Source organism: Micromonospora sp. CP22, assembly GCF_009712475.1.
Classification (GTDB): Bacteria; Actinomycetota; Actinomycetes; order Mycobacteriales; family Micromonosporaceae; genus Micromonospora.
Genome location: NZ_VCJO01000003.1, coordinates 228272 through 285700, shown reverse-complemented (window position 1 = coordinate 285700; position 57429 = coordinate 228272). Strand labels below are relative to the sequence as shown.

Annotated in this window: 50 protein-coding genes and 2 pseudogenes (1 of these 52 running past the window's edge); 36 read left to right on the top strand and 16 right to left on the bottom strand. The window is 71.5% G+C overall.

What is annotated here, in order from left to right; genetic code table 11:
* Positions 1-62 precede the first annotated feature (62 nt).
* The 7 genes from FF096_RS07220 (at position 63) to FF096_RS07190 (ending at position 6314) form a co-directional block, all read left to right on the top strand.
* Positions 63-986: an NAD(P)-binding domain-containing protein gene (locus FF096_RS07220; RefSeq protein ID WP_309222842.1), complete on the top strand. Its 924-nt coding sequence runs from the start codon at positions 63-65 to the stop codon at positions 984-986.
* Between the two features lie 55 nt (positions 987-1041).
* Positions 1042-2526 carry a 30S ribosomal protein S12 methylthiotransferase RimO gene (gene rimO / locus FF096_RS07215; protein WP_155215641.1) on the top strand — a complete coding sequence of 495 codons (1485 nt, stop codon included), beginning with the start codon at positions 1042-1044 and terminating at the stop codon, positions 2524-2526.
* A 71-nt stretch (positions 2527-2597) separates the two neighbouring features.
* On the top strand, positions 2598-3191 hold the full coding sequence (gene pgsA / locus FF096_RS07210) for a CDP-diacylglycerol--glycerol-3-phosphate 3-phosphatidyltransferase (protein WP_155215639.1): 594 nt from the start codon (positions 2598-2600) through the stop codon (positions 3189-3191).
* A gap of 64 nt (positions 3192-3255) precedes the next feature.
* Entirely contained in the window at positions 3256-3765 is a 510-nt protein-coding gene (locus FF096_RS07205) for a CinA family protein (protein WP_230462346.1), read from the top strand.
* 240 nt (positions 3766-4005) lie between these two features.
* Positions 4006-4467: a helix-turn-helix domain-containing protein gene (locus tag FF096_RS07200; RefSeq protein WP_155215637.1), complete on the top strand. Its 462-nt coding sequence runs from the start codon at positions 4006-4008 to the stop codon at positions 4465-4467.
* 180 nt (positions 4468-4647) lie between these two features.
* Entirely contained in the window at positions 4648-5508 is an 861-nt protein-coding gene (locus FF096_RS07195; RefSeq protein ID WP_155215635.1) for a PspA/IM30 family protein, read from the top strand.
* A gap of 23 nt (positions 5509-5531) precedes the next feature.
* Positions 5532-6314 carry a hypothetical protein gene (locus FF096_RS07190; RefSeq protein WP_309222841.1) on the top strand — a complete coding sequence of 261 codons (783 nt, stop codon included), beginning with the start codon at positions 5532-5534 and terminating at the stop codon, positions 6312-6314.
* Between the two features lie 30 nt (positions 6315-6344).
* Here the strand turns inward: FF096_RS07190 and FF096_RS07185 are convergent, their stop codons facing one another.
* A complete protein-coding gene (locus FF096_RS07185) occupies positions 6345-10130 on the bottom strand; it encodes a hypothetical protein (RefSeq protein ID WP_155215631.1) in 3786 nt (1261 codons plus the stop codon).
* Between the two features lie 240 nt (positions 10131-10370).
* Complete coding sequence (locus FF096_RS07180) at positions 10371-11174, bottom strand: DNA-formamidopyrimidine glycosylase family protein (RefSeq protein WP_309222840.1); 804 nt, start codon at positions 11172-11174, stop codon at positions 10371-10373.
* Between the two features lie 110 nt (positions 11175-11284).
* On the opposite strand from FF096_RS07180, the gene FF096_RS07175 reads away from it, so the two are divergent.
* Complete coding sequence (locus FF096_RS07175) at positions 11285-12487, top strand: hypothetical protein (RefSeq protein ID WP_155215628.1); 1203 nt, start codon at positions 11285-11287, stop codon at positions 12485-12487.
* Between the two features lie 75 nt (positions 12488-12562).
* Here the strand turns inward: FF096_RS07175 and FF096_RS07170 are convergent, their stop codons facing one another.
* Both FF096_RS07170 and FF096_RS07165 read right to left on the bottom strand, forming a co-directional pair.
* Positions 12563-12805, bottom strand: coding sequence for a CPCC family cysteine-rich protein (locus FF096_RS07170; RefSeq protein ID WP_309222839.1), 243 nt, complete (start codon positions 12803-12805; stop codon positions 12563-12565).
* Between the two features lie 4 nt (positions 12806-12809).
* Positions 12810-13706, bottom strand: coding sequence for an SAM-dependent chlorinase/fluorinase (locus FF096_RS07165; protein ID WP_309222921.1), 897 nt, complete (start codon positions 13704-13706; stop codon positions 12810-12812).
* A 190-nt stretch (positions 13707-13896) separates the two neighbouring features.
* Between FF096_RS07165 and FF096_RS07160 the strand changes: the two genes are divergently transcribed.
* Positions 13897-14517, top strand: coding sequence for a hypothetical protein (locus FF096_RS07160; RefSeq protein WP_155215624.1), 621 nt, complete (start codon positions 13897-13899; stop codon positions 14515-14517).
* Positions 14518-14542: 25 nt separating this feature from the next.
* Here the strand turns inward: FF096_RS07160 and FF096_RS07155 are convergent, their stop codons facing one another.
* On the bottom strand, positions 14543-19075 hold the full coding sequence (locus FF096_RS07155) for an ATP-dependent helicase (RefSeq protein WP_155216074.1): 4533 nt from the start codon (positions 19073-19075) through the stop codon (positions 14543-14545).
* Positions 19076-19289: 214 nt separating this feature from the next.
* Between FF096_RS07155 and FF096_RS07150 the strand changes: the two genes are divergently transcribed.
* The 10 genes from FF096_RS07150 (at position 19290) to FF096_RS07105 (ending at position 29372) form a co-directional block, all read left to right on the top strand.
* Complete coding sequence (locus FF096_RS07150; protein WP_155215622.1) at positions 19290-19679, top strand: hypothetical protein; 390 nt, start codon at positions 19290-19292, stop codon at positions 19677-19679.
* 148 nt (positions 19680-19827) lie between these two features.
* Complete coding sequence (locus FF096_RS07145; RefSeq protein ID WP_309222838.1) at positions 19828-22665, top strand: Na+/H+ antiporter subunit A; 2838 nt, start codon at positions 19828-19830, stop codon at positions 22663-22665.
* Positions 22647-23123 carry a Na(+)/H(+) antiporter subunit C gene (locus tag FF096_RS07140; protein WP_155215620.1) on the top strand — a complete coding sequence of 159 codons (477 nt, stop codon included), beginning with the start codon at positions 22647-22649 and terminating at the stop codon, positions 23121-23123. Before FF096_RS07145 ends, FF096_RS07140 begins: the two co-directional genes overlap by 19 nt.
* A gap of 31 nt (positions 23124-23154) precedes the next feature.
* Entirely contained in the window at positions 23155-24660 is a 1506-nt protein-coding gene (locus tag FF096_RS07135) for a Na+/H+ antiporter subunit D (protein WP_155215618.1), read from the top strand.
* Positions 24657-25244: a Na+/H+ antiporter subunit E gene (locus tag FF096_RS07130; protein WP_155215616.1), complete on the top strand. Its 588-nt coding sequence runs from the start codon at positions 24657-24659 to the stop codon at positions 25242-25244. The genes FF096_RS07135 and FF096_RS07130 overlap by 4 nt, the downstream gene beginning before the upstream one ends.
* The gene (locus tag FF096_RS07125) at positions 25241-25504 is read left to right on the top strand and encodes a monovalent cation/H+ antiporter complex subunit F (RefSeq protein ID WP_309222836.1); all 264 of its coding nucleotides are present in this window, start codon (positions 25241-25243) and stop codon (positions 25502-25504) included. Before FF096_RS07130 ends, FF096_RS07125 begins: the two co-directional genes overlap by 4 nt.
* Entirely contained in the window at positions 25501-25836 is a 336-nt protein-coding gene (gene mnhG, locus FF096_RS07120) for a monovalent cation/H(+) antiporter subunit G (protein ID WP_309222835.1), read from the top strand. The genes FF096_RS07125 and mnhG overlap by 4 nt, the downstream gene beginning before the upstream one ends.
* 161 nt (positions 25837-25997) lie before the next feature.
* Positions 25998-27350 carry a hemolysin family protein gene (locus tag FF096_RS07115; RefSeq protein ID WP_309222834.1) on the top strand — a complete coding sequence of 451 codons (1353 nt, stop codon included), beginning with the start codon at positions 25998-26000 and terminating at the stop codon, positions 27348-27350.
* Positions 27347-28414 carry a hemolysin family protein gene (locus FF096_RS07110; protein WP_155215612.1) on the top strand — a complete coding sequence of 356 codons (1068 nt, stop codon included), beginning with the start codon at positions 27347-27349 and terminating at the stop codon, positions 28412-28414. Before FF096_RS07115 ends, FF096_RS07110 begins: the two co-directional genes overlap by 4 nt.
* Before the next feature lie 10 nt (positions 28415-28424).
* Positions 28425-29372 (top strand): sporulation protein, encoded by a 948-nt coding sequence (locus FF096_RS07105; protein ID WP_309222833.1) that lies wholly within the window; start codon positions 28425-28427, stop codon positions 29370-29372.
* A 65-nt stretch (positions 29373-29437) separates the two neighbouring features.
* Here the strand turns inward: FF096_RS07105 and leuE are convergent, their stop codons facing one another.
* Both leuE and FF096_RS07095 read right to left on the bottom strand, forming a co-directional pair.
* Positions 29438-30100, bottom strand: coding sequence for a leucine efflux protein LeuE (leuE, locus tag FF096_RS07100; protein WP_155215610.1), 663 nt, complete (start codon positions 30098-30100; stop codon positions 29438-29440).
* The gene (locus FF096_RS07095) at positions 30097-31341 is read right to left on the bottom strand and encodes a bifunctional pyridoxamine 5'-phosphate oxidase family protein/GNAT family N-acetyltransferase (RefSeq protein WP_155215608.1); all 1245 of its coding nucleotides are present in this window, start codon (positions 31339-31341) and stop codon (positions 30097-30099) included. Before FF096_RS07095 ends, leuE begins: the two co-directional genes overlap by 4 nt.
* Positions 31342-31377: 36 nt before the next feature.
* Here FF096_RS07095 and FF096_RS07090 point away from each other — a divergent pair, with 36 nt between their 5' ends.
* Positions 31378-32718 carry an aminotransferase class I/II-fold pyridoxal phosphate-dependent enzyme gene (locus tag FF096_RS07090; protein ID WP_309222832.1) on the top strand — a complete coding sequence of 447 codons (1341 nt, stop codon included), beginning with the start codon at positions 31378-31380 and terminating at the stop codon, positions 32716-32718.
* A 302-nt stretch (positions 32719-33020) separates the two neighbouring features.
* Here the strand turns inward: FF096_RS07090 and FF096_RS27010 are convergent, their stop codons facing one another.
* Positions 33021-33152, bottom strand: a complete 132-nt coding sequence (locus FF096_RS27010; RefSeq protein WP_255456596.1) for a hypothetical protein — start codon at positions 33150-33152, stop codon at positions 33021-33023.
* 838 nt (positions 33153-33990) lie between these two features.
* Here FF096_RS27010 and FF096_RS07080 point away from each other — a divergent pair.
* The 10 genes and pseudogenes from FF096_RS07080 to rny all read left to right on the top strand — a co-directional run bounded on the left by FF096_RS07080 (position 33991) and on the right by rny (position 43173).
* The gene (locus FF096_RS07080; protein ID WP_155215604.1) at positions 33991-34692 is read left to right on the top strand and encodes a UdgX family uracil-DNA binding protein; all 702 of its coding nucleotides are present in this window, start codon (positions 33991-33993) and stop codon (positions 34690-34692) included.
* Positions 34693-34724: 32 nt separating this feature from the next.
* A complete protein-coding gene (locus tag FF096_RS07075; protein WP_155215603.1) occupies positions 34725-35864 on the top strand; it encodes an acyl-CoA dehydrogenase family protein in 1140 nt (379 codons plus the stop codon).
* 67 nt (positions 35865-35931) lie between these two features.
* Complete coding sequence (locus tag FF096_RS07070; protein WP_375335304.1) at positions 35932-37308, top strand: MFS transporter; 1377 nt, start codon at positions 35932-35934, stop codon at positions 37306-37308.
* 4 nt (positions 37309-37312) lie between these two features.
* Positions 37313-37513, top strand: a complete 201-nt coding sequence (locus FF096_RS07065; RefSeq protein ID WP_309222831.1) for a DUF3046 domain-containing protein — start codon at positions 37313-37315, stop codon at positions 37511-37513.
* 185 nt (positions 37514-37698) lie between these two features.
* A pseudogene (gene recA / locus FF096_RS27160) lies at positions 37699-38550 on the top strand (recombinase RecA); the annotation flags it as partial.
* A 60-nt stretch (positions 38551-38610) separates the two neighbouring features.
* Positions 38611-39165 (top strand): annotated as a pseudogene (locus FF096_RS27155) (LAGLIDADG endonuclease); the annotation flags it as partial.
* Between the two features lie 171 nt (positions 39166-39336).
* Positions 39337-39837, top strand: coding sequence for a hypothetical protein (locus FF096_RS27150; RefSeq protein ID WP_275410384.1), 501 nt, complete (start codon positions 39337-39339; stop codon positions 39835-39837).
* Between the two features lie 9 nt (positions 39838-39846).
* Positions 39847-40632, top strand: coding sequence for a regulatory protein RecX (locus FF096_RS07055; protein ID WP_309222830.1), 786 nt, complete (start codon positions 39847-39849; stop codon positions 40630-40632).
* A gap of 583 nt (positions 40633-41215) precedes the next feature.
* Positions 41216-41410: a hypothetical protein gene (locus tag FF096_RS07050; RefSeq protein WP_155215596.1), complete on the top strand. Its 195-nt coding sequence runs from the start codon at positions 41216-41218 to the stop codon at positions 41408-41410.
* The gene (rny, locus tag FF096_RS07045; protein WP_155215594.1) at positions 41407-43173 is read left to right on the top strand and encodes a ribonuclease Y; all 1767 of its coding nucleotides are present in this window, start codon (positions 41407-41409) and stop codon (positions 43171-43173) included. The genes FF096_RS07050 and rny overlap by 4 nt, the downstream gene beginning before the upstream one ends.
* A gap of 59 nt (positions 43174-43232) precedes the next feature.
* Here rny and FF096_RS07040 read toward each other — a convergent pair whose 3' ends face one another.
* From FF096_RS07040 to FF096_RS07025, 4 genes are read right to left on the bottom strand one after another with little or no spacing between them, the layout of a single operon-like run.
* Positions 43233-44201, bottom strand: coding sequence for an amino acid ABC transporter permease (locus FF096_RS07040; protein WP_155215592.1), 969 nt, complete (start codon positions 44199-44201; stop codon positions 43233-43235).
* Positions 44198-44905, bottom strand: a complete 708-nt coding sequence (locus FF096_RS07035; RefSeq protein WP_309222829.1) for an amino acid ABC transporter permease — start codon at positions 44903-44905, stop codon at positions 44198-44200. The genes FF096_RS07040 and FF096_RS07035 overlap by 4 nt, the downstream gene beginning before the upstream one ends.
* Positions 44906-44941: 36 nt before the next feature.
* Positions 44942-45820, bottom strand: coding sequence for a glutamate ABC transporter substrate-binding protein (locus tag FF096_RS07030; RefSeq protein ID WP_155215589.1), 879 nt, complete (start codon positions 45818-45820; stop codon positions 44942-44944).
* A 57-nt stretch (positions 45821-45877) separates the two neighbouring features.
* On the bottom strand, positions 45878-46624 hold the full coding sequence (locus tag FF096_RS07025) for an amino acid ABC transporter ATP-binding protein (RefSeq protein WP_309222828.1): 747 nt from the start codon (positions 46622-46624) through the stop codon (positions 45878-45880).
* A 189-nt stretch (positions 46625-46813) separates the two neighbouring features.
* Here FF096_RS07025 and selD point away from each other — a divergent pair, with 189 nt between their 5' ends.
* The gene (selD, locus tag FF096_RS07020; RefSeq protein WP_155215587.1) at positions 46814-47803 is read left to right on the top strand and encodes a selenide, water dikinase SelD; all 990 of its coding nucleotides are present in this window, start codon (positions 46814-46816) and stop codon (positions 47801-47803) included.
* 239 nt (positions 47804-48042) lie between these two features.
* Positions 48043-48522: a hypothetical protein gene (locus FF096_RS07015; protein WP_093410236.1), complete on the top strand. Its 480-nt coding sequence runs from the start codon at positions 48043-48045 to the stop codon at positions 48520-48522.
* A 126-nt stretch (positions 48523-48648) separates the two neighbouring features.
* On the opposite strand, the gene FF096_RS07010 is transcribed toward FF096_RS07015, so the two are convergent.
* The gene (locus FF096_RS07010; protein ID WP_155215585.1) at positions 48649-48867 is read right to left on the bottom strand and encodes a DUF2277 domain-containing protein; all 219 of its coding nucleotides are present in this window, start codon (positions 48865-48867) and stop codon (positions 48649-48651) included.
* Between the two features lie 52 nt (positions 48868-48919).
* Here FF096_RS07010 and miaB point away from each other — a divergent pair, with 52 nt between their 5' ends.
* Positions 48920-50437, top strand: coding sequence for a tRNA (N6-isopentenyl adenosine(37)-C2)-methylthiotransferase MiaB (gene miaB, locus FF096_RS07005; RefSeq protein ID WP_155215583.1), 1518 nt, complete (start codon positions 48920-48922; stop codon positions 50435-50437).
* A 64-nt stretch (positions 50438-50501) separates the two neighbouring features.
* Here miaB and FF096_RS07000 read toward each other — a convergent pair whose 3' ends face one another.
* Positions 50502-51935, bottom strand: coding sequence for an RICIN domain-containing protein (locus FF096_RS07000; protein ID WP_309222827.1), 1434 nt, complete (start codon positions 51933-51935; stop codon positions 50502-50504).
* 405 nt (positions 51936-52340) lie between these two features.
* The gene (locus FF096_RS06995) at positions 52341-53549 is read right to left on the bottom strand and encodes a DUF349 domain-containing protein (protein ID WP_155215579.1); all 1209 of its coding nucleotides are present in this window, start codon (positions 53547-53549) and stop codon (positions 52341-52343) included.
* Between the two features lie 261 nt (positions 53550-53810).
* On the opposite strand from FF096_RS06995, the gene FF096_RS06990 reads away from it, so the two are divergent.
* From FF096_RS06990 to dapF, 3 genes are read left to right on the top strand one after another with little or no spacing between them, the layout of a single operon-like run.
* Positions 53811-54542 (top strand): hypothetical protein, encoded by a 732-nt coding sequence (locus FF096_RS06990; protein ID WP_309222826.1) that lies wholly within the window; start codon positions 53811-53813, stop codon positions 54540-54542.
* Positions 54527-55456: a tRNA (adenosine(37)-N6)-dimethylallyltransferase MiaA gene (miaA, locus tag FF096_RS06985; protein ID WP_155215577.1), complete on the top strand. Its 930-nt coding sequence runs from the start codon at positions 54527-54529 to the stop codon at positions 55454-55456. Before FF096_RS06990 ends, miaA begins: the two co-directional genes overlap by 16 nt.
* Before the next feature lie 7 nt (positions 55457-55463).
* Positions 55464-56312, top strand: coding sequence for a diaminopimelate epimerase (gene dapF, locus FF096_RS06980; protein WP_309222825.1), 849 nt, complete (start codon positions 55464-55466; stop codon positions 56310-56312).
* A gap of 37 nt (positions 56313-56349) precedes the next feature.
* Here dapF and FF096_RS06975 read toward each other — a convergent pair whose 3' ends face one another.
* Positions 56350-57429: the 3' portion of an NAD-dependent malic enzyme gene (locus FF096_RS06975; protein WP_309222824.1), read on the bottom strand. 393 nt of this gene lie beyond the right edge of the window; only the last 1080 of its 1473 coding nucleotides appear in the window; its start codon lies off the right edge, out of view; the stop codon is at positions 56350-56352.

Here is a 57429-nt window from a genome sequence, read left to right as displayed (position 1 = left end):
GCGCGGTGAGGCCGATCACCCGGGATAGACCTCAAGCCCGCTTCAAGCTGCACCATGGACCGGTGACCGTGCTCATCTCCGATTCGGAGGTCGCCGCCGCGCTGGACGCCGCGACCTCGGTGGACGCGATGCGTCAGGCCCTGCTCGCCGGGTACGACGGGCGGCTCGTCGCACCGCCCCGGGCCGCCGCGTCGCTCGGCACCGGCCGGATGGTGCTCACCGCCGGGCACCTGGTCGGGCAGTGGTACGGCTACCGGGCGTACGACACGTTCGGGCATCCGGAGGCCGAGCAGGTGGTGGTGCTGCACGACGGCCGGTCCGGCGCGGTGCGGGCCGTGGCCGTGGGGGAGGAGTTGGGCTCGCGGCGTACCGGCGCGCTGGGCGGGGTGGCGGTGGCCACACTGGCCCGCCCGGACGCCGCCACCGTCGGCGTGATCGGCTCCGGTGGACAGGCGTGGACCCAGGTCTGGGCCGCCGCCGCCGTGCGACGCCTGCGCGAGGTGACGGTGCACAGCCGGTCGGCCGCGCGGCGGGAGGCGTTCGCCGCCCGGGTGCGGGCTGAACTCGGCATCCCGGCCCGAGCCGTGGGGACCGCCCGGGAAGCGGTCCGCGACCGGGACGTGGTGGTGCTGGCCACCACCAGCGTGACACCGGTGCTGGACGCCGCCGACCTGTGTCCCGGCACGCACGTCAACGCGGTCGGCTTCAAGCAGGTGGACCGCGCGGAGTTCGGCACCGACCTGCTCGACGCCGCGGCCGTGCTGGTCAGTGACTCGGTGCCGCAGGCGATGTCGTACGCCCCGCCGATGCTCGCCGCGCAGCAGCCGTACGCCTCCCGGTTGCGCGACCTGGCAGCGGTGCTGGCCGGCACGGCACCCGGCCGGACCAGCGCGGACCAGATCTCGCTCTTCTGCTCGGTGGGTCTGGCCGGTACCGAGGTCTTCCTGCTCGATCGCGTGGTCCGGATCCTCGCCACGGCGGTGTAGGCCGCCCGCCCATACCGCCGTCGCCGGTGCGGGCATCGTCGCCCGGTACCCTCGGATGGTGTCTGCCACCTCCTCGCCTTCCCCTGATGGTCGCCGGGTCGCGCTGTTGACGTTGGGCTGCGCCCGCAACGAGGTCGACTCGGAGGAGTTGGCCGCCCGACTGCACGCCGACGGCTGGCAGGTGACCACCGACGGCGAGGGTGCCGACGTGGTGGTCGTCAACACCTGCGGGTTCGTGGAGAAGGCCAAGCAGGACTCCATCCAGACGCTGCTGGCCGCCGCCGACACCGGGGCCAAGGTGGTCGCCGCCGGTTGCATGGCCGAGCGGTACGGCCGGGAACTGGCCGACAGCCTCCCCGAGGCGCAGGCGGTGCTCAGCTTCGACGACTACCCCGACATCGCCGCCCGGCTGGACGCGGTGGTCTCCGGCCGGGAGATCGCCGCACACACCCCACGCGATCGTCGGGAGTTGCTGCCGCTGACGCCGGTCGCCCGGCGGGACAGCGCGGTGTCGGTGCCGGGGCACGGCCGCGCCGACGTCGACGAGCACACCCCGGCGCACCTGCGTCCGGTGCTGCGTCGCCGACTGGACACCGGCCCGGTGGCCTCGTTGAAGTTGGCCAGCGGCTGCGACCGCCGGTGCGCGTTCTGTGCGATCCCCGCCTTCCGGGGTGCTTTCGTCTCCCGCACCCCCGACGAACTACTCGCCGAGGCCGAGTGGCTGGCCAAGAGCGGCGTCCGGGAACTCGTGCTGGTCAGCGAGAACTCCACCTCCTACGGCAAGGATCTGGGTGACCCCCGGGCGCTGGAGAAGCTGCTGCCGCAGCTCGCCGCCGTCGACGGCATCGTCCGGGTCCGGGCCAGCTACCTCCAACCGGCCGAGACCCGGCCCGGACTGATCGAGGCGATCGCCGGTACGCCGGGCGTGGCACCGTACTTCGACCTGTCGTTCCAGCATTCCAGTGAGCCGGTGCTGCGCCGGATGCGTCGTTTCGGCTCCACCGACCGTTTCCTCCACCTGCTCGCCACCGCCCGGCAACTGGCACCGGAGGCCGGGGCACGCAGCAACTTCATCGTCGGGTTCCCCGGTGAGACCCGGCACGACGTCGACGAGCTGGTGCGCTTCCTCACCGAGGCCCGCCTCGACGCGATCGGCGTCTTCGACTACAGCGACGAGGACGGCACCGAGGCGGCCGGTCTGCCGGGCAAGGTCTCCGCCGCCACCATCAAACGCCGGTACGACAAACTCAGCGCGCTGGCTGACGAGCTGTGTTCGCAGCGGGCCGAGGATCGGCTCGGCTCGACGGTGGAGGTGCTCGTCGACTCGGTCGACGGCGGGATCGTCGAGGGGCGGGCCGCGCACCAGGCACCGGAGGTGGACGGCTCGACCACGCTCGTCGCTCCGGACGGCGGCGGCGTCGACCTGGCCGCCCTGCGCCCCGGCGACCTGGTCCGGGCCACGGTGACCGGCACCGAGGGAGTGGACCTGCTCGCTGTGCCGGACGAGATGATTTCCGCCGCGCCCGGCGCGGCGCGGTGACGGTGGGTCGGGACGAGGCGGAGGAGGCACGAGGTGCGGTGCCGGGTGCGCCAGGCGAGCGGGGCGATTCGATGACGGGGGCGACGGAGTCGCCGCCGGCGCCGGTGGTGGCCCGGGTGCCCGTGGTCAACGCCGCCAACGCCCTGACCGCGCTGCGGCTGGTGCTCGTGCCGGTCTTCGCCGCCTCGGTGGTGATGTCCGGGATGACGCACGCCGGATGGCAGATCATCGCCTGCGTCGTCTTCGCCGTGGCCTCGGTCACGGATCTGGTCGACGGGTGGATCGCCCGCAGGTTCGGGCTGGTCACCGCCGTGGGCAAGGTGGCCGACCCGATCGCCGACAAGGCGCTCACCGGTGCCGCGCTGCTGCTGTTGTCGTGGTACGACCGGTTGCCGTGGTGGGTGACGGTGGTCATCCTGGCCCGGGAGCTGGGCATCACGGCGCTGAGGTTCTGGGTGATCCGCCGGGGCGTGATCGCCGCGAGCCGGGGCGGAAAGATCAAGACTGCCCTCCAGATACTGGCCATCACCTGGTACCTGTGGCCGATGCCGGCCGTCCTGTCCCCGATCGGTCCCTGGATCATGGGCGCGGCGGTGGTGGTCACCCTCGTCACGGGGCTGGACTACATCGCCCAGGCCACCCGACTGCGCCGCACCCAGGGGTAGGAAACGGTCGGGGCCCCCGGCGTGTGACGCGTAGACCGTGCCCGGGCCGGGAAGGATGCAGATCATGGGTGTGCGAGAGGCCGAAGGTTCGATGGGTGCCGCGGCGGCTGGCGTGGTGCACCGCCTCGCCGAGCGGGGGGAGACGTTCGCCAGCGTCGAGTCGCTGACCGGGGGGCTGTTGGCGGCGACGGTGGTGGAGATCGCCGGAGCGAGCGCAGCCTACCGGGGTGGGCTGGTGGTCTACGCCACCGAGCTGAAGGAACGGCTGGCCGACGTGCCCGCAGACCTGCTGGCCGAGCGTGGCCCGGTCGACGCCGATGTGGCTAAGGCGCTCGCCGAGGGCGGGCGGCGTCGCTGCGGCGCCGACTGGGGCGTGGCCACCACCGGGGTGGCCGGGCCGGAGCCACAGGACGGCAAGCCGGTCGGGCTGGTCTTCGTCGCGGTCGCCGGCCCGAACACCACCGAGGTACGGCAACTCGATCTCCACGGCGGTCGTGACCAGATCCGGGGTGCCGCCGTGACCGAGGCGCTGCGTCTGCTGGCCGACCACATCCAGGTTTCCGACGCCCCCTGACCTCGCTGTCGCTGATCCACGTCGCCGCTGGTCGGTGGGCCGGTGGCCGCCGCCGTCGCGGCCTGTCGCAGGGCCAGACGGTGAGCCGTCGGGCCGAGCGGGCGGCGGCGGCTGTGGGAAGACCGGGCGGGGCGGGATGTCGCGGCGGCGCGCAGCGGGTACCGTTGCGGGAAGGCTCCGACAGCCGGTGCTTGCGCAGACCGGTCGGCCGGGCGAACTGTGTCCCTCAGGGGAGGTGCGATGGTCCTGCTACGCCGGGTGATCGGTGACGCACTACGGGCGCGCCGGCAGGGGCAGCACCGCACGCTGCGCGAGGTCTCGTCCGCAGCCAACGTCAGTCTGGGCTACCTGTCGGAGATCGAACGCGGCCAGAAGGAAGCCTCCAGCGAACTGCTCGCGGCGATCTGCGACGCGCTGGGCGCCCGCCTCTCCGAGCTGTTGCGCGAGGTCAGCGACACGGTCGCGATCGCCGAGCAGCTGCCGGGTGTGCTGGTGCCGGTGCAGGACGAGTCGGCCGAGTCGACGCCGGTCGCCGCCCCGGCCGTGCACAAGGCCACCGGTCGAGGCGTACGCCAGGTCACCTCGGATGGCAACGTCGCCGTCTCCGTGCGGCAGGAGTCCCCGCTCAAGGCCACGCTGCGCAGCACCCGGGTGCGGACGACCTCCGAGCGCCCCGACCGGGACGTGGTCTGCGCCGCCTGAGCCCTGCGGTCGATGGTCGAGGTAGCTCCCGCCGCGTAGGGTTGATCGCAGACGTCCCCTCTCGCCGGTACGGACGCCGCGTTGGCATCCGGCTGGGACGATGGTTTCACCATCGCCGGTAAGCGAGGCGGTCACCGGGTGGGGCAGGCACAGCGACGTGATTGAGGGGATACCGCGGAGATGGCGAACCCGTTCGTCAAGGGGTGGAAGTACCTGATGGCGCTCTTCGGCGCCCGTATCGACGAGCACGCCGACCCGAAGGTGCAGCTCCAGCAGGCCATCGACGAGGCCCACCGGCAGCACCAGGCGCTCGTCCAGCAGGCCGCCGCGGTGATCGGCAACCAGCGTCAGCTGGAGATGAAGCTGTCCCGGCAGATGTCCGACGTCGAGCGGTTGCAGGCCAACGCGCGTCAGGCGCTCGTGCTGGCCGACCAGGCTCGGGCCAAGGGCGACGAGGCCGAGGCCGGGCGGTACGAGCAGTCCGCACAGACCCTGGCCACCCAGCTCGTCTCCGCCGAACAGTCCGCCGAGGACCTGAAGACCCTGCACGACCAGGCACTGGCCGCCGCCGGGCAGGCCCGTCGGGCGGTGGAGAACAATTCCATGATCCTCCAGCAGAAGCTTGCCGAGCGCGCCAAACTGCTCAGCCAGCTGGAGCAGGCCAAGATGCAGGAGAGCGTCGCCGCCTCGCTGGAGTCGATGTCGGCGCTCACCGCTCCCGGCAGCACGCCCACCCTCGACGAGGTGCGCGAGCGCATCGAGCGCCGCTACGCGAACGCCATGGGCCGCGCCGAACTGGCCGGCAACTCGGCCGAGGGCCGGATGCTGGAGATCCAGAAGGCGACCCTGGACTCCGCCGGCTCCGCCCGGCTGGACCAGATCCGCGCCAGCATGGCCGGCGACCAACTGGGCGCGGGTGCCGACCGGGAGGCCGTCGCCGAACAGCCGACCTCGGCCGACCCGGCGGTGGCCCGGCTCGACGAGATCCGCGCCAGCATGAGCCGTGAGCGCGGCACGGGCGGCAGCACGGCCGCCGGCTGAGTGGCGAGATCGAGGAGGCGACGGTGGCAGCGGACGAGCGCACCCGGTACTTCCGCCGGCTGAGCCGGCTGCGCGGTTCCGCCCGCCGGTGGAGTGTGCTGGCCGGTGGGCTCGGCGGTGCGACGGCGGTGCTGACCCCGTACGCCGGGATCGGTCTTGCCGACGCGGCCTGGGCCGCCGCTGCGGGCGCGGCCACCGCGCTGGCCGCCTGGCGTTGGGTGGATCTGCGTGCCCTCGCCGCCCAACCCGCCCCGCCGCCGCTCGACCCGGCCCAGGTCGCCGCCCGCAACCGGGCCCGCCTGGTAGCCGCCGTGGAACGACTCCCGGCCGGGGCGGGTGTGCTCGCCGAGGTGCGTCGGGTCCGCTCCCGCTCCGCGCTGCGCGGCACCGTGGCGGCCCAGCCGTGGCAGCGGCTGGACCGGGCCGCCGCCGCCATGAACTCGATGACGGGGCGGCTGACCGGTCTCGCCGAGCCGGCCGTCGCCGAGGCCGCCGCCGCCGAACAGTCGCTGCGCGAGTTGGCCGACCGGGTGGCCAGCGTGGAGCGCGCGCTACGGCTGGCTCCGGCTGACGCGAAGCCTCCGCTGGTCGAGGCGCACCGGGCGTTGGCCGGGCAACTGGAGACGGGAGTGGCGGCGTACGAGCGACTGGTGGTCGCCGCCGCCGGCTACCTCGCCGAGGAGTACCGCCCCGACACCGAACACCCGGCCGCCACCCGGCTCACCGAGGCCACGGATCTCCTCCACGGTTTCGCCTCCGCCCTGTCGGAGTTGCGTACCGTCTCCCGCCCCGCACCGTCGCGCTGACCCAACACCCGGTGGCGGGCGACCGGACGGTCAGGGTGGGGTGGTGACGGGGACGGTGCCGGTGTACGCGGAGGTGCCGACCACGTTGAACGAGCGCACCCGGTAGTGGTAGGTGACGCCCCGGGCCAGGCCGGTGTTGGTGAAACCGCGCCCGCTGACGGTGAACGTGGCCACCTCCCGGGTGAACGCCGGATCCAGCGCCCGTTCCACGGTGAACCCGGCGCCCGGCCCGGCGGGTGTGCTCGCCGACCAGCTCAGCACCACCGTCGCGGTGTCCGGCCCCGGAGCGGTGACAGCCACGGTGACCGAGATCGGTGTGCCGGGTGTGGGCGGGGTGGTCACCGTCGCCAGCGGGGACCAGGGGGAGGCGGCACCCAGGTAGGTGGTGCGTACCCGGTAGTAGTAGGTGGTGTCGGGCGCGACCGCCGAGTCCAGGTGGCTGTCGCCGACGCTGATCGCGGTGGTGCCCGGTCCGCTGGTGAAGGTCGGGTTGGTCGCCCGTTGCACGTCGATGCCGGTGGCGAAGGAGTTGTTGGTCCAGCGCAGCGCCACCCGCAGCGGTGCGGCGGGTGGCACCGTCGCGGTCAGCTTGGCCGGCGCGGTGAGCTGTACCGAGGCGGGAACACTGTTCGACCAGGTGGAGCAGCCGGCCGCGTTTTCGGCGCGGATGCGGTAGTGGTAGGTGACCCCGGGCGTGACGGTGGCGTCGGTGTAGCGGGTCGCGGTGGCCGCCACGGTGATGCTGGTCAGCCCGTTCGTGAAGGTCGCGTCGGTGGCGCGTTGCAGCAGGTGGCTGGTGGCCGGTGGGCGGCTGCCGTTTCCGGTCCAGGCGAGGGCGATCGCCGGTAGCGCGGTCGCCGAGCCCGGTGCCGGTTCGGCGGTGAGGCCGGTGGGTGCCCGGGGCGAGACCCGGACCACCAGTGGTCGGGTCAGGCCCTGGTCCCGTAGGCCCAGCGCGGCACTGCCCCAGCGGTACTCCCAGCCCAGGTTGACCAGCTGGTTGACCACCGACGCGGGTCGCCCGTCGATCGGGCTGATCGGGGCGGAGTCGAGACTGACGCCGGCTGGCCGGGCCGGGTCGAGCAGCCGTACGCTGTCGCCGATCTTGAATGGCAGGGCCGGTGCCTCAGGGCGCAGCGCGAGCAGCACGTCCTCTCCCGGATCCACCCGCACCACCTGTTTCCAGCCGAGTTCGGCGGGGTGTGGCGGCCGGATCGTGCCGTCCCGGCCGACCCGGCCGACCACCTGGACGTCCAGCCCGTCGAACCGCACCGGATGGCTCTGCCGTCCGGTGCCGCGTACCCGCCAGAGCTGGCTGCCGTCGCCCGGCGTGCCGACCGCCAGGGCCGGATCGCTGGCGTGTACCACCTCGGTCGCCGGTTCGGCGGGACCGAGCGGCAGGGTGGTCTCGCCGCGGGTACCGCCGTGCGGGTGGGCCACGGCGAGTCGACCGGTCAGCCTGCCGTACTCGGGCTCGAAGACCTGCCGTACGGACGTGACGACCAGTGGCAGACGCACCGGCGTGCCACCGGGTGGGGTGAACTCGACGGCGGTGGCGTGCACCGGGATCCGGGTGGGGGCGCTGGTGGTGCCGAAGCAGGGGTCGTAGGCCGGTTGCGGGACGACCGGGGGGCGCTGGCTGGCCGCGTACGCGCCGGGCAACCGCTCCCGCAGCCGGTCGAGGTCGTACGGTGCGGCAGGGGTGCCGGTCACCCGGATCTGCAGCACGGTGCGCGTGTTCGGGCCGTACCCGGGCAGGGTGGGCGGCGCGCCGCCCTCGTCCCGGCGGTCCGGCCCGTCGGTGTGGTGGTCGTAGCGGGGGTCGAAGCAGGGCAGCGGGGCGGGGCAGTCGTTGTAGAGGATCAGGGTGGTGCCGGGGTCGACGGTGGCGAAATCCACCAGCACGTCGGCCCGTTCGCCGGGGGCGAGCAGCAGCGCGTGACCGTCGACGTTGAGCACGGTCGGGTCGCGTCGGTCGTAGCGGAAGCCGATCGGCCGGTTCGGCACGACCACGGGCGCCGGTAGCAGGCCGCACTCGTTGCCGATCCTGATCATCTGGGGGCCGGTCGCCGCCGGGTCCGGCACCCCGCCGGGTCGCCCGTCGGTGGGCCACTCCGCGGGTCGGCCCGGGGCGCGTACCGCCTCGACCATCGGCACCTCACCGGCGGCGGCGTCGGCCAGTCGGCCGTCCGGCGTCCACATCGGCGCGTCCGAGGCGGCCCGGTACAGCTGGAGGTTGAGCCAGCGGTCGGGGCAGGCGTTGAGGACGCGCCACCGGTAGAGCTTCGGCTGCACCTCCAGGTACGGGTACGCGGCGCCGTTGACCAGGATCGTGTCGCCGTACGCGGCGGGCACCGCGCTCGGGTGCGGCACGCCGGGGGCTTCCGGGGGCTCGTCCGGATCGGTGACCGGGTCGTGGTGCGGGTTGGGTACGGCGGCGGCGGGTGCGTCGGGGTCGACCGTGACGGCGGTACGCGACCAGGGCCCGTAGTCCCACCGGCCGGTCGGGTTGCGCCCGTCGCGGCGGTACGGGTTCTGGCGCGACTGGTAGACGTGCGGATGCCAGAGGGATCCTCGGGCACCCCAACGGTCCCGGTCCCAGGTCGGGTCCTGCGCGGCGAGCTGGGCGTCGTCCGGCACGAACGTCTTGTCCTCGAAGACCAGCGGCAGCTGCTCGGCCGGCAGCGTCCCTTCGGCGATCAAGCGCTCCTGCACGTCGTCGGTGAGCAGGTACAACGCGACCTGGCCGGAGTAGACGGTCAGCCGTGACAACCCCACGGTGTGGTCGTGGAACCAGAGCAGCCGACCGCTCTGGTCGTTGGGGTAGTAGAGGGTGGTGGCGCCCCGGCCCGGGTGCGGCATGTCCGGCACGTGGGCCAGACCGGCACCGGTGGGGTAAGGGGTGATCTCCCCGGTCGGAGTGATCCACTGCCACGGGTTGCCGGCACTGATCCAGCCGGTCCGCGCACCGCAGAGGTGCAGCACCGCCCGGTTCTGCGGGTAGGGCGCCGGTCCGTCGACGGGGCCCGGACCCGCGCCGGGCACCGTCGGGTCGACCGGCAGGAAGAGGTCACCGGCCGGTCCGGCGGGTAGCTGGTTGATGAACTTGACGCGTACCGGCCGGTCGCGGCGGGCCAGCACCACCGGACCGAGGTGCCAGGGCCGCCGGGGCGGGACGATCGTGTTGTGCCCGTCCGCGTCGGTGCCCAGGTTGAGCTGACGGTAACCGCGCAGCCGGGTCGGCGGTAGGTCCCGGTGCAGCCGCTGGGTGTACTCCTGGAGCCCGATCTCGTAGTAGTCGCAGCCGGGGTAGGTGATGGTGTCGGGCACGGCAACCGGCAGGTGGGCGCCGAGTGGGGTACGTCCCAGTGGACCGAGGCCGGGCAGCGGGTCGACGAACTTGCGTAGCCCGGTACCGGTCTTCACCTGGCCGTTCTCGTCGTGGACGGGCAGCGGGCTGTAGGCGTGGTTCGGCACCGGACCGAAGCAGCGGGGCACCGCCGCCGGATCGAGACTGGCCAGTGTGAGGGCTGCCGCCTGCGGTGACGCGGGCGGTCGCCGTACCGGGGAGGTCACGGCGGTGGAGCCCGATCCGGTCGACTCGTCCGGTCCGGCGGTGGCCTTGCGCCCGGCGGTGGCCTTGGGCCTGGCCGGGGCGTCCGGCTCGGTGGTGGGATTGGTGCCAGGCTGGGCGGGGGTGGCGTGTTCCGTGTCCTGACCGGTTCGGGCGGTGGGGACGGCGCTCGGCGGTCCCGACTTGTCGGTACGGGCGGCGCGGTCCAGCCAGGTCGACCGGAGTCTGCGGAACACGGCCATGGCTCTCCCGGTGATCGGGGCGCGACGGCCACCACCCCGACGTGGCGGCGCGGACGCGCGTACTGACGTTCCGTGAGCCCTCAACCGCAGCATGCGACGTGAGGTGGCCGGTTAGGAAGTCCCCTTTCGTGCCATTCTGCCGAGCTGACGGTGTGTCACCGTCGCCACGCCGCGTTCCTCGCGTCACCACCCGTGCCATCGGCTGTCACCGGCCCAGACCGCCGCGTGGAAGATGCCCCCTCAGGTCCGGTCCCCGGGTTGGCAGGTGGGGCACCAGTAGGTGACCCGTTCCCCCAGGTCCTCCTTGCGTACCGGGGTGCCGCAGCGTCGGCACTGCTGCGCCCGTCGCCCGTAGACGTAGCTGGTCCGGCCGCGTATGAGCGAACCGGTGGTGCTCTGCGTCCAGCGTCCCCGGTTGGCGGCCAGCAGCTTCTGCGCCAGGGTCACCAGGGCGACGAGGTCGGGCACCTCCCGCACCGGGGTGCGGGGGTGGATGCCGCGCAGGAACAGCACCTCGCACTTGTAGAGGTTGCCGATGCCGGCCAGGTTGCGCTGGTCGAGCAGGGCCACACCGATCGGGGTGTCCGGCCCGGCGGCGAGTCGGGCGACGGCCTCGGCCGGATCCCAGTCGGTGCCGAGCAGGTCGGGACCGAGACGGCCGACGAGGTGCGGCTCGTCGACGGTGGGCACCAGCGCCACCTCGTGCAGGTGGTATCCGACGGCGGTCGCGGTCGGGGCGCGCAGCACCACCCGGATCAGGTGTGCCGGCCGGGCCGTCCAACGCTCCCCGGGGGCGTACGCCCGCCAGGTGCCGTCCATCCGCAGGTGCGAGTGCAGCGTCCAGCGCGGCTCGCCGACGTCGGCGGGAGCCTCCAGCCGCAGCAGCAGGTGCTTGCCCCGGCTCGCGCTCTCGCGTACCGCCCAGCCGGAGAGGTCGGTGGTGGCCAGCGCGGGCACCCGGAAGTCGCTGCCGGTCAGCCGCGCGCCGACCAGCGCGCGTTCCAGGACGCGGGCGGTGTTCCAGACGGTGTCGCCTTCGGGCACGGCCCCATTGTTCCCCACCCGAGTGCAATTCATGTGTATCGCTACTTGTATGACGCTTTTATTCGATCTACTGATATAGGCACTATCGGGGAGTTCTGAGGAGAATGCTGATGAATCATCCCCGTGTTTCCGTCCTGGCCGTCATCGTGGCCGCCGTCCTCGTCGTCGCCCTGCACCCGAGCTCCGCCTCCTCGGCCGCTCCGGCCGACCGATGGAGTGTCAGCCTGTCGGCCGTCGACGCTGACGACGTCAACGTGCGACACACCCGCGCGGGCCTGCGCCTGGCCGATGCCCGGCCACCGGGCGCACCAGCCCGACGCAGTGCTGTCGCCGAGGGCATGCTGGTGGTCGCACCGCGAACCCTCAGCCGCCCGGCCAACCGGATCCGGGCCGAGATCACCGCCGCCGCCCGGCCCGGTGCCACCGCGACCGTCCAGGTCCGGGGCTGGCGGACGACCGGCTGGACCGAGTGGCGTGACGCCACGCCCGCAGCCGTCTTCGACCAGCCGGTCCGCCGGGTGCAGGCCCGGGTGGTGCTCACCGGCAGCCGCGCCGGTGCCAGCGCCGAGGTTCGCGCCGTCCGGCTCACCGCCGACACCGCAGCCGTTACCACCGCCGCCACCCCGGGCCTGACCTACCGGGTGTTCGCGACCCGGATCGGACTGGTCGGCGAGGTGACCGCCAACGGGCACACGGTCCGCGCCCGGGACCACTTCGTGGCGCTGCCCTCCCGCCGAGGGCTGTCCCCACGCAACACCGGCGACTACACCGTGCGGGTCTGCACCACCACCGGAAGTCGCTGCGAGTACGCCCCGGTCTGGGACGTAGGCCCGTGGAACACCCGTGACGACTACTGGAACATCAGCGGAGTGCGGGAGAACTGGAAGGCCCTACCGCAGGGCAGGCCGCAGGCGCAGGCCGCCTACCAGGACGGCTACAACGGCGGGCGGGACCAGTTCGGTCGGGTGGTGCTCAACCCGGCCGGCATCGACCTGGGCGACGGGACGTTCTGGGACGGTTTGCAGCTGACCACGAACGCCTGGGTCGACGTGGCGTACCTGTGGACCGGCACCGGTTCCCGTGGCGTGGTCGGCGACGGGCCGCTGACCGTGCGGACCGGCCCCGGCACCAGTTACCAGTCCCGGGGTCTGGCGGCCCAGTACGCCAGCGTGCCGATCCAGTGTTACGTCACCGGGCAGACGATCGTCGGGCCGTACCGCACCACCAACCGGTGGAACCGTCTGACCAGCGGGCAGTTCGTCAGCCACGCGTACATCTCGACGGTCTGGGGTCCGGCGGTGCCGCCCTGCTGAGACCGGCACCGTGAGCCGGGTCGGTGTCCTCCCACGCCGGCCCGGCTCGACCGGCATGCCGGTGCCCGCGTCGGCTCAGGGCATCTCGTCCGCCCGCGGTGCCCGCACCAGTTCCTGGTACCGGGGGTGACAGGCGCCGTAGACGGCGAAGTTGAGGCGTGCGTGGGACAGGCTCAGGTCACCGTTCGCCCTGCCGCGTACGACGTCCGCGTCGGCATCGGACTGGCCGTCATCTGTCCAGAAGCAGACCGGGCAGGTGCCCCCACCGGTCCGGTAGGTGCAGCAGGGACAAGCGGCGGGAACCCAGCGATCATCCACCTTGTCAGCTTTCCACAGTAGACACTTCATCCGTGTTGTCCGGCAGCGCCCCCACGACGCCGCAAGCCCGGACCCGCAGCAGCGTACCCGGGACCACCGCGAGAAGCGCGGCGGCGTGTCCACCGTTGACCGACAGGGCCACCCGGTCGGCCGAGTCGGCGTGCGCCACCAGGGCACCCACCGGGGCGTCGCCGAACGTACGCCCGTGCACCGCCTCCCGTTCCCGCCCGTCGACACCCGTCGGGCCACTCCCACCGGTCTCGGGCCGTACCCGGACCCGCGCCGGCAACGGCTCCAGCAGGTCGGCCGGAGCGGCCAACTGGACGTTGCCGAAATGGTCCACCGTCAGCACCTCGGCGACGAAACCGTCCGGCAGTCGGCGGACCAGCGGTGCGGGCAGCCGTACCAGCGAATCCGGGTCGACCGCCGGGCCTGCCTCGGCCAGCGGGGCACCGAGGGCCAGGCGGGCCGCGACCGGTGCGAAGACGTCCCGCCCGTGGAAGGTCGCCGACACCCGGGGCGCCAGCCAGCGTGGGTTGGTCAGCTCCACCGCCCCGGTCACCCCGCCGAGCGCCTCGGCGGCGTCGAGCAGCAGGCCGTTGTCGGGGCCCACCAGCATTCCCGCGCAGGTGGCCAGCGCGATGGCCCGGCGGTTCGTGCCGACCCCCGGGTCGACCACCGCCACGTGCACCCCCGGCGGCAGGTGCGGCACCGTCTGTGCCAGCACCGTAGCGCCACGCCGGATGTCACCCGGCGGGACCAGGTGGGTCACATCGATGATCCGCAGCTGTGGCGCGAGGCGGGCGATCACCCCGTGGCAGGCCGCCACGAAACCGTCGGCGAGACCGTAGTCGGTGGTCAGCGAGACGACCCCGGCCGGTGCCGGGAACTCACGGTCGATGCTGCTGGTCACGGCACCGGATCGTACGCCCGCAGCGGCCACCACGGACGGGTGATGGGGCCGCCCAGCACAATGGAGCCACTCGGCCGATGCCGTCGACGCCGGGGCGGTGCCCGATGCCGGATAGTCGACAGCATGGCTGGCCGACCGGCCACTGCCTGCGGCGCGCCCCGGTTGGCACACTGCCCAGGTGAGCCACCGGATTCTGCCAGCCGTCGCCCTACTCGTGGTCACCGTCGCCCTGACCGCCTGCGGGGCGGACCGGGACGACCCGCAGGCCGCCGCACCGACCCCGTCGGTGGTCGTACCGCCGGTGGAGCCGTCCCCGACGAGTGACCCGGACGCCGTGCCCACCGGCGACGCGAGCCCGGCCGCACCCGCCACGTCGAGCCCGGCCGCACCGGGCAACGCCACCGCACGACCGACGACCGCCGGTCCGGAGGCGGGCGGTACGACCGAGCGGCGACCGCCGAGCCCGCCGCCCGTGGTGCTGCCACCGCGTCAGGCCGGCGCACCGACCGGTCGGGAGGTCGTGGCGGCCTTCCGGGCGGCCGGTCTCAAGGCGGCCAACGCCCGGGACCGGTCCATCGACTGTGGACCGGACGGATTGGGACTGGGCTGCTCCGAGATCGTCACGACCGACCAGGTGACCGTCTACGTCTTCCCCGACGAGAGCAGCGCCGACGACCTGGCCGAGCGGTGGAGCGGTGCCGCCTACCGCAGCGGCACCGTGGTGCTGAACTACCTGGAGGCGAAGACCCCGCCCGCTGAGCGTCCCCGCTACGAGAAGGTCCTCGACACCCTCCGCTGACCGTCCGCCCTCGTGTGGCGAGGCGTCAGGCGCGAAGCCGGAGACCGCGCGGGGTGGTGCGGAAACCGGCGGCGGTCAGCGCGTCCCGCAGGGGCGACGAGCGTACGGACTCGCCGTCGGCGCGTTCCACCGAGATCGGGCCCAGCGCACCGGAGTGGACGGCGTCCGCCAGCGCCTTGCCGGCCGCGCCCAGGGCATCGGCGTCGTCGGTGAAGGAGAGCAGCGTCCGCCCACCCCGCTCCACGTAGAGCGCCAGCTCACCTTCGACCAGCACGACCAGCGCCCCGGCCTTGCGCCCCGCCCGGTGCCCGCTGCCCGGAGTCGGTGCCGCGTCGCCGGAGTCGACGACGCGCTCCGGCCAGGGCAACGCCGCGCCGTACGGGTTGGCCGGATCGGTGGCGGCAAGCACCATCGAGGCCGTACCGGCTCGCCGACCACCGTCGAGCGGCTCGGCACCGGCGCGGATCCGGTCCACCGCGCCGGGCACCGCGAACTGCGCCGCGCCCAGCCCGTCGACGAAGTATCCCCGCCGGGCCGCGCCGCGTTCCTCCAGTGCGGACAGCACCGGGTAGACGGCGGCGAAGCCCCCCGCCACCTGCTCGGCCACGACCGCGCCCCGGGTCAGCACGCCGTGCCGCTCCAGCAGCACGTCGGCGAGCGCGGCGGCGCGCCGGGTCGGGTCGGTGTCCCGTGTCGGCAGCCGCGACCAGCGGCCGGCCACCGTCGGTGGCCCGCCGCGACTCGGCAGCGCCACCCGTCCCGGGCGTCGGTAGCGGCTCCGGGCGGCGGTCGGGCGGGTACGATGCGCGCCGCCGGCACCGAGCAGTGCCCGCAACGGAGCCAGGGTGTCGTTGGTGAGGTGCCCGGCCCAGACCAGATCCCAGACGACGGCGATCAACTCGGCGTCGTCGGTGGCGCCGACCCGGTCGGCCAGGGGCCGGAAGAACATCGCCTGCCCGTCGTCGAGCGCGTCCAACACCGCGTCGTGCAAGGGCGTACGCGCGAGAGCCTCGTCCGGCGGGGGAAGCAGCAGTGCGGCGGAGTCGGCGTACGCCAGGCTGATCCACCCGTCCCCGCCGGAGATCGAGCCCGCACCGGCCCACAGCACCTCACCGCCGGCGCACAGCTCGTCGAGCTGTGCGGGGGAGTAGTCGGCGACCCGGGCGGGCAGCACCAGCCGTTCCAGCGCCGACGCCGGCACCGACGCGCCCTGCAACTGCTCGATCGTCGCCGCCACCGCCTCGACCCCACGAGCCGACGAGCCCACCTGCTGCCAGCGGGGCAGGAAGGTGGCCAGGGCGCGCGGCGACACCGGCTCGATCTCCCGCCGCAGCGCGGCGAGGGAACGGCGGCGCAACAGACGCAGCACCTCGGCGTCGCACCACTGGGTACCGGCGGTGGCCGGGGTGAACTCGCCGGAGACCACCCGGCCGGTGGCGGCCAGTCGGCGTAGCGTCTGCTCGACCACGAAGACCCCGAGCCCGAACCGGGCCGCGCAACCGGCGGCGGTGAACGGGGCGTGGGTGCGGGCGTACCGGGCCACCAGGTCGCCGAGTGGGTCGGCGACCGGTTCGAGGTACGCCTCGGCGACGCCGACCGGTAGGGCCACGCCGAGGGCGTCCCGGAGCCGACCGGCATCCTCGACGCCGACCCAGCGTTCCTGCCCGGCGATGCGTACCGACAGCACCCGCCGGGCGGCGGCCAGGTCGGTCAGCCATGCCTCGGGTGCCCCACGTTCGGCCAGTTCCGCCGTGCTCAGGTCACCGAGCTGCCGCAGCAGCTCGATCACGTCCTCGGCGTCGCGGGCACGCCGTTGCGGCGTGCGCCAGCGCAGTTGCCGCTCGGTCTCGGCGAGCACCGCCGGGTCGAGCAACTCACGCAGGTCGACCCGGCCGAGCAGCTCGCCGAGCAGGCCCGAATCCAGCGTGAGGGCCGCAGCCCGGCGTTCCGCCAACGGGGCGTCGCCCTCGTAGAGGAAGGCGCCGACGTAGCCGAAGAGCAACGAGCGGGCGAACGGGGACGGTCGGGTGCTCTCCACCTCGACCAGTCGCACCCGCCGACTGGCCAGGTCACGCATCACCTCGGTCAGGGCGGGCAGATCGAAGACGTCCTGTAGGCACTCCCGGGCCGCCTCCAGGGTGACCGGGAAGTCGGCGTACTCGCGGGCGACGTCGAGGAGTTGGGCGGCGCGTTGGCGTTGTTGCCAGAGCGGCTGGCGGCGGCGCGGATCCCGGCGGGGCAGCAGCAACGACCGGGCGGCGCACTCCCGGAAACGTGCGGCGAACAGCGCCGAGGTGCCGACCGACTCCTCGACCAGCTGGCCGATCTCCTCCGGGTCGAAGGTCACCACGTCGGCCCCGGGTGGGGTGTCGGCGGTGTCCGGCAGCCGGACCACGATCCCGTCGTCGGCGGGCATCACCTGCGCGTCGACCCCGTAGCGTTCGGTGAGTCGACGGCCGATGGCCAGCGCCCAGGGCGCGTTGACCCGGGCACCGAGGACGCTGTGCACGGCCAGTCGCCAGTCACCCAGCTCGTCGCGGAAGCGTTCGACGACCACCGTCCGGTCGTCCGGCAGGGCCCGGGTCGCCGCCCGTTGCTCGTGCAGGTAGGTCAGCAGGTTGCCGGCGGCCCAGTCGTCCAGCCCGGTGGCTCGCAGTGCCGCCGTGGCCCGCTCGGTGTCCTGGCGGAGCAGGGCCCGCAACCGGGCCCCGATCGCCCGGCCCAGTTCCACCGGCCGCCCCGGCTGGTCGCCCTTCCAGAACGGCATCTTCGCCGCCTGACCGGGAGCCGGGGAGACCAGCACCCGGTCAGGCGTGATCTCCTCGATCCGCCAGGACGAGGAACCGAGCAGGAAGACGTCACCGACGCGGGACTCGTAGACCATCTCCTCGTCCAGCTCGCCGACCCGGGCGGCCCGTTCCGCGCCGGCCAGGAAGACACCGAACAGGCCCCGGTCGGGGATGGTGCCGCCACTGGTCACCGCGAGTCGTTGCGCGCCGGGACGGCCGGTCAGCACGTCGGTGGCGCGATCCCACACGAGCCGGGGGCGAAGCTCGGCGAAGGCGGTCGACGGGTAACGGCCGGAGAGCATGTCCAGTACGGCGTGCAGCGCGGAGTCGGGCAGCTCGGCGAAGGGGGCGGCCCGGCGGACGACGGTCGCCAGGTCGCCGACCCGCCACTCGTCCAGCGCGACCATCGCGACGATCTGCTGGGCGAGTACGTCCAGCGGGTTGCGGGGATGGTGCAACTCCTCGATGGCGGCCTCGCTCATCCGTTCGGCGACCACCGCGCAGGAGAGCAGGTCGCCCCGGTGCTTGGGCAGCACCACTCCCCGTGACACCGCGCCGACCTGGTGCCCGGCCCGACCGACCCGCTGGAGACCGGCGGCCACGCTGGGCGGCGCCTCGATCTGCACGACCAGGTCGACCGCGCCCATGTCGATGCCGAGTTCGAGACTGGAGGTGGCCACCACGGCTGGCAGCCGACCGGCCTTGAGCGCCTCCTCGATGTGTCGGCGTTCCTCCCGCGAGACGCTGCCGTGGTGTGCCCGGGCGATCACCGGTGGCGCGCCGGACACCGAACCGGCCTGCGCCATCACCTCCGCTGGCAGCCGGGCGGCCGGACCGGTCGCTGTCGTCGGAGCGGTCTCGTCGGCGGCGAGTTCGTTGAGCCGGGCGCAGAGGCGCTCGGCGCTGCGGCGGGAGTTGGTGAAGACGATCGTGGAGCGATGTGCCCTGATCAGGGCGAGGACCCGTTCCTCCACGGCAGGCCAGATGGAAGCCGTGCGGCCACCGGAGAGGTCGTCCTCCGGTGCCGTCTGCTCGTCGAGGCGGGTCATGTCCTCCACCGGCACCTGCACGCTGACCTCGATGGTCTTGGCGGTCGCCGGGGCCACCACCTCGACCGGACGGATGCCGCCGAGGAAGCGGGCGCACTCGTCCAGCGGGCGGACGGTGGCGGAGAGCCCGATGCGCTGTGCCGGGGCGGGCAGCAACTCGTCGAGTCGTTCCAGCGAGAGCGCCAGGTGGGCGCCGCGTTTGGTGCCGGCGACGGCGTGCACCTCGTCGACGATCACCGTCTCCACGCCGCGCAGGGAATCCCGTGCGGCCGAGGTGAGTAGCAGGAACAGCGATTCCGGTGTGGTGATCAGGATGTCCGGCGGCGTTCGGGCGAAGGCCCGCCGTTCGTCGGCGGGGGTGTCGCCGGTACGCATCCCGACGGTGATCTCCGGTGGGGGGAGGTCGAGTCGGGTGGCGGCCTGCCGGATGCCGGTGAGGGGGGCGCGGAGGTTGCGTTCGACGTCGACCGCGAGTGCCTTGAGCGGGCTGACGTAGAGCACCCGGCAGCGTCGGCGCGGGTCGGTCGGTACGGGATCGCGGGCCAGCCGGTCGAGCGACCACAGGAACGCGGCGAGGGTCTTACCGGAGCCGGTGGGCGCGACGACCAGGGCATGCCGACCTGCGGCGATCGCGTCCCAGGCACCGGCCTGTGCCGCCGTCGGCGCGGCGAACGCCGCACCGAACCACTCCCGGGTCGCCGGGCCGAACCGGGCGAGCATCTGCTCGCCGGAGGTCGTGCTGGATTTCGCCACGACCCCATCCTGCCTCTGGACACCGACATCCGTAGGCCGCGAGTAGGGGGATGTATGTCCGGTTAAGGTGTTTAGTGCGGCTTGCTCCTAGAATCCGTTAAGTCTTACTTAACTGCTTGCTTGTGGGGTGCAACATAAAGTAACTTCACCCGCGGTTGTGGCGAGCGTTGGAGGGAGTCGGATGGCCGTCGAGGAGCGGAGTCCGGTGTCCGGCACTGACGTCCTCATCCGCAAGGTCGACAGCCACCTCACCGCCCTGCGGGCCGGGTTGCACGGCCCCGACCTCGAACTGGCCGAGCGGCTCGCCAGTTGCCTACGTGAACTCGTCGTCACCACCGCGCAGGCCAGCGCGGCCGATCGAGCCCAGGTGCGGGCCGCCGTCCACTACTTCGTGCTGCGTCGGGAGAGCCGTGGCCGACTGTTGTCCGTGCGCTCCCTCGCCGCGGCCCAGCGGCTGGTCAACCGGACCGCCGCCCAGCTGGGTCGGCCGGACCTGGTCGTCGAGGGGCGGCCGGTACGGTCGGGACGCGGCGGTGGGAACACCGCTACCGATCTCGCTGCGCACAGCTGATTCGGCTGTTACCCGCCTTTCGCTGCATTGACGGCAAAAGTGTACTGATCTCGCAAAACGCACCCATAGCGCGTTGCCCTGTCGTCTGATCGCTCTAGGCGCCTCAACCCCCGTGGGGCGTCTCGGGCCACCTCGACCGGGAGCGCGCGTGCTGGTACTGCTGATCCTGCACCTCGTCGCGGCCGTCGTGGCGCCGCTGCTGGTCCGGCGGTGGGGTCCGCGCGCCTGCTACCTGCTGGCGCTGGTGCCGGCGACCGCGTTCGGCTGGGCCCTGGCCCGCACACCCGACGTGGCCCACGGCGGCGCGGTGGTCGAGACGTACTCGTGGATCCCGGACCTGGGGTTGGACCTGGCCCTGCGGATGACCACCCTGTCCTGGCTGATGACCCTGCTGGTCGGCGGCGTGGGGGCGCTGGTGATCTGCTACAGCGGCCGGTACTTCCCACCCGAGGCGCTCGGCAACTCCCGGTTCGCGGGCGTGATGGTCGGCTTCGCCGGGGCGATGCTCGGGCTGGTCCTCGCCGACGACCTGCTGCTGCTCTACGTCTGCTGGGAACTTACCACGGTCTTCTCGTACCTGCTGATCGGCCACAGCACCGAGCGGCGGTCGAGCCGCTGGGCGGCGGCCCAGGCGCTGATCGTGACCACCTTCGGCGGCCTGGCCATGCTGATCGGGTTCATCATGCTCGGCCACCACGCCGGCACCTACCGCTGGTCGGAGGTGACACAGCAGCCGTTGCCCGGCGGGGCGTACCTGGTCGTCGCGGTGCTGTTGATCCTGCTCGGCGCGCTGTCCAAGTCGGCGGTGCTGCCGTTCGCCTCGTGGCTGCCGGTGGCGATGGCCGCACCGACACCGGTCAGCGCGTACCTGCACGCGGCGGCGATGGTGAAGGCCGGCATCTACCTGCTCGGTCTGCTCGCCCCGGCGCTCGCCGTGGTCGGCCCGTGGCGGCCGGTGGTGTTGGTCGCCGGCCTGGCCACCATGCTGGTCGGTGGGTGGGCGGCGCTGCGGCAGAACGACCTGAAGCTGCTGCTGGCCTACGGCACGGTCAGTCAACTCGGCCTGCTGACGGTGGTCGTCGGGATGGGCACCGCGGACGCCGCGCTCGCCGGTGTGGCGATGCTGCTGGCCCACGCGCTGTTCAAGGCGGCGCTGTTCCTCGTGGTGGGCGTGATCGACCACGGCGCCGGAACGCGGGACCTGCGCCAGCTGTCCGGGCTGCGGCGTACCGCACCGGTGCTGACCGGGGTGGCCGTGCTCGCCGCCGCCTCGATGGCCGGACTGCCACCCCTGTTCGGCTTCGTCGCCAAGGAGGCCGTGTTCGCCGCCTTCACCGACCAGCCTCTGGTGCTGGCGGTGCTCGTCGCCGGCACCGTGCTCACCGTCGCGTACAGCATCAGGTTCGTCTGGGGCGCGTTCGCGACGCGTCCCGGCATCGCCGACACCGACCTGGGCCGGATCGCGCCGTCGATGCTGCTCCCGCCGGCCCTGCTGGCGCTCGTCGGGCTCGCCGCGGGCCCGGCCGCGGGGGCGTTGGATCACCTGCTGCGCCCGTACCCGGAACTCTTCGGCACCGTCGGGGAACACCTGGCCCTGTGGCACGGCCCCACCCCGGCGCTCGGTCTGTCCGCGTTGGCCCTGGCGGGCGGTGCGGCGCTGTTCGCGGTGCGCGGTCCGCTGGCCCCGGTGCTGGCCAGTCTGCGGTCGCCGGTCACCGGACAACAGGGATACGAGTGGGTCAGCCACCGCTTCGACCGGCTGGCCGTGGACGTCACCAGCCTCACCCAGCGGGGATCGCTGCCGCAGTACCTCGGCCTCATCCTGATCGTCCTGGCCGCCGTGCCGGGCGGGTCGCTGTTCCTCGTCCGGCCCTGGGAACAGTCGCTGAACCTGTGGGCCACCCCCGCGCAGCCGGTGGTGCTGCTGGTGGTCTGCGTCGCCGCGCTGCTCGCCGTCAACGCCACCCGGCGACTGACCGCGATGCTGCTGGTCGGCGTCACCGGTTACGGCACCGCCATGATGTTCGTCCTCTACGGCGCGCCCGACCTGGCGCTGACCCAGGTCCTCGTGGAGACCATGACCATCGCGATCTTCGTGTTGGTGCTGCGTCGGCTACCCGAGCGCTTCTCGCAGCGACCGCTGCGGCGTAGTCGCTGGCTCCGGCGGTTCATCGGGGCGATCGTCGGGACGACCGTGGCCGCGTTGGCCGTCGGAGCCGCGGCGGCCCGGCAGGCGCGGTCCATCTCCGACGAGTTCCCCCGGCTCGCGGTGGAAGGGGGGCACGGCCGCAACGTGGTCAACGTGACCCTGGTGGACATCCGCGCCTGGGACACCCTGGGGGAGACGGCGGTGCTGGTGGCCGCCGCGACCGGAGTGGCGAGCCTGATCTTCCATCAGTCCCGTACCGGGCCCCGTCCCCGTCGACGCGAGATCGCTGAGGACGAGCCAGCGGCCGGCCGGGCGGTCTGGCTGCGCGGCGGGGTCACGTTGCACGAGCGGCAACGGTCGATCGTGCTGGAGGTGGTCACCCGGCTGATCTCCCACACCGCGGTCCTGTTCTCCCTCTACCTGCTCTTCTCCGGGCACAACGCGCCCGGCGGCGGCTTCGCCGGTGGCCTGGTGGCCAGCCTGGCGCTGACCATGCGGTACCTCGCCGGTGGCCGCTACGAACTGATCGAGGCCGCGCCGGTCGGTGCCGGCACGGTGCTCGGTGCCGGTCTGTTGCTCGTGGTCGGCAGCGGGGTGGTCTCCCTGATCATCGGCGGCACCCTGCTGGCGAGCACCACCATCGACCTGTGGTTGCCGTTGATCGGCCACTTCTATCTGGTCACCTCGCTCTTCTTCGACATCGGCGTGTACCTCGTGGTGATCGGTCTGGCGCTGGACGTGCTACGCAGCCTCGGCGCCGAGGTGGACCGGCACATCGAGAACGGCAGTGGGGCCGAGGGCGGGCTGGCCGGTGGGCGATGGGGGGCGCAGCGGTGAACTCGGGAGCGAACCTCTTCTCCTTCATCACGATCGGTGTGATCGTCGGCTGCGGCGTGACCCTGCTGCTGGAACGCAGCCTGAGCCGGGTCCTGCTCGGCGTGATCCTGATCGGCAACGGCGTCAACCTGCTGATCATCTTCGGCGGCCGGGCCGGCGAGCCGCCGGTGGTCGGGATCGCTGACGAGGCCGCCATGAGTGACGCGTTGCCCCAGGCCATGATCCTCACCGCCATCGTGATCACCTTCGGCTTCACCGCCTTCCTGCTGGCCATCAGCTACCGCAGCTGGTACCTCAGCGGCGACGACGAGGTCCCCGACGACATCGAGGACCAGGAGATCGTCCGAAGGGCTGCCCGTCGCGAGGTGTCCGCCGCGGACCTGGCCACCGAACCGGCTGCCGTCGACCCGGAGCAGGTCGACGCGCCAGCCCCGCCCCGTCAGGAGGGCCGGGAATGAGTCCGCGCAGCGCACCGGCCCGGTGGTGGCGATGAGCACGCTCGTGCCGTTGCCGGTGGTGCTACCGCTGTTGGGCGCCGCGGTGACCCTGCTGCTGGGCAGCCGGTCGTCGATCCAGCGGACGGTCAGCGTGGGCTGCCTGGGCGCGAACCTGGCGGTGGCGGTGGTGCTGCTGGTCCAGGCGCACCGGGAGGGACCGCTGGTGATGCAGATCGGTGGCTGGCCGGCACCGGTGGGCATCGTGCTGGTCGCCGACCAACTCGCCGCGCTGATGTTGGTGGTCTCCTCGGCGGTGACCCTCTGCGTGCTGCTCTACTCGATCGGGCAGGGCCAGGCGGAGACCGGGGAGTCCTCCCCGGTGGCGATCTTCCACCCCACCTACCTGGTGCTGACCGCCGGTGTCTGCAACGCGTTCCTCGCCGGTGACCTGTTCAACCTCTTCGTCGGCTTCGAGATGCTGCTCGCCGCGAGCTTCGTACTGATCACACTCAACGGCACCCCGCTGCGCATCCGCACCGGTTCCACCTACGTCGTGGTGAACGTGCTGGCGTCGACGGTCTTCCTGATCTCGGTGGGCCTGGTCTACGCGGCCACCGGCACGCTCAACCTGGCCCAACTCGCGGCACGGCTGGACGCGTTGCCGGACGGCGTACGCCTGAGTCTCCAGCTGATGCTGCTGGTGGCCTTCGGCATCAAGGCGGCGGTCTTCCCGCTGTCGGCCTGGCTGCCGGACAGCTATCCGACGGCCCCCGCCCCGGTCACCGCGGTCTTCGCCGGCCTGCTCACCAAGGTCGGCGTGTACGCGATCATCCGAACCCAGACCCTCCTCTTCCCGGGGCAGCAGGCCGGTGAACTGCTGTTGATGGTGGCGGCCGGCCTGACCATGCTGGTCGGCATCCTCGGCGCGGTGGCCCAGTCGGACATCAAGCGGTTGCTGTCCTTCACGCTGGTCAGCCACATCGGCTACATGATCTTCGGAGTGGCCCTGAGCACGGTCGCCGGTCTGGTCGGCGCGATCTTCTACGTGGTCCACCACATCACCATCCAGACCACCCTGTTCCTGATCGCCGGACTGGTCGAGCAGCGGGCCGGCAGCACCGACCTGCGTCGCCTCGGCGGGCTCGCCCGGATGGCACCCATGGTGGGCGTGCTCTTCTTCGTCTCGGCGATGAACCTGGCGGGCATCCCGCCCTTCTCCGGCTTCCTGGGCAAGCTCGGACTGTTGCAGGCCGGGGTGGCCGTGGGCGGTCCCCTGGCCTGGACACTGGTGGTCGTCGGCACCGCGACCAGTCTGCTCACCCTCTACGTCGCGAGCCGGATGTGGAACATCGCCTTCTGGCGTTCCCCCTGTGAGTCGCACCCGGCGACGGCGCCGCTGCCGGCGCTGATGGTCGGTGCCACGGTCGCCCTGGTGGCGGTCGGGGTGGGGCTGACCGTGGTGGCGGGTCCGCTGTTCGACTACACCGGGCAGGCGGCGACGGACCTGATCGAGCGCACCCCGTACGTACGTGCCGTCCTGCCTGGCGGGGCGTCATGACCGCACCGGGCGTCGAGCCGCCGGGCCGACAGAGCCGCCTTGGCCGATGGCGGGACCAGATGATCGCCTACGGCTGGTTGGTGGTGGCCTGGAACCTGTTCTGGGGGGAGTTCACCTGGGGCAACCTGCTGGGTGGGCTGCTGATCGCCACCGTGGTGCTGGTGTTCTTCCCGCTGCCGCCGGTGACGTTCAACGGGCGGCTGCGGCCGTGGGGCGTGCTGGTGTTCGCCGGCCGATTCGTCGTCGAGCTGATCCGGGCCAGCGCCCACATCGCCCGGATCGCGGTGCAGCCCGGCTACACCCCCCGCTCGGCCATCATCGCGGTGCGGCTGCGCGTACCCACCGATCTCAACCTGGCCCTGACCGCCGAGGCGCTCTCCCTGGTGCCCGGCACGTTGATCGTGGAGGTGGACCGCGACGCCGGAATCCTCTACGTGCACGTGCTCGACGTACACGGCCCCCAGGCCCTCGCCGCCAGCCGTGACCACATCCGCACCCTGGAGCGGCGAATCGTCGCGGCGGTCGGCTCGAACGACGAGCTGGACCGGGTGCACACCGGAACAGCGGACAAGGAGTCACCGTGACCGTCTTCCTCGCCATCACCCTGACCAGCCTGCTGTCGCTGACCGCTCTGCTGGCCCTGGTCCGCCTCTACCGGGGCCCGTCGCTGCTGGACCGGGTCGTCGCCGCCGACATGCTGCTGGCCACCATGGTCAGTGCCGTCGGCGCGGAGGCAGCGGTCAACCGGCATGTCACCACCCTGCCGGTGTTGGTGGTGCTGTCCCTGCTCGGCTTCGTCGGGTCCGTGTCGCTGGCCCGTTTCGCCGTCCGGGACCAGCTGTGACACCGGGTACCGTCGCCGACTGGCTGGGCGCGGTCAGCCTGCTCACCGGCGCGTTGCTGAGCCTGGCCGCCGCCGTCGGGGTGCTGCGCTTTCCCGACACGTTGAGCCGGATGCACGCGGCCACCAAACCGCAGGTCCTCGGGGCGCTGCTGCTGTTGCTGGGCGTGGCCCTCCGGCTGCGCAGCCCCGTCGACCTCGGGATGGTGGCCCTCGTCGGCGTCTTCCAGCTGGCCACCGCGCCGGTCGCCGCTCAGATGATCGGTCGGGCTGCGTACCGCGCCGGGCAGGTCGACCGCAGGCTGCTCGACGCCGACGAACTCGCGGACCGCTGAGCGGCGGGACACCAAGAGTACGAGCTCACGCCCCGGTGGCGACCTGGACGCCGGTAGAATGGCCGCATGATCGACTCCTCTGCCCAGGAGGGCAGCAGTAGCCAGCCGGGTAAGCCCCGGCATCCCCACAGATCGACGACCCCGGGAGCCCTGAACCTCCCGTGTTGATCATCGTCGGTCTTCTTCTGATCATCGTCTTGACCGTGGCGACGGGGTACTTCGTCGCGCAGGAGTTCGGCTACGTCGCGGTCGACCGCGGCAAGCTGAAGCAGCGCGCCGACGAGGGTGACCAGGCGTCCGCCCGGGCGCTGGAGGTCACCGGACGGCTGTCGTTCATGCTCTCCGGCGCGCAGCTCGGCATCACCGTGACCGCCCTGCTGGTCGGTTACGCGGCCGAGCCGTACCTCGGCGCCGGCCTGGCCGAGCTGCTCGGCGTGGTAGGTGTCTCCACCGGTGTCAGCCTGCCGCTGTCGGTGGCGTTGGCGCTGGTCATCGCCACGGTGGTGCAGATGGTCGTGGGAGAGTTGGCCCCGAAGAACCTGGCCATCGCCCGTGCCGAACCGGTGGCTCGGGCGTTGGCCCGGTCCACCCTGGTCTACCTGGCCATCGCCGGTCCGCTGATCAAACTCTTCGACAAGGCGGCGGTGCGACTGCTGCGACGGGTCGGCATCGAGCCGATCGAGGAGCTGCCCAGCGGCGCCACCCCGGAGGATCTGGAACAGATCATCGCCGAGTCCCGGTTGGAGGGGCACCTCGACGCGGACATGTCGACACTGCTGGACCGGGGGCTCGACTTCCGGCAACTGACCGCAGGCGAGGTCATGGTGCCCCGGGTCGACGTGCACACCGTGCGGGCGCACGAGCCGGTCAGCCGGGTGGTCGAACTGCTCGACACCGGGCGCTCCCGCTTCCCGGTCCGGGGCACCGAGGGCGTCGACGACCTGGTCGGCGTGATCGGCATCGCCGACGTGCTCCAGGTGCCACCGGCCGAGCGGGCCACCACCCCGGTCAGCGCGGTGGCCGTACCCCCGCTGCTGGTGCCCGAGACGCTGCCGCTGCCCACGGTGCTGGACCGGCTCCGCTCGGGGCACCGGCAGCTCGCCTGCGTGGTCGACGAGTACGGCGGTTTCGCCGGGGTCATCACGCTGGAGGACATCGCCGAGGAGTTGGTCGGCCCGATCCGTGACGAGGACGACCCGCCGGAGCGGGCCCCAGCGCGGCAGGAGGACGGCTCGTGGGTGGTGCCGGCCCGCTGGCGCATCGACGAGGTGGCCGACAGCACCGGTATCGCCCTGCCCGAGAGGCCCGAGTACGACACCATCTCCGGTCTGGTCATGCGGGAGTTGGGCCGGGTGCCCGAGGTCGGTGACCGGCTGGAGATCAGCCTGCTGGCCGACGGGGACAACGGCGCGGTCCCGCCGCGTGCGCTGGTCGAGGTGCTCGCGGTGGACCGGCACGTGGCCGACTCGGTCCGCCTCCAGCTCGCCGAGGGGTCCGCGGAGGTGACGGCATGAGCACCGGGTTCGCGTTGCTCACGTCGGGAGTCCTGCTGGCACTCAACGGCTTCTTCGTCGCCGCCGAGTTCGCCCTGGTGGCGAGCAAGCGATACCGCCTGGAACAGGCGGCGGCCAGCGGCGGCCGGGCCGCCCGCGCGGCCCTCGACGGCGTACGCGAGCTGTCGCTGATGCTGGCCGGTGCGCAGCTCGGCATCACCCTGTGCACGCTGGGTCTCGGCGCCCTGGCCGAGCCGGCGATCGAACGGCTGGTCGGTCCGCTGCTGCACGCGGTCGGCCTGCCGTACGGCGCCAGCCACGTGATCGCGTTGATCTTCGCCCTGAGCCTGGTCACCTTCCTGCACCTGGTGGTCGGCGAGATGGCACCGAAGTCCTGGGCGATCACCCACCCGGAGCGGTCCGCGCTGCTGCTGGCGCTGCCGTTCCGGGCCTTCGCCCGGGTCGCCCGTCCGGTGCTGTCCCTGCTGAACGCGGTGGCCAACGCGCTGCTGCGGCTGGTGAAGGTCAACCCGCAGGACCAGCTGGCCCAGGTGCACGGCCCGGACGAGTTGCGGATGCTGCTGGAGCAGTCCCGGGAACACGGGCTGCTCGGGGCCGCCCAGCACGAACTGCTCACCAGCATGCTGGAGTTGCAGGGCACGACAGTCGCCCAGGTGATGGAACCGTTCGATCGGATCGTGACCGTCCGTCGAGACGATCCGGCGGGCCGCATCGAGCAGGTCAGCCGGGACAGTGGCCGGTCACGACTGGCGGTGCTGGACGCCGCCGGTGACGTCTGCGGCCTGGTGCACGTACGGGAGGCGGTGCGGGCGATGGCCGGGCGGCCTGATGCCACCGCGGCCGACCTGATGAACGACGCCATCACCATCCCCGACACCGCCACGGTGACCGAGGCGGTGGCCGTGATGCGGGCCCGCCAGTCGCAGCTCGCCCTGGTCCGCAACGGTGGCGGCCCGACCCGGCCGGTCGGCTTCGTCGCCCTTGAGGACCTGCTGGAGGAGGTCATCGGGGAGTTCGACGACGAGACCGACTCGATTCCGCGCGCGGTGCGCCGGCTCAGATAGGGGCACGCGGGTGCGGCTGACGGGGGTGTCACCGGGATCGGGCGGAACGGGCCTGACGGTGCAGACCGCGCTGGCCAACCCGAGCACCCGCCCGGGGCTGCGCCTGCCGGGCCGGGTGAACCTGATCGCGGGCTCCGTCGACGTGCCGGTCCTGCACGTCCGGCTCGGCCTGGTCAGCACGGTCGAGCCGGACGACCCGGAGGCGCCCCGTCGGCTGATGCAGTTCCACCAGGCGCAGGTGGCCGGCGCGTCGGTGCTGCGGGCGGGACGGGCCCGCTCGATCCCGTTCGAGTTCCCGGTGCCGTGGGAGACGCCGGTGACCACCATGGGCGGGGTGCCGCTGCTCAGTCTGCGGATGGGGCTGCGTACCGAGGTGGCGATCGACGCCACCCTGGACCAGGGTGCCCTGGTGCCGATCTTCGTACACCCGCTGCCGACCCAGCAGCATGTGCTGGCCGCCCTGGACACGCTCGGCTTCAGCGTTCGCCAGTCCGGGCTGGTCGCCGGTCGACTGCCCGGCGTGGAGCAGGCGCTACCCCTGCACCAGCGGTGGGGCTTCTGGGTCGGGCCGCTCTACGCCGGGCCGATCACCGAACTGGAGGTGATCTTCGTGGCCAACTCCGCCGGTCTGGAGGTGATCCTCTGGTGTGACCGGCGGCTGGCGCTGGCCGGGATCACCCACACCAGCATCAGCCGGTTCCGGATCTGGCACGTCGGTGCCGACCAGCGGGACTGGGTGAGCACCGTGGACGGGTGGCTGCGGGAGGCCATCGACCGGCACGCCGCCGCGGCGGCGCACGCCGACTGGTCCGCCCCCATCTCCGAGTCGGCCCATGTGAGCCGCCCACCCGACCGCCCGGTCCCGCCGGGCTCCGACCTCGACACGTCCGGCGGGACCGGCAGCAGCGGTGGTGGCGCGGCCGGAGGCAGCGGTGGCGGCGGCTCCGACGGCACCTGACCCGCCCGGTGCGATGTTAGGAAGGGACCCTTGTACTACCGGAGGCGTTAACAGGGTGCCCTTCCTTACCCCTGGGCGAGCTTGAGACCGAAACCGAGGAAGAGGGCACCCACGGCACTCGTCGCACCGGCCGCCAGCCGACGCCGCCGGCTGAACTGAGCGGCCAGGAACGTGCCCGCGAAGATTAACGCGGTCAGGTAGAGCGCGCTGGACAGCTGGGCGATCAGGCCGAGCAGCAGGAACGACAGCGCGGGCCAGGGGTAGGTCGGGTCGACGAACTGGATGAAGAACGAGACGAAGAAGAGGATCGCCTTCGGGTTGAGCAGGCTGATCACCAGCGCCTTACGGAACGGGCTGCGTGTCGCCGCCGGCTCCGCGGCGTCGATCAGGCGCGGGCTGCTCGGGTCGTTGCGGTCGCGCCAGCGCCGCCAGGCTCCGCGCAGCATGGTCAACCCGACATAGCCCAGGTACGCGGCACCCGCGTACTTGATCACGAGGAAGACCGGTGGGTACGCCTTGAGCAGCGAGGCCACTCCGGCGGCGGAGAGGAACATGAGGATCGCGTCACCGACCCAGACGCCGCTGGCCGCCTGGTAGCCGACGCCGACCCCACGGCGTGCGGCGGTGGAGAGGACGAACAGCGAGTTGGGGCCGGGCAGCAGCACGATGGCCACGGTGCCCAGCACGTACGTCCAGATGTCGGTGATCCCCAGCACGCCCGACATCATCGGGTCGAGGAGGGTTGCGCGCGAAGCATTTCCCGCAGGCTGACCTGTGCTTTCGGCCACTCGTCGACGGTCATCGAATACTGCACGGTGTCCCGCCACGAGCCGTCCGGACGTTGCCGGTCCATCCGCAGCACGCCCTCCCGGTGTGCACCGAGCCGCTCCAGGGAACGCTGGGAACGCTCGTTGCGGATGTCGGTGTGCCAGACCATCCGCACCGCCTCCAGCTCGTCGAAGGCCCGACCGAGCAGCAACAGCTTCGCCTCGGTGTTGATCCCGGTACGCCACCACGGTCGGCCGAGTATGGTGTGCCCGATCGCCAGCGACCGCCGTTGCGGGGCGATCGCGTAGTAGGAGGTGGTGCCGACCACCGCGCCGGTGCCGGCGCACCGCAGCACCCAGGCCACCCGTTCCCCCCGGTGCTGCTGGTTCAGCGCGGCGAGGATCACCTCACGCAGCTGCTCCGGACCGGTCGGCAGGGACCGGCTCAGGTACTGCCAGACCTCGGCCTCGGCGGTGGCGGCGTACAGCTCGTCGGTGTGGGACAGGTCGAGCGGTTCCAGCAGCACGTGTTCGCCGCGCAGCGCCACCGGCTCGTGCCAGGGCGAGCGGGCCGGGCGCAGGTACGCGGGCAGCGGCGCGGTGACGCCGACGTCGGGCTCCGGCAGGCCGGCGGTCAGTCGCAGGGGCACCACCCCGGCCCAGTGCGGCAGGTCGAGGTCGGCGGGCTCGTCGCGTACCCCGCCGGTGCGGCTGCGCAGGGACACCTCCACCAGCGGCAGCGCCAGTACGGCGGTCTCGGCCAGCTCCCGGCGGCTCGGGGGACGGCTGTCCGCCGCCCGGCCGACACCGACCTTCTCCACCAGGGCGGTCAGCACGTCGGTCTTCTCGCCCGGGTCGGTGACCAGGTGCGCGGTGCCGTGCGCGATTACCGACCGGTAGTTGGCGCTGTGGTGGAACTGGGAGCGGCCGTAGACCAGCCCGTCGAGCAGGGTGACCGTGACGCAGACCGGCAGGCCGTCGGCGCGGGCGTCGAGCAGTGGTCGGCTGCCGGTGGAGCCGTGCAGGTAGAGCGTGTCGCCGATGCGTACGTGCAGCGTGGGCAGTACGCGGGGCTCACCGTCCACGGTGAACCCCAGCGTGCAGTGGTACGCCTCGTCGAGCACGGCGTGGGTGGCGGCCCGGTCGTAGCTCATCCGGTCCCGGGACCGACTGGCGGTGGTGCGGGTGGTCTGCGGGTACATGCGTGTCCACCTTTGTTCTAGTACAATCTCTTGTTTGTGTCAGCACGCTATCAGGTGGACGGCGCGACGGCCGTCGAGATTTCGGCCAGCATCGAAGCCGGCATCCGCGAAGCCGCCCTCGCCCCCGGCGACCCACTACCGTCGGTGCGCGCACTCGCCGCCGAGCTGGCCGTCAGCCCGGCCACCGTCGCCAGCGCCTACGCCGAGCTGCGTCGGCGCGGGCTCGTCGTCACCGCCGGTCGGCACGGCACCCGGGTACGCTCCCGCCCACCGGTCGCCGCCCGCCGGGCCGCGCTGCGCCCACCATCGGCACCCGGGCTGCGCGACCTGTCCCGGGGTGGACCGGACCGGCGACTGCTGCCGCCGCTGCGTCGACACCTGGCCGCTCTCGCCGACGCCTTCGGCGACCCGGTGGGCTATCCCGACCTCGGCGTACTCCCCGACATGGTCGAGGCGGCCAGCGCGCGACTCGCCGCCGACGGGGTGCCGGTCGCCGGGCTGACCCTCACCGGCGGCGCGCTCGACGGCATCGAGCGCCTGCTCGGGGCGCATCTGCGGCACGGCGACGCCGTCGCCGTGGAGGACCCGGGCTGGGCCGAGCTGCTCGACCTGCTCGCCGCTCTCGGGCTGCGGCCGATCGGGGTGCCGATCGACGACGAGGGGCCGATCGTCGCGGGAGTCGCCGCCGCACTGGCCGCCGGAGCGCGGGCGCTCATCGTCACCAGCCGGGCCCAGAACCCCACCGGCGCGGCGGTCTCCGCCGACCGGGCCGAGGCCCTGCGCGCCCTGCTCGCCGAACGAGCGGACCTGTTGCTGATCGAGGACGATCACGCCGCCGAGCTGGCCCGCATACCGTTGCACCCGCTCGCCGGAGCGGCCACCCACTGGGCCTTCCTCCGCTCGGTGAGCAAGCCCTTCGGTCCCGACCTGCGCCTGGCCGCACTGGCCGGAGACGAGACCACGCTCGCCCGGGTGGCCGGCCGGGCCCGGGTCGGTGCCGGTTGGGTCTCCACCGTGCTGCAACGGCTCGTACTGTCCCTCTGGCGCGACCCGGAGACGACCGCCCTGGTCACCCGGGCCGCGGAAAGCTACGAACGGCGACGCGGCGGCCTGGTCGCCGCCCTGGCCGACCGGGGGGTGCCCGCACACGGACGCACCGGCATCAACGTCTGGGTGCCGGTCGAGGACGAGACCAGCACGCTGACCGCCCTACGCGACGCCGGTTGGGCCGTCGCGCCCGGCATGCTCTACCGGATCGCCGGTCCGCCGGGGCTGCGCATCACCGTCAGCGACCTGCGCGAGGAGGAGATCCCGGCACTTGCCGAGGCGGTCGCGCGGGCGGCCCGCCCCACCCCAGCGCCCGGCTTCACCGCCTGACCGACACGGACCGTGCCCTGACCGACACGGACCGTGCCCTGACCGACACGGACCGTGCCCTGACCGACACCGCTGTGCCCTGACCCGCACGGCGCTGGCATGGCGCGTGCGCGGCGCTGGTGCGGCCGTGCGCGGCTCCGGCGCGGCCGTGCGGGGCGTCGGAGCGAGATCTGGAACGCGAATCTTGGACAATTCCTGTTAGTCGCTAACGGAAACTGTCCAAGATCGGCGGGGCTGACGGAGCAGCGTGCGCTCAGCTGAGACGGGGAGCGCGAGCTGCGGGGCTGTGGGCGTACCTCTGACTAGAGCTTGCGGAGGCCCTGCTCACGGACGAACACCGCACGACGAGCGATCGCGTCGCCCCGGTCGTCGACCTGGTATCCCTCCAACCAGATCCAGCCGTCGTAGGTGGTCAGATCAAGCTTCTTGATCAACCGGAACCGGATGGGCCGGTAGAACTGCGGACTTGCCGCTCGGGTCAGCCACAGCAGATCTCCCGACCGAGGTACGCCAGGCGTTGATGACCGCTGCCGCGTCGGTGAGCTGGGGCAGGCCGAGTCCGGCCGACACCGTGAGCAGACCGTGACGTGGTGGGCGTCGATGACCGACCAGGCGAGCTGGACACGGAAGGGAACCTCAGGCCGGATTCGAGGCAGCGCCAGCGTGCCTCCTCTGCTCGCGGCGACAGAGGACAAAGCGCACCGCCGTCGTCATCCGTCGTCGGTTCCGACCGCCCCGGGTCGGCCCCTCGCGGGGCGGCGGCGCTTCGGGCTGCCCATCCTGCCGGCCGTACCCGGTCGCTGACTGCCGCACAACGTCCACCGGGTCGTGTTGTCTCTGGAACCACTTCATCCGTGCCTCCCGCTGGTGGTGTTGACGAGGCCAAACCTGCCCCGTCGGTCTACTCGCGTCAACGTCGGAATAAGTTGAAGTGATGCAATGATGCGACGCGGCCTATGTTCGGAGATGTGAAGCGGGTAGAGCTCGTGGGTGCGGCGGAGATCCGCGTGATGCTGGGGAACGTATCCCGCCAGCGTGTGAACGTCGTGATCAATTCGAAGGGCTTCCCGGACCCGTACCAGACCCTTGTGATGGGGAAGGTGTGGGACAAGCAGGACGTGGCGCGGTGGCTCGCCGAGAACCGTCCGAACCTGCTCGAAACGAAGCGTGAGGGTATTTCCACGCTGAGGGTGCTGTTCCTGCCGGGTGACTACCTCGTGCGGCAGCGCCCTACTCGGGCATCGTGCTTCCAACGGGTATATAACAGTCGCCATGGCCGAGACCGAGCCCGCACCGGGTGCCCAGCAGTTCATCCCGCCGCAGACCGACACCCTTGACGAACTGCGCGCCGCCGCCACCGGTTGCCAGGGTTGCGAGCTGTACCGGGACGCCACGCAGACCGTCTTCGGCAGGGGTGACGCCAGTGCCCGGGTGGTCTTCGTCGGGGAACAGCCCGGCGACATGGAGGACCAGAAGGGGTTGCCCTTCGTCGGTCCCGCCGGTCGGCTGCTGCGCAAGGCGGTCGACGACGCCGGACTGGACCCGGGACACATTTATCTCACGAACGCGGTGAAGCACTTCCGTCATTTTCTGCGCGGCAGGCGGCGCATCCACCAGACGCCGGACCAGGTGCACATCACCGCCTGCCGACCCTGGCTGGTCGCCGAGTTCGCCCAGCTGAACCCGGAGGTGATCGTGGTGCTCGGGGCGACCGCCGCGAAGGCGCTGCTCGGCCCGACGTTCCGGGTCACCCGCCAGCGCGGCGAACTGCTGCCCTGGCCCGCCGCCGCGCAACACCCGGAGGACTTCCGGCGGGTGCCGGTGGACAGCGCCGGGGAGACCACCGACGCACCACCGGCCCGACTGCTGGCCACCATCCACCCGTCCGCCGTGCTCCGCGCCGACAACCAGGACATCGCGTACGACGGACTGGTCGCCGACCTCACCGTCGCGGCCCGCGCCCTCGCCCGCTGACTCCTCCGCCCGGCGGTGCCACACTTACCGCCATGCAGCAGCACCTCTACGAGTCCGACCACGACGAGTTCCGCGACCTGTGCCGACGGTTCCTCGCCCAAGAGGCCGTGCCGCACCACGACCGCTGGGAGGCCGACGGCATCGTCGACCGTGAGGTGTGGCGTACCGCCGGTGCGGCCGGACTGCTCGGTATGGACGTCGACCCGGAGTACGGCGGTGGCGGGCAACGGGACTTCCGGTTCAACGCCGTCCTCGTCGAGGAGATCGTCAACGCGGGCTGCTCCGGGCTCGGCTTCGGTCTGCACAACGACGTCGTCGCGCCGTACCTCACCGAGTTGACCACCGAGGAGCAGCGCAAGCGCTGGCTGCCCGGGTTCTGCTCCGGAGACCTGGTCACCGCCATCGCGATGAGTGAGCCCGGCGCCGGCTCCGACCTGGCCGGCGTACGCACCACCGCCGTGCGCGACGGGGACAGCTTCGTGCTCAACGGGCAGAAGACGTTCATCACCAACGGTGAGCTGGCCGACCTGGTCATCGTGGTGGCCCGTACCGCCGACGAGGGTGCGCACGGGGTGAGCCTGATCGCGGTGGAGACCGGCATCGACGGCTTCACCCGGGGCCGCCGGTTGGCCAAGGTCGGGTTGAAGGCCAACGACACCGCCGAACTCTTCTTCGACGACTGCCGGGTGCCGGCCACCAACCTCATCGGCACCGAGAACCACGGCTTCTACCACCTGATGGCCAACCTGCCCCGGGAACGGCTCAGCATCGCGGTCGCCGCGGTCGCCGCCGCGGAACGGCTGCTCGCGCTCACCCTCGACTACGCGCGTACCCGGGAGGCGTTCGGCCGTCCGATCGGGAAGTTCCAGCACAACCGCTTCCTCCTCGCCGAGCTGGACACCGAGGTCACCATCGCGCGGACCTTCGTCAACCACTGCGTCGCCGAGTTCAACGCGGGACGGCTGTCGGTGACCGACGCGGCCAAGGCCAAGTGGTGGACCACCGAGTTGCAGAACCGGGTCGCCGACCGGTGCGTGCAGTTGCACGGCGGTTACGGCTTCATGCTGGAGTACCCGGTGGCGCGGGCCTGGCTGGACAGCCGGGTGCAGACCATCTACGGCGGCACCACGGAGATCATGAAGGAGATCATCGGTCGCGGACTGGGGCTGTGACGAAACCCGGCTGCCGATGGCCGGTCGGGTGCGAAAGGATGGTCACCCCTTACCGAGGAGCCTCCTGGTGACCACCGACCTGACCACACCGACGGCGGATGTCGCGCCGATCCAGCGGCGTGTCCTGCGGTTGCTGTTCAGCACCCAGATCGTCGGTGGCATCGGGTCGACCATCGGCATCGCCGTCGGTGCCCTGCTCGCCGCCGAGATCGCCGGCACCGCCGTGGCCGGTCTGGCGCAGAGCGCCGCCGTGGTCGGTGCCGCCCTGCTCGCCGTGCCGGTGACCCGGATCATCAACGGTAACGGCCGTCGGCCGGGTCTGGCGGTCGCGTACGCGGTCGGTGCGCTGGGTGGCGTGTTGGTCGTGCTCGCCACCCAGACCCGCTCGGTCCCGCTGCTCTTTCTCGGCATGTTCCTCTTCGGTGGCGGCTCGGCGGCCAACCTCCAGGCCCGTTACACCGCTGTCGACCTCGCCGAACCGGACCGCCGCGCGCGGCAGCTGTCGCTGATCGTCTGGGCCACCACGCTCGGTGCGGTGGCCGCCCCGAACTTCGCCGCCCTCGCCGACCGCACCGCCCGGGGCTGGGGCCTGCCGGCGCTGTCCGGCCCGTTCGCGTTCAGCGCCGTCGCGTTCGTGCTCGCCGCCGGCGTACTGCTGCTGTTGTTGCGGCCGGACCCGCTGCTCACCGCGCGCCGACTCGCGGCGGCCCGCGCCGGTGAGTCCGCGCCGGGACCGGTCACGCCCGATCCGGCACCGGCCGCGTCGGCGCTCGCCCCGGCCGGCACGGCGGCGGCCGAGCCGGTCGCGACGCCGACTCCGACGGCCCGGCGCGGCCGGGGCATGCGTGCCGCCTGGTCGGTGGTACGCGCCAGACCGCCCGCCCGGCTCGGCGTCGCCGCCGTGGCCGTGGGCCACCTGGTGATGGTGGCGGTGATGGCGATGACGCCGGTGCACCTGCGGGAATACCACTCCGTCGACGAGGTGCTGCCGGTGGTCGGGCTGGTGCTGAGCCTGCACATCGCCGGCATGTACGCGTTGGCGCCGGTGGTGGGTTGGCTCGCCGACCGGTTCGGCCGCCGCCCGGTCATCCTCGGTGGGATCGGGACACTGCTGGCCGCCTGCGCGGTCGCCGGCACCGCCGGGCACCACACTGCCCGGCTCACCGTCGGGCTCATCCTGCTCGGGCTCGGCTGGTCGGCGACCATGGTGGCCGGTTCCACCCTGCTGTCGGAGTCGGTGCCGGACGAGGTGCGCCCCAGCGCGCAAGGGCTGTCCGACCTGCTCATGGGGTTGGCCGGGGCGCTGGCGGGGGCGCTGAGCGGGTTTGTCATGCAACTGGCGGGCTATCCGGTGCTGACCCTGCTCGCCGCGGTCGCGGTGGTGCCCCTGCTGGCGCTAGCGTTGCGTCCGGTGCCGGTGAGCGCACCGGACAGGGAGGACTGATCACGTGCGGCTGACCGACTTCTGGGCGCGCCTGGCCGAGGCGTTCGGGCCGGCGTACGCGACCAGCATCGCCAGTGACCAGGTGTTGTCGGAACTCGGTGGGCGGACCATCGAGCAGGCCCTCGCGGCGGGTGTGGAGACGCATGTGGTGTGGCGTGCCGTGGTCGCCGCCTACCCCGACCGCGTGCCTGCCCGGCTACGCTGAGCAGCCGATTCGTTACTTCCGCGTGTCTCTTGCCGAGTCGTACACCTGTTCGGCTATTGTCCACAGCGGGGTGCTCGTCCACAGGCCACGGCCGGTCGGCTGGTTTTCTGTCGGACCTAGCGCCTAGCGTGTCCCGCGTGACGCGAAGCTCAGGAAAGACGCCGGCGAAGGCAGGGGTGGCAACCATGGCGGCAGGACCTGACCGGGAGAAGGCGCTCGACCTTGCTCTCGCTCAGATCGACAAACAGTTCGGCAAGGGCTCGGTGATGCGGCTGGGGGAGAGGCCGGTCATCCAGACCTCGGTCATCCCGACCGGCTCCATCGCGCTCGACGTGGCGCTCGGCGTGGGCGGTCTGCCTCGTGGTCGGGTCGTCGAGGTGTACGGCCCGGAGAGCAGCGGTAAGACCACGGTCGCCCTGCACGCGGTGGCCAACGCCCAGCGGGCCGGTGGCATCGCCGCCTTCATCGACGCCGAGCACGCGCTCGATCCGGAGTACGCCAGGGCCCTCGGCGTCGACACCGACGCGTTGTTGGTCTCCCAGCCGGACACCGGCGAGCAGGCGTTGGAGATCGCGGACATGTTGGTCCGCTCCGGCGCGATCGACATCATCGTGATCGACTCGGTCGCCGCGCTGGTGCCGCGCGCCGAGATCGAGGGTGAGATGGGCGACAGCCACGTCGGCCTCCAGGCCCGGCTGATGAGCCAGGCGCTGCGGAAGATCACCGGTGTGCTCAACAACACCGGCACCACGGCGATCTTCATCAACCAGCTCCGCGAGAAGATCGGCGTGATGTTCGGATGCATGTCGTACTCGACCAGGGTCACCCTGGCCGACGGCACGCAGGAGAAGATCGGCAAGATCGTCAACCAGCGGATGGACGTCGAGGTCCTCTCCTACAACCCGGTCACCGACCGGGTGGAGCCGAAGCGGATCACCAACTGGTTCAACAACGGTCCGGCAGAGCAGTTCCTCCAGTTCACCGTCGCCAAGTCGGGCGGCAACGGGCGGGCGCAGTTCGCCGCCACCCCCAACCACCTGGTGCGCACTCCGGGCGGCTGGCGGGAAGCGGGCGAGTTGATCGCCGGTGACCGGGTGATGCTCGCCGAGGCTCGCCGCCTCAGCGAGCAGCAGTGGCAGGTCGTGCTCGGCTCGCTGATGGGCGACGGTGCCCTGTCGCCGAACCGTCAGGATCGCTCCGGTGTCATCTTCCGTCTCGGCCACGGTGCAGAGCAGGTCGACTACCTCGACTGGAAGATCTCGCTGCTCGGCAACATCGACCACACCCGACGGGTCGACGCACGAGGCGCGGCGTTCGTCGACTTCACCCCGCTGCCGGAGCTCGACGAGTTGCGCCGCGCGGTCTACCTCGGCGACGGCAAGAAGCACCTCAGCTGGGATTACCTCAAGGCGTTGACCCCGTTCGCTCTCGCCGTGTGGTACATGGACGATGGCTGCTTCACCGCCCGCTCCGAGGGCCCGCAGGAGCGTACGGCCGGCAGCTCCGGCCGGATCGAGATCTGCGTCGAGGCGATGGCGGAGGGCAGCCGCGACCGTTTGGTGGAGCATCTGCGTGACGCGTACGGCATGGACGTGCAGCTGGTCTCCCGAGGCGCCCGGCAGACGGCGTCGATCGTCTTCACCACGGAGTCGTCGGCGAGGTTCCAGGAGCTGGTCGCTCCCTACGTGCCGGCGGCGATGGAGGCCAAGTTGCTGCCGCGCTTCCGAGGCCAGTGTGCCGTCGAGCCGCAGTTCGTCCCGGCGGAGCTGATGCCGGTGCCTGCGCGGATCATCGATGTCCGGGTCAAGCCGAAGACCCGCTCGATGAACCGGTTCGACATCGAGGTTGAGGGCAACCACAACTACTTCGTCGACGGCGTCATGGTGCACAACAGCCCCGAGACCACCACCGGTGGCCGGGCGTTGAAGTTCTACGCCTCGGTCCGGCTCGACGTGCGCCGCATCGAGAGCCTCAAGGACGGCACCGACGTGGTCGGTAACCGGACCCGGGTCAAGGTCGTGAAGAACAAGGTCGCGGCCCCGTTCAAGCAGGCCGAGTTCGACATCATGTACGGCAAGGGCATCTCCCGCGAGGGCTCGCTGATCGACGTCGGCGTCGAGCAGTCGATCATTCGCAAGTCCGGTGCCTGGTACACCTACGAGGGTGACCAGCTGGGTCAGGGCAAGGAGAAGGCCCGCGAGTTCCTCCGGGAGAACCCGGACGTGGCCGCCGAAATCGAGAAGAAGATCTTGGAGAAGCTCGGCGTCGGGGTCGGCGCGGGCGATGCCGCCGGCGGCCCGGAGCTGCCGCCGGTCGACTTCTGATCCTGACCTGTGGCAGGACGACGTGCCCGCACGGGGCGAGGCTGGGATGCCAGCCCGCCCCGTGCGGGCGATGCCACACCGCGTCCCCGGCGGGGCCGCGGCGCGGTCGGGAGCGCCACCGATCCAGGTGACCCGGCGTCGACCGATCCGCAGGAGGCGTCGGCTTCGGGCGTTCCGGCACCTGGCGTCTCCCGAGGCGGAGCCGGTGCCACTCGAAGGGCTCGCGGTCCGGCGCGCGACGAGGGGGCAGCCGCGCCCCGCGACGAGGCCGAGGTCGCTCGGGAGATCTGCCTGCGACAGCTCGCGGTGCGCCCGCGTACGCGTGCCGAGCTGACCGCCGCGTTGGCTCAGCGGGGCATCTCCGAGGAGACCGCCAACCAGGTCCTCGACCGTTACGACGAGGTCGGCATCATCGACGACGCCGCGTTCGCCCGAGCCTGGGTGAGTAGCCGGCACACCGGCCGTGGGCTGGCCCGTCGGGCGCTGGCCAACGAGCTGCGCCAGCGCGGCGTGGACGGCGAGACGGCCAGTGCGGCCCTAAGCGAGTTGGACGAGGCCACCGAGGCGGAGACCGCCCGTGCCCTGGTGGAGCGAAAGCTGCGTACCGCCCGAGGTGAGCCGGACGCGGTGTTCCGGCGGCTGGTCGGGATGCTGGCCCGAAAGGGCTACCCCGCCGGTGTGGCCATCCGGGCAGTGAAGGACGCGATCGCTGCGCAGAGCGCCGAGGCGGCCGAGTTCGCCGAGCAGATCGACGCCGACGCCCTCGCCGATGCCGAAGGTGAAATCGACCGCTGACCGCGTACGCTCCTGGTGCGCTCCGCGTCGACATGACCAGCCCGGATGAATGACATCGGCACTGAAGATTCGTCTTTTTTGCCCTCAGGCGTCCGAGTGTTCATTGGCGGAGGGTGACGATTCAACTTCCCTCCGTCCGGGTGGTTTGATCATCCGTTCTTGACCGGAGGCCGGTTGGGACCTAGCCTCGCCATAAAGGCTCACATTGCCCGACCCAGCGCAGGCTAAGCGCACAACATAGATCCCGTAACAGAACAGCATCACTTTGGCCGGTACCAACGGCCACGTACGTCAGCCCGGACAGGCCGGTCCGGGCTCGCGTGACACTGCACCCGGCCCGCCGACGACCGTCATGGACGTCGGCGGAGGAAGCCACCTCACGGCCATGCGCTCCGGTCGGGCGTCCAGAGTCGCAGGAGCATGCCCACCCCGGCAGGCTGTTGCGGCGCGACGGTTCAGGGGAGGCGCGCCATGGCGAGGCGGCACAGGTTCACCGGAGTTCCGGCATGAGCGAGCGGAGCGAGCCGACCTTGAGGCTCCGTTCGGTGCTGCCCGGTAGCGGCGCGCGGAACGGAGTGCCGGCATGAGCGGCACCCCCGGCCCGGTGGGGTCCGGGGCCACCGACGACGGCGAGCAGAGTTCGGGGCCGCCGGGACACGCTCCGATGTCACCGGCCACCACGGGGGTCGGTCCGGTGTCGCCGGCCGCCACCGGAATCGGTCCGGGGCGGGGCGAGGCCACCGTGGTCGGTGTCGGGTCGGGCGGAGCGGGCCGATGAGCACCTTCGACGTCGTGCTCCTCGTCGCCGTGCTGGTGCTGACCCTCGTGGTGCTCGGCGCGGTCCTGGTCGGGATGCGGATGGTGCGCGGGTTGATGGCGCGCCCGGCACCGGAGGATCCCGCGTACGTCGCGGAGAAGGATCGGCAGGAGCAGTCGCTGGCCGCGCTGCGTACCGCCGCCGACGAGGCCAACAGCACCATCGACGTGGCGAAGTCCGCCGCAGCGGCGGCCCGTGCCGAGGCAGCGGCGGCCAAGGCGGAGGCGAAGGCGGCTCGGGCGGAGGCCCGACGGGTGCTCGACGCCGCCCGCGCCGAGGCGGACACGGTACTCGAACGGGCGCACAAGCAGGCGGAGGCGGATGCCGAGCAGTTGCGCACCGCAGCCCGGCGCAGCGGCGAGCGGGAGGTGGCGGTGCTCGCCGCGACCACCCGGGAACAGGCCGCCGAGGTCGAGCGGCGGGCGACCCGGATGGACGAGCGGGAGCGGCTGCACACCGAGGAGGTGGAGCGGCTGGCGGAACGGGAACGCCAGCTGACGGCGGCCACTGCCGCCCTGGCCGCTCGTGAGGCGGCGCTCGCCGAGCGGGAAGCCGAACTCGCCGAGGCGGAGAACCAGCGGCGACGCGAGTTGGAACGGATCGCCGAGCTGACCGCCGATGCCGCGCGGGCCGAGTTGATCGAGGCGATCGAGGGGCAGGCGAAGCGCGAGGCCGCGCTGTTGGTCCGGGACATCGAAACCGACGCGAGGGCCACCGCCGAGCAGCGGGCCCGGCACATCGTGGTCGACGCCATCCAGCGGGTGGCCAGCGAGCAGACCGCCGAGAGCGTGGTCAGTGTGCTGCACCTGCCGGGCGACGAGATGAAGGGGCGGATCATCGGCCGGGAGGGCCGGAACATCCGGGCCTTCGAGTCGGTCACCGGGGTCAACCTGATCATCGACGACACTCCCGAGGCGGTGCTGCTGTCCTGCTTCGACCCGGTACGCCGGGAGGTGGGCCGGTTGACGCTGGAGAAGCTGGTGCTGGACGGCCGGATCCATCCGCACCGCATCGAGGAGGTGCACGAACTGGCCCGCCAGGAGGTGGACCAGCTCTGCCACCGGGCCGCCGAGGACGCCCTGGTGGAGGTCGGCATCACCGAGATCCATCCGGAGCTGGTGACCCTGCTGGGCCGGTTGCGCTACCGCACGTCGTACGGGCAGAACGTGCTCAAGCACCTGGTGGAGACCGCGCACATCGCCGGGGTGATGGCCGCCGAGCTGCGGCTGGACGTGCCGTTGATCAAGCGGTCGGCGTTCCTGCACGACATCGGCAAGGCGCTCACCCACGAGGTGGAGGGCAGTCACGCCATCATCGGCGCGGACGTGGCCCGCAAGTACGGCGAGAGCGAGGACGTGGTCCACGCCATCGAGGCGCACCACAACGAGGTGCCGCCGCAGACCGTGGAGGCGGTGCTGACCCAGGCGTCCGACGCCTGCTCGGGCGGGCGGCCCGGTGCCCGGCGGGAGAGCCTGGAGGCGTACGTCAAGCGGCTGGAGCGGATCGAGGAGATCGCCGCCGGGAAGCTCGGGGTGGAGAAGGTCTTCGCGATGCAGGCGGGCCGGGAGATCCGAGTGATGGTCAAGCCCGACGACGTCGACGACATCGGCGCGGCGGTGCTGGCCCGGGACGTGGCCAAGCAGATCGAGGAGGAGCTGACCTACCCCGGTCAGATCCGGGTGACCGTGGTCCGCGAGTCCCGGGTCACCGAGATCGCCCGCTGAGGCAAACAGAAGGCCGGCCCGGAAGTCACCGGGCCGGCCTTCTTGTCACCTCTGGTGGCTCAGATACCGCCGGTGCCCTCGGCCTGCGCCGTGAGCGTGGCCGGCGGTGGGTTCTGGGCGGGCGTCCCGGCGGTCTTGCGGCCGCGGGAGAGCCGGTGCTGGACGTACTGGGCCAGCTTCGACAGCGAGTAGTTGACCAGGATGAACATCAGACCGATGACGATGTAGACCTGGATCGGGTTGTCCAGCACACCGATGATCTGCTTACCGATGTTCAGGGTCTCCTCGTAGCTGATGATGAAGCCCAGCGAGGTGTCCTTGAGGACCACCACGAGTTGGCTGATCAGGGCCGGCAGCATGATCCGGAACGCCTGGGGCAGCAGGATCAGGCGGGTGGTCTGCAACGGCGAGAGACCGATCGCGGCGGCGGCCTCGGCCTGCCCGTTGGGCAGGCCCTCCATGCCGGAGCGGAGGATCTCGGCGATCACCACGGAGTTGTAGATGGTGAGGCCGATGACCAGGTACCACAGCGTTTCGAAGGAGATGCCGAACTCGGGGAAGCCGCGAGCCACGAAGAAGATCGTGATGACGACCGGCAGCCCTCGGAACACCTCGACGCAGATCCGGGTGATCGCGGAGAGCACGGTGGTGAGCCCACGTGCCAGGTACGACATCGGGGCGGCCAGACCGGTGAACCGGCGGCGGCCGAGGTGCTTGAGCTGGATCCTCAGCACGGCCAGCAGGGTGCCGACCACGAGCGAGGAGAGAATGGCCAGTGCCGCTGCGATCAGGGTGTTTTTGAACCCGTAACCGATGCGGTCCCACACCTGGGAGAAGTACTCGTTCGAGGGGTCGACCAGCGGACCCCACAGGTCCATCGAGAACTGGCCCTTTTCCTCGAGCGGGCGGTAGACCAGGAAGTACGCGCCGGCGATCAGGACGAACGTGGCCGCGATGCTGCTGATCAGCGTGATCCGGCGTTGGCGGGGCCCGGGTACGTCGTAGAGAACGCTGCTCTGCTGGTTCATCGGGCCACCGCCTGTCGCTTCTCGATGTGGTCCAGCAGGGCGCCGAGCGGCACTGTCATGATCAGATATCCGATCGAGATGCCGATGGCGACGGGTACGAAGGCATGACCCTCGGCCGAGGTGAGCTGGTCGGCGGTCTGGGAGAGGTCACCCACCACGCCGAAGAAGCCGACCAGCGCGGAGTTCTTGATCATCGCGATGATCACGGAACCCAGCGGCACCACGGATGCCTTCCAGGATTGTGGCAACACCACGTAGCGCAGGTTCTGGCCGAACGTGAGCCCGAGTGAACGGGCGGCCTCCGCCTGTCCGGCGGGGACGGCGTTCACTCCCGAACGCAGCGCCTCACAGACGAAGGCGGCGGTGTAGAGGACCAGGGCGATCAGCGCGAACCGGAAGTACGGCAGATCGGTGCCGAGCCGGCTGAAGATCAGGTCAAGGCCGGGGATGCGGAGGAAGTCCGCGTTGGAGCCGAGCGCCGGCAGGCCGAACGCGGCGAAGAACATCACCACGGTCAGTGGCAGGTTCCGGAAGATGTTGACGTAGCCGGTGCCGACGGCGCGCAGCGGCGGTACCGGCGAGATCCTCAGTACCGCCACGACGGCACCCAGGATCAGGGCGCCGATCGCGGCGAGGAGGCAGATCTGGAGGGTGAGCCAGAACCCGCCCGCGAAAACGTCGAACTTGTCGATGAGCACATTCACGGGTCGGACTTCCTCCCCACCCTCCAGATCCGTAAATCAGTAGCGGTTGACGGCCGGTGCCTCGCCCAGTTCGGCACCGAACTTACCGGCGGTGTCGTCCCAGGCCTTCTTCCAGCTGCCGTCGGCGTACGCCTTCTCCAGCGTGTCGTTGATGAAGTCGCGGAAGGCGGTGTCGTCCTTCTTGACGCCGATGCCGTACGGCTCCTTGGTGAAGTTGTCACCGGCGAGCTGGAACGACTCCTCGTCCTTGGCGATGTAGCCGAGCAGGATCACGTTGTCCGTGGTGACGGCGTCGACCTGGCCGCCCTTGAGGGCGTCGCGGCACTTGTCGTAGGTGTCGAAGAGCACCAGCTGGGAGCCGACGTCCTTGACGTACTTCTTGATCTCCTCGGCCGGGGTGGAGCCGGTGACGGAGCAGACCTTCTTGGCACCGTCCTGGAACGACTCCGGTCCGGTGATGCTGGTGTCGCCCTTCTTCACCATGATGTTCTGCCCGGCCTCGTAGTACGGGCCGGCGAAGGCGATGCGCTCCTTGCGCGCGTCGTTGATCGTGTAGGTGGCCACGACCATGTCGACGGTGCCGTTGACGATCACGTCCTCGCGGACCTTCGAGGGGGTCTCCACCCACTCGATCTTGCTCTCGGGGATGCCGAGTTCCTTGACGATGATCTTCGCGACCTCGACGTCAAAGCCCTCAGGGCTGTCGGAGAGGCCCTTCTGGCCGAAACCGGGCTGGTCGAACTTCGTGCCGACCTTGATGGCCTGCGCCTTGTTCAGCCGCTCCATGGTGCTGCCGGCGGGGAAGGACTTGTCGCCCGAGCCGGTGTCGTCCCCAGCGTCGTCCCCGCCACAGGCGGTCACGCCGAGCGCGAGGGTTGCGGCTGCCGCGAGCGCCGCAATGCGCGAAATACGCATACTCATCTCCTTCTTCGTCGGAGCGCGCCACGGTACGGCGTGCTCCCTCGTCAATCGCTAGTGGGTGAGGATTTTGGAGAGGAAGTCCCGGGCCCGCTCGCTGCGTGGATTGGCGAAGAACTCGGTCGGAGGTGCGTCCTCGACCAGTTGTCCGTCGGCCATGAAGATGACCCGGTTGGCCGCGTGCCGCGCGAACCCCATCTCGTGGGTGACCACGACCATGGTCATGCCGTCGCGGGCGAGGGAGGTCATCACGTCCAGCACCTCGCCGACCATCTCCGGGTCCAGCGCGCTGGTCGGCTCGTCGAAGAGCATCGCCTTGGGCTGCATGGCCAGCGCTCGGGCGATCGCGGCGCGCTGCTGCTGGCCGCCGGAGAGCTGGGCTGGGTACTTGTCGGCCTGGTTGGCGATGCCGACCCGGTCGAGCAGGGCCAGGCCCCGCTCACGGGCCACCGCCGGCTTCTCCTTGCGGACCTTGACCGGGCCGAGGGTGACGTTCTCCAGGATCGTCTTGTGCGCGAAGAGGTTGAACGACTGGAACACCATGCCGACCTCGCTGCGCAGCTTGGCCAGGGCCTTGCCCTCGGCCGGCAGCGCCTGACCGTCGAAGGTGATGGTGCCGGAATTGATCGGCTCCAGCCGGTTGATGGTGCGGCACAGCGTCGACTTGCCGGAGCCGGACGGGCCGATCACCACGACCACCTCGCCCCGTCCCACCGACAGCGAGACGTCGTCGAGAACGTGCAACGGCCCGAACCATTTGTTGACCGAGTCCAGCACGATGAGCGGTTCGCCCGTCGCCACGTCGTCTGTCCTCCTCGTCGCTGTCGGGAGTCGGTCGACCCCCGGTAGCGGCCACTGTAGGCGGGGTGACGTGGCGGAACACAACCTAGATGGTCACGGAGCGGTAACACCATCGACGATCCGACTCGGACGTCCGATTTTGACCCGTGCGGCTGGCACTCCGGCCCCCGTGACATAGATCATGGTGGGATGACGGAGCCCGTTCGGCTGACCCGGTACGCCCGTGGCGGCGGCTGCGCCTGCAAGATCCCGCCAGGTGAGCTGGAGGCGATGGTCGCCGGTCTCGGACCCGCCGCCGGCACCGCCGAACTGTTGGTCGGGCTCGACCACGGCGACGACGCCGCGGTGGTCCGGCTGGACGAGCGCAGCGGCGTGGTCACCACCGCCGACTTCTTCACACCGGTGGTCGACGACGCGTACGACTGGGGCCGGATCGCCGCCACCAACGCCCTGTCCGACGTGTACGCGATGGGCGGCGACCCGCTGGTCGCGCTCAACCTGCTCTGCTGGCCACGGGACGTGCTCCCGCTGGAACTGGCCCGGGAGGTGCTGCGTGGCGGCCTGGACGTGGCCCGCGCGGCCGGTTGCCACCTGGCCGGCGGGCACAGCGTCGACGACGACGGCCCGAAGTACGGCCTGGCGGTGACCGGGTTGGTCCGGCCGGAGGAGTTGATCACCCTGGACGCCGGGCGGGCCGGGCTGCCGCTGTCGCTGACCAAGCCGCTCGGCGTCGGCGTGCTCAACACCCGCCACAAGAGCACCGGGGAGAGCTTTCCGGAGGCGGTGGCGACGATGACCACCCTGAACCGGGACGCCGCGCGCGCGGCGGTGGCGGCCGGTGTGCGCTGCGGCACCGATGTGACCGGCTTCGGTCTACTCGGCCATGCCGCGAAGCTGGCCCGGGCGAGCCGGGTGACCGTGGTGATCGACACCGCCCGGGTGCCGTACCTGGCCGGTGCCCGCGAGGCGGTCCGTGACGGGTTCGTCAGCGGTGGTTCCCGCCGCAATCTGGAGTGGGTGACCCCGTGGGTCGATGCCGGCACAACCACCGAGGAGGAGCGGCTGCTGCTGGCCGACGCGCAGACCTCCGGCGGGCTGCTGGTGGCGGGTGAGATCCCGGGTGCCCCGGTGATCGGTGAGCTGCGGCCGGGTGGCGAGCACCGGATCGTTCTGCGCTAGCTCGGCGTCCTTCCGGATGTGAGCCCGAGACGTGAGGCCGCGTGCCGTTGTGTGGGAACGCGCACCATACCCGATAAACTGTCATCTTCCCGCTACCCGGAGCGATGATGCTCGGGGAAATTTGGGCCAGAATGGTCACAGACCGGTAACTTGCCCACGCCTGGGGGCAAATGCCCCGCACCATCGTCGGTAAGGCCCGATCCGGAGGCCGGTGGGGACGAGCACAGCGAGGAGACGGCATGACCGAGCTGTGGAACTGGAGAATCGACCAGGTACGACCCGTGGAGGTCTACCCGGCGTTGGCCGACGCGCTCGGTCGGGTGGTGATGCCGCTGGCGGTGGCGGATCCACTCCGGCTACCGACGTACGCGGTGGTCTGCGACGTCTGGCAGGCGCCGGGGGAGTTCGCCACGATCGTGGACTGCTACGGCGTACCGGACGAGCTGCCCGAACTGCCCAGCATCGCGGCGCTGGCCCGACTGCTCGGTCGAAACTGCCTACTGCGTGACGACACGCTCGACGACACCCGGCACCTGCTGGTCGCGCCCGACGGCAGCATCCGCCCGGTCCACTTCGACGTGCGGGAGACCGACGACGGCGAGGTGCTCAGCGACCGGCGGCTGTGCACCGAGGCCGACCCGCGCTGCCGGGGCTGGTCGCGGTGTCACCGCTCCCGCTGGGCCCCCGACTCGGTCAACCCCGCCCTAGCCGCCGCCTGAGGTGTAAGGAAGGGCACCTTATTAACGCCTGGCGCATAGAAAGGGCACCTTATTAACGCGCGCAAGGGACCGGACGTTAACAGGGGACCCTTCCTCTACCGCAGGCGTTAACAAGGTGCCCTTCCTTCACGCCTGGCGTGCGCTGCGCACGACCAGATCGTCGAGCAGGGTGCGGGTGGCGGCGGCCACCGCGTTCACCGCGGCGTCGAACGCCTCGGCGTTGTGCGCCGCCGGTGCCCGGAACCCGGAGATCTTGCGGACGTACTGCAACGCGGCGGCCCGCACGTCCGCGTCGGTGACCTCAGGGGTGTACGGCTCGCGCAGGGTCTTGATGCTGCGGCACATGGCTTCTCCTCGTTCCGTCGGATTCCTCGGACCCGGCTACGCTGTGCACGTCATGACTACCGCAGCGGCGGGCAGCCCGCGCACCTACCAGGTGCGCACCTACGGCTGCCAGATGAACGTGCACGACTCCGAGCGCATTTCCGGCCTGTTGGAGCAGGCGGGGTACGTCCGCGCCGGTGAGGCCGACGACACCCCCGACGTGGTGGTGTTCAACACCTGCGCGGTCCGCGAGAACGCGGACAACCGACTCTACGGCAATCTCGGTCACCTGCGTCCGGTCAAGAACCGGCACCCGGGGATGCAGATCGCCGTCGGCGGTTGCCTCGCCCAGAAGGACCGCGGTGACATCGTGCGCCGTGCGCCCTGGGTGGACGTGGTCTTCGGCACGCACAACATCGGCTCGCTGCCGGTGCTGCTGGAGCGTGCCCGGCACAACGCCGCGGCCGAGGTGGAGATCCTCGAATCCCTCGACGTCTTCCCGTCGACCCTGCCCACCCGGCGGGAGTCGACGTACGCGGGCTGGGTGTCGATCTCGGTGGGCTGCAACAACACCTGCACCTTCTGCATCGTGCCGTCGCTGCGCGGCAAGGAGAAGGACCGCCGGCCCGGCGACATCCTCAGCGAGGTCCGCGCGCTCGTCGACGAGGGCGTGCTGGAGGTGACCCTGCTCGGGCAGAACGTCAACTCCTACGGCGTCGAGTTCGGTGACCGTTACGCCTTCGGCAAGCTGCTGCGCGCCTGTGGTGAGATCGACGGGCTGGAGCGCGTCCGGTTCACCAGCCCGCACCCGAAGGACTTCACCGACGACGTGATCGCGGCGATGGCCGAGACGCCGAACGTCTGCCCCTCGCTGCACATGCCGTTGCAGTCCGGCTCCGACGACGTGCTGCGCGCGATGCGCCGGTCGTACCGCTCGGACCGGTATCTGGGGATCATCGAGAAGGTCCGGGCCGCCATGCCGGACGCGGCGATCACCACCGACATCATCGTCGGCTTCCCCGGCGAGACCGAGGCGGACTTCGAGCGCACCCTGGATGTGGTCCGCGAGGCACGGTTCTCCTCCGCGTTCACCTTCCAGTACTCCAAGCGCCCCGGCACACCCGCCGCGACCATGGACGGCCAGCTGCCCAAGCAGGTCGTGCAGGAGCGCTACGAGCGGCTGGTCGCCTGCGTCGAGGAGATCAGCTGGGCGGAGAACAAGAAGCTGGTCGGGGAGACCGTCGAGGTGTTGGTCGCCGTCGGCGAGGGCCGCAAGGACGAACGGACCGGCCGGATGTCGGGTCGGGCCCGGGACGGCCGTCTGGTGCACTTCGCCACCGGTGGTGCCGGCGAGCCGGGGGCCGCCGGGACGATCCGTCCCGGCGACATCGTGCACACCACGATCACCTATGCCGCGCCGCACCACCTCAACGCCGACGGCGCGCCGTTGTCACACCGTCGGACCCGGGCCGGTGACGCGGCCGAGGCGGGTCGTTCACCGCGTACCCCCGGGGTGTTGTTGGGGCTGCCGACGATCGGCGCGCCGGCTGCCGCGCCCGCGCCCACGACGGGCTGCGCGGCCACCCACTGAGCGTCGGTGGCGCGCCCCGGGTCTGCCCGGTCGGGGCCCGTCGCCGGGCCCCGACCGGTAGGGGTCAGACCGAGATCCGACCGGCGCCCGCGCCGCCCGTCACGATCGATTTGACGTTGCTCGGGGTGTCCAGGGTGTACGAGTAGGGGATGCCGGCGACGCTGCCGCCGGTCTGCCCGCTGCCGGAGTTGACGAAGTGGTTGTTGCGGGCCACCAGTGAACCCGGGCCGGAGCTGCCCTCGCCCAGGTGGTACGGGTCGGGCGTGTTCTCGAAGTAGTTGCCCTCGACCAGCACCCCGGCGTTCATCGTGGACGCCACGCCGTAGCCGCGCACGTTGCTGTAGTAGTTGTTGTAGACGTGCACCGGGTTGCCGAAGCGGACCCGGGGGTGGCGCTGGTTGCTGCCGTCGAACCAGTTGTGGTGGTACGACACCCGCAGCCGGCCGACGTCCTGGCTGGCGTTGCTGTCGCTGTGTCCGAGCAGCATCGACTTGTCGTGGCCGTAGACCCGGTTCCACGACACGGTGATGAAGTCCGAACCGCGCTTGATGTCGACCGCGCCGTCGTAGCCGGCGGTGAAGGTGTTGTGGTCGATCCAGATGTTGGTGGCCGACTGCTCCACGTTGATCGCGTCGTCGCTCCAGTTCCGGAAGGTCAGGTTCCGGATGATGACGTTGCGGTCACCGTTGATGGTGAAGCCGCAGCCGACGATCGTGGCACCGGAGTTGCCGAGGATCGTCTTGTTGGAGCGCACCCGCAGCATTCCCGAGCAGTTGATGGTCCCGGAGACCCGGATCACCGCCGCGCTGGAGGAGTTGAGCGCGCTGGTCAGGGCCGAGGCGTTGGTGACCGTGGTGGTGCCGGCGTTACCGCCGCCGGTGGTGCCGCCGTTCTGGGTGGCCCAGCCGACCAGACCGGTCTGCGGGCCCGGATTCGGCGGGGGAGTGCTGCCGCCACCCAGCCGGATCAACTGCCACCGCTGGTTGGCGCCGTCCAGGTCGGCGTACTGTGAGATCATCGCTCCGTCGGCGGTGGACCACTCCCACAGGTCGAGCGCCTTGTTGCTGTGCCGGTTGACGAACCGGACGTCGCCGTTGGCGGAGTCGGCGAGCCGCCAGTGCTGCTTGGTGTCGCTGCTCGCGGTGACCTGGGTGACCTGCACCCCGTCGTTCGAGTTGGGCACCGTCACGACCTTGCCGGAGTGCCGGTTGCGCAGCTGGTAGTAGCCGCTGCCCACGTCGACGAACTGGAACTGCTGGTTGTTGGCGTCGGTCCGGTTGAACTGCCGGATCTCGCCGCCGTCGTTGGTGGACCAGTTCCAGAGGTCCATGGCCTTGCCACTGTGACGGTTGACGAACACGTAGTAGGCGCCGGTGTCGACGGTCGCCGCAGCGGCCGGGGCGACGGTCACCGCGACTGCGGCGGCGGGCAGCGCGACGGCGGTCGCGGCCAACACCGCCAACCGTCGGGTCAGGCGCGGCTTGACGTCTGCAAGCACGGTCGTTCTCCTCATCGTCGGTAATGGGACGGATCGGTGGCGGAGCGACGCATCGTGGGGCCGGCCCGGACCGGTCCGTGACGTGGGCGGCCACGGCGACCGCCGGGTGGCGCGGTCGTGGCGGACCCCGGATGCGTCATCTGGTGTGGTCAGCAGGGGGTGCGCCGCGGCGGTGAAGCTGCCGTGCCCGGCGGCAGCGATGCCGTGGCGGTCGCAGGATGCGCCCTGCCGTTGGGTGACTGGTCGGAATGGCTCCCGTGCCTCGCCTGGTGAGGGCAAGCGCTTTCCCAATTAATCACAGATCGACGTCGATGTAAATGTCATACGTTAACATCGCCACGACCTGCGAAAAGGGTGATGCCCCCGAACTCCCTCACGGGAGTCCGGGGGCATCGATCAGACAGCTCAGCCGGCCTGCTCGGCCAACTGGAGGAACTGGCGCTTCGTGGCGAGCGCCTGCTCGGCCTCCTTGATCCGCCGGGCGTCCCCGGCGGCCTGCGCCCGGGCCAGCCGCTCCTCGGCCTCCGCGACCTGCGCCCGCATCTGGGCCAGCAGCGGGTTGTCCTCCCGGCTGGTGCGCCGCCAGGCCGAATCCATCACCTCGCGGACCTTCTCGTCGACCGCCCGCAACCGGCGCTCCAGCCCGGCGGCGGCCTCGCGTGGCACCCGACCGGCCTCGTGCCACTGCGCCTGGATCTCCCGCAGCTTCGCCTGGGCGCCCTTCGGGTCACCGTCGACGTCGAGCGCCTCGGCCTCGGCGAGCAGCGCCTGCTTGCGCTCCAGGTTGGCGCGCTGCTCGTTGTCGCGAGCGGAGAAGACCTCGCTGCGCCGGCTGAAGAAGCTGTCCTGGGCGGCGCGGAACCGTTCCCAGAGCCGCTGCTCGGCCTCCTTCGACGCGCGCGGCGCGGCCTTCCACTGGGTCATCAGGTTCTTGAGCTGGTTCGCCGTCGTCGCCCAGTCGGTCGACTCGGCGACCTTCTCGGCCTCGGCGACCAACTCCTCCTTGATCGTCTGCGCCTGCTTGCGCTGCGCGTCCAGGGAGGCGAAGTGGGCACCCCGGCGGCGGGTGAAGCCGTCCCGCGCGGCGGCGAACCGCTTCCACAGCTCGCCGTCGGTCTTCTTGTCGACGCCCCGAATGGTCTTCCACTCTTCGAGGATCTCCTTGAGTCGATCCCCGGCGGTCTTCCAGCCGGTCGACTCCGCCGCCAGTTTCTCGGCCTCCTCGACCAGCGCGGTCTTGCGGGCGAGTGCCTCGACCCGGGCGGCCTCCTTGGCCGCGCGGGCCTCGCCGGCCTTCTCCTCGGCGACGGTGGCGAGCTTGTCCAGCCGGGCCGCCAGCGCGTCGATGTCGCCGACGACGTGGGCGTCGGCGAGGGAGGCACGGATCCGTCGGATGGTGGCGAGCGAATGGTTGGCGTCCGCCGCGCCGGAGTTGAGCCGTGCCTCGGTCAGGTCTACCTCGGTCACCACGTCGGCGAAGCGGCGTGCGAAGTGTGCCAGCCCCTCCTCCGGTGCTCCCGCCTGCCAGGATCCGACCACCCGCTCGCCCTCGGCGGTCTTGACGTAAACGGTGCCGTCCGCGTCCACCCGTCCGAAGGCAGTCCAGTCGCTCATGTGCCCATCCTCGTTCTCCCGGCACCGGGGAGCAGTCTCCCGGGTGCCGCCACGGCGCAGCCAAGTTTCTCCGGGCATTGTCACAGGTGCGCCCCGGTCCGCGTCGAGCGCCTATCGCCGACCGTGACCATACGGTGTCCTAGGGCCGGTCTGCGCCATCCAACCGGCGTGCCGCTTTCGTCCGAACGACCAACGTACGCGTGCCGTCCGCCACCGGTGGCGGACGGCACGCGGGTGACACGGGGCCGCTACGGTTGCCTGGTGCCACTGGTCGCCGCCGCTGTCTGCCCCCACCCGCCGCTGCTCGTCCCCGAGGTCGCCGGTGCCGCCGCGTCCGAGCTGGACGACCTGCGTGCCGCCTGTGACGTCGCGGTCGCCCGGCTGCTCGACTCGGCGGCGACGAGCGTGCTGGTGATCGGTGCCGACGACCACAGCGCCGACCTCGACTACCCGTTCCGGGGCAGCCTCGCCCCGTGGGGGGTACCGCTGGAGGTGCGCCTCGGTGAGCACCCCGACCCGTCCGTGGGTACCGACCACCTCCCGCTCAGCCTGTTGGTCGGCGCCTGGCTGCTCGCCCGGCAACCGACGGCCAGGACCGGCGGAGTGCACTGGCGGATGACCACGGTCGCAGCGGACGAGCCGGTCGAGACCTGCGCCGACCTCGGTGCCCGGCTCGATTCGCACCAGCCGTGGGCGCTGCTGGTGATGGGGGACGGCTCGGCCTGCCGGGGCGAGAAGGCGCCCGGCTACGCCGACCCGCGTGCCGACGCGTACGACGAGGGGGTCGCTCGGGCCCTGGCCGACGCGGACCTCGACGCCCTGCTCAGCCTGGACCCCGGTCTGTCGGCGCAGCTCAGGGTCGCGGGTCGGGCCCCGTGGCAGGTGCTAGCCGGCGCGGCGCGGGCGGCGGGCGGCGGCTGGCGCGGTGAGCTGCGTTACCACGCCGCGCCCTACGGGGTTGGCTACCTCGTGGCGAACTGGGAGCGGGCGTGATCGCCCCGGGCGTCGTGGTCGCGGTGGTCGGGCCGACGGCGGCGGGCAAGTCCGCCCTGAGCATCGCGCTCGCCCACGCGCTCGACGGCGAGGTGGTCAACGCCGACTCGATGCAGCTCTACCGGGGCATGGACATCGGTACGGCGAAGCTCACCGTGGCCGAACGCGACGGCGTGCCGCATCACCTGCTCGACATCTGGGAGGTCACCGAGCCGGCCAGCGTCGCGGAGTACCAGCGACTGGCCCGGGAGGCGGTCGACGACATCTTCGCCCGGGGCCGGGTACCGCTGCTGGTCGGTGGGTCCGGGCTCTACGTGCGGGCGGTGCTGGAACAGTTCGAGTTCCCCGGCACCGACCCCGCGCTGCGCCAACGCCTGGAAGATGAGCTGGCCGCGCTCGGGCCGGCACCGCTGTACGCGCGACTGCGCGCGGCCGATCCGGCTGCGGCGGCCGGCATCCTGCCGGGCAACGGTCGTCGCATCGTCCGCGCGCTGGAAGTGATCGAGCTGACCGGTAAGCCGTTCACCGCGGCGCTGCCGGAGCCCACGCCCTACTACCCGGCGGTGCAGATCGGGGTGGACCTGGACACCGCCCTGCTCGACGAGCGGATCGCGGTCCGGGTGGACCGGATGTGGGCCGACGGGCTGGTCGAGGAGACCCGGGAACTGGTCGAGCGCGGCCTGGCGCGGGGGCGTACCGCGAGTCGGGCGCTCGGCTACCAGCAGGTGCTGCGTTTCCTGCGCGGCGAGCTGACCGAGACCGAGGCACACGACGAGACGATCCGCGCCACCCGGCGCTTCGTCCGCCGCCAGCGCTCCTGGTTCCGGCGGGACGCGCGGGTGCACTGGCTCGACTCGGCCGACCCACGGCTGGTCCGGGAGGCCGTGCGGATCCTCGACGAGACTGCGCGATGATGGGGGCGTGGAGTTCACCAAGGGGCACGGCACCGGCAACGACTTCGTGATCCTGCCGGACCCGGACGGCGTGCTCGATCTGACACCCGAGTTGGTGGCGGCGATCTGTGACCGGCGACGGGGCCTCGGCGGAGACGGCGTGCTGCGGGTGGTCCGCGCCGCGAAGCACCCCGACGGCGCCGACCTGGCCGGCGAGGCCGAGTGGTTCATGGACTACTGGAACTCCGACGGCTCCTTCGCCGAGATGTGCGGCAACGGCGCCCGGGTCTTCGTCCGCTACCTGGTGGAGACCGGGCTGGTCGCACCGGCTGTCGGCGACGCCCTGCCGGTGGCCACCCGGGCGGGGCTGGTGCGGGCCAGGATCGAGGGCGACGACATCGCCGTCGAGATGCGCCGCCCCCGGCTGTACGCGGCCTCCGCCGCCGCCCTGGGCGGGCTGACCCTGCCGGGCACGGCGGTGGACGTCGGCAACCCCCACCTGGTCTGCCCGGTACCCGCCGGGCTGGACCTGGCCGGGCTGGACCTGACCCGGGCCCCCGAGGTCGACCCGGCGGTCTTCCCCAGCGGGGCGAACGTCGAGTTCACCGCCGGGGGCGCGCCGACGGCCGGGGTCGACGCGCACGTGCTGATGCGGGTCTACGAGCGGGGCTCCGCCGAAACGCTGTCCTGCGGCACCGGAGCCTGCGCCGTCGCAGCGGTGGCGCTGCGTGACGCCGACCGGGAGACCGGCACGGTGGCCGTCGACGTTCCCGGAGGTCGCCTCACCGTGACCGTCACCAACGACTCCTGCTGGCTCTCCGGCCCGGCCCTGCTGGTGGCGACCGGCCAGCTCATCCTTCCGACCCGGCGTCCCTGATCGACCCCGGGCGCGGGTGCGCCCCGGGGTCAGCCGGTCAGGGAGTGGCGGAGGCGGAGGCGGCGATCTCCGGCAGGTCGGCCGGCCCCGGGTCGGCGGCGGGCGGCGGGGTGGCGGCCGGGTTCTGGGCGGCGGCGCGTACGGCGGCGGCGACCGCCGGAGCCACCCGGGAGTCGAAGACGCTCGGCACGATGACCGTCGGGTTGATCTTTTCCTCGCCCACCACGTCCGCGATGGCCTGGGCGGCGGCGATCGCCATCTCCTCGGTGAACTCCTCGGCGTGCGCGTCGAGCATGCCGCGGAAGACGCCGGGGAAGGCGAGCACGTTGTTGATCTGGTTCGGCTGGTCGGAGCGGCCGGTGGCGACGACTGCGGCGTGCCGGCGGGCCTCCCTCGGATCGACCTCCGGATCCGGGTTCGCCAGCGCGAACACGATCGCGTCCTTCGCCATGGTGGCGATGTCGTCGCCGGTGAGCAGGTTCGGGGCGCTCACCCCGATGAAGACGTCGGCGTCGGCCAGCGCACCGGGCAGGTCACCCGAGTAGCCGTCCCGGTTGGTGTTCTCGGCCAGCCACTGCCATGCCGGGTTGAGGTCGGCCTGGCCACGGTGCAGGGCGCCCTGCCGGTCGTACGCGATGATGTCACCGACGCCCTGACGCAGCAGCAGCTTCATGATCGCCGTGCCCGCCGCGCCGGCTCCGGAGACCACGACCCGCACGTCCGCGAGTTGCTTGCCCACCACGCGCAGCGCGTTGGTCAACGCGGCCAGCACGCAGATGGCGGTGCCGTGCTGATCGTCGTGGAAGACCGGGATGTCCAGCGCCTCCCGCAACCGGGCCTCGATCTCGAAGCAACGCGGTGCGGCGATGTCCTCCAGGTTGATCCCGCCGTACGCGGGCGCGATGGCCTTGACGATGGCGACGATCTCGTCGGCGTCCTGCGTGTCGAGCACCACCGGCCAGGCGTCCACCCCGCCGAAGCGCTTGAACAGTGCCGCCTTGCCCTCCATCACCGGCAGCGACGCGGCGGGACCGAGGTTGCCCAGCCCCAGCACGGCCGACCCGTCACTGACCACCGCGACCGTGTTGCGCTTTATGGTCAGCCGCCGGGCGTCGGC

Excerpts from the sequence above, each read along its gene's own strand:
- FF096_RS27150 (WP_275410384.1), top strand. The coding sequence starts at position 39,337 with ATGAACCGGTTCGACATCGAGGTTGAGGGCAACCACAACTACTTCGTC.
- rny (WP_155215594.1), top strand. The coding sequence starts at position 41,407 with ATGAGCACCTTCGACGTCGTGCTCCTCGTCGCCGTGCTGGTGCTGACC.
- FF096_RS07205 (WP_230462346.1), top strand. The coding sequence starts at position 3,256 with ATGGGTGTGCGAGAGGCCGAAGGTTCGATGGGTGCCGCGGCGGCTGGC.
- FF096_RS07075 (WP_155215603.1), top strand. The coding sequence starts at position 34,725 with ATGCAGCAGCACCTCTACGAGTCCGACCACGACGAGTTCCGCGACCTG.
- pgsA (WP_155215639.1), top strand. The coding sequence starts at position 2,598 with ATGACGGGGGCGACGGAGTCGCCGCCGGCGCCGGTGGTGGCCCGGGTG.
- FF096_RS07150 (WP_155215622.1), top strand. The coding sequence starts at position 19,290 with ATGGCCGTCGAGGAGCGGAGTCCGGTGTCCGGCACTGACGTCCTCATC.
- FF096_RS07130 (WP_155215616.1), top strand. The coding sequence starts at position 24,657 with ATGACCGCACCGGGCGTCGAGCCGCCGGGCCGACAGAGCCGCCTTGGC.
- FF096_RS07050 (WP_155215596.1), top strand. The coding sequence starts at position 41,216 with ATGAGCGGCACCCCCGGCCCGGTGGGGTCCGGGGCCACCGACGACGGC.
- miaB (WP_155215583.1), top strand. The coding sequence starts at position 48,920 with ATGACTACCGCAGCGGCGGGCAGCCCGCGCACCTACCAGGTGCGCACC.
- FF096_RS07095 (WP_155215608.1), bottom strand. The coding sequence starts at position 31,341 with ATGTACCCGCAGACCACCCGCACCACCGCCAGTCGGTCCCGGGACCGG.
- FF096_RS07200 (WP_155215637.1), top strand. The coding sequence starts at position 4,006 with ATGGTCCTGCTACGCCGGGTGATCGGTGACGCACTACGGGCGCGCCGG.
- rimO (WP_155215641.1), top strand. The coding sequence starts at position 1,042 with ATGGTGTCTGCCACCTCCTCGCCTTCCCCTGATGGTCGCCGGGTCGCG.
- FF096_RS07185 (WP_155215631.1), bottom strand. The coding sequence starts at position 10,130 with ATGGCCGTGTTCCGCAGACTCCGGTCGACCTGGCTGGACCGCGCCGCC.
- FF096_RS07080 (WP_155215604.1), top strand. The coding sequence starts at position 33,991 with ATGGCCGAGACCGAGCCCGCACCGGGTGCCCAGCAGTTCATCCCGCCG.
- leuE (WP_155215610.1), bottom strand. The coding sequence starts at position 30,100 with ATGATGTCGGGCGTGCTGGGGATCACCGACATCTGGACGTACGTGCTG.
- FF096_RS07040 (WP_155215592.1), bottom strand. The coding sequence starts at position 44,201 with ATGAACCAGCAGAGCAGCGTTCTCTACGACGTACCCGGGCCCCGCCAA.
- FF096_RS07195 (WP_155215635.1), top strand. The coding sequence starts at position 4,648 with ATGGCGAACCCGTTCGTCAAGGGGTGGAAGTACCTGATGGCGCTCTTC.
- FF096_RS07175 (WP_155215628.1), top strand. The coding sequence starts at position 11,285 with ATGAATCATCCCCGTGTTTCCGTCCTGGCCGTCATCGTGGCCGCCGTC.
- FF096_RS06995 (WP_155215579.1), bottom strand. The coding sequence starts at position 53,549 with ATGAGCGACTGGACTGCCTTCGGACGGGTGGACGCGGACGGCACCGTT.
- FF096_RS07135 (WP_155215618.1), top strand. The coding sequence starts at position 23,155 with ATGAGCACGCTCGTGCCGTTGCCGGTGGTGCTACCGCTGTTGGGCGCC.
- FF096_RS07140 (WP_155215620.1), top strand. The coding sequence starts at position 22,647 with ATGGGGGGCGCAGCGGTGAACTCGGGAGCGAACCTCTTCTCCTTCATC.
- selD (WP_155215587.1), top strand. The coding sequence starts at position 46,814 with ATGACGGAGCCCGTTCGGCTGACCCGGTACGCCCGTGGCGGCGGCTGC.
- FF096_RS07015 (WP_093410236.1), top strand. The coding sequence starts at position 48,043 with ATGACCGAGCTGTGGAACTGGAGAATCGACCAGGTACGACCCGTGGAG.
- FF096_RS07030 (WP_155215589.1), bottom strand. The coding sequence starts at position 45,820 with ATGCGTATTTCGCGCATTGCGGCGCTCGCGGCAGCCGCAACCCTCGCG.
- FF096_RS07010 (WP_155215585.1), bottom strand. The coding sequence starts at position 48,867 with ATGTGCCGCAGCATCAAGACCCTGCGCGAGCCGTACACCCCTGAGGTC.
- FF096_RS07155 (WP_155216074.1), bottom strand. The coding sequence starts at position 19,075 with ATGCTCGCCCGGTTCGGCCCGGCGACCCGGGAGTGGTTCGGTGCGGCG.
- FF096_RS07110 (WP_155215612.1), top strand. The coding sequence starts at position 27,347 with ATGAGCACCGGGTTCGCGTTGCTCACGTCGGGAGTCCTGCTGGCACTC.